Source organism: Achromobacter sp. 1014246743, assembly GCF_059760725.1.
The window spans coordinates 1-56,620 of sequence record NZ_JCBANA010000009.1 but is presented as its reverse complement, the minus strand read 5'-3'; the positions used below and the strand labels follow the sequence as shown (position 1 = coordinate 56,620).

Sequence of the window (56,620 nt, the reverse complement as noted above, 5' to 3'; positions counted from 1 at the left end):
CCGCCAATACCCGGACGGCATCCCGGCCTTTGGCACCGACGCGCTGCGCTTCACCATGGCCGCCTACGCCACGCTGGGCCGCAACATCAACTTCGACCTGAAGCGCTGCGAAGGCTACCGGAACTTCTGCAACAAGCTCTGGAACGCCACCCGCTTCGTGCTGATGAACACCGAAGGCCATGACCTCACCGGCACGGAAACCGGCGAACTGTCGTTCGTGGACCGCTGGATCGTCAGCCAGCTGCAGGCCCTGGAAGCCGACGTGGCGCGCGGCTTTGCCGACTACCGCTTCGACAACATCGCCAATGCGCTGTACCGCTACGTCTGGGACGAATACTGCGACTGGTACCTGGAGCTGGCCAAGGTGCAGATCCAGACGGGCACGCCGGCCCAGCAGCTGGGCACCCGCCGCACGCTGATCCGCGTGCTGGAAGGCGTGCTGCGCCTGGCCCACCCCATCATTCCGTTCATCACCGAAGAACTGTGGCAGAAGGTCTCGGTCGTGGCCGGCAAGCGCAAGGAAGGCGTCGCCGACAGCGTCAGCGTGCAGCCCTACCCGCAGGCCAACCCGGCCGCCGTGGACACCGCCGCCGAAGCCGATGTGGCCGAACTGAAGGCCCAGGTCGAAGCCGTGCGCGCGCTGCGCGGCGAGATGAACCTCTCGCCCGCCCAGAAGGTGCCGCTGTGCGCCCAGGGCGACGCGCCCACGCTGACCCGCAACGCGCCTTACCTGGCCGCGCTGGCCAAGCTGAGCCAGGTCGACGTGCTGGACGTCCTGCCCGATGCCGGCGCGCCGGTGCAGGTGGTGGGCGCCAGCCGCCTGATGCTGCACGTCGAAGTCGACGTGGCGGCCGAACGCATCCGCCTGGACAAGGAAATCGCGCGCCTGGAAGGCGAGATCGCCAAGGCCAACGGCAAGCTGTCCAACGCCAGCTTCGTCGAGCGCGCCCCGGCGGCCGTGGTCGAACAGGAAAAGGCCCGCGTCGCGCAGTTCGGCGAGACGCTGCAGAAGGTGCGCGAACAACGCGGCAAACTGGGCAATTGATGCCTGGCGGGCATCACGCCTGACGCCCCCCCTCAAAGCCCCGGCCCCGGTCCGGGGCTTTTTTCTTTGCGCGGCTGCCCTGCGCCCGATCTGGCGTGCCTGCCGCGCCCGCCAGTCTAGACCCCGCCGTCGGTCATTCGATACCAGGTGACGACAGCGTTCACGTACAGCCTGCGCAGGCCATAGAGCGGGAACGGCGTTACGGGCGACAAGGGCACCGGCAGCGCCTTGGCGTCGCCGCTGACCACGTACTGCGCCATGGCGCGGCCCATGCTGGTCTGCAGGCCCACACCACGCCCCTGGCACCCGATATCCACCAGCAGACCGGGTTCGGGTTCGTGCAGATGAGGCAGGTAGTCCCTCGTGATGGCGACCCGCCCGCACCAACGGTATTCGAAGGAGGCGCCCGCCACCTGCGGGAACATCTTGACCATCACCCGCTCCAGGTGCGCCCAGTCCTCGGGCCCTTTGGGTTCGCGGAACGGACCGCGGCCGCCCATCAGCAGCCGGCCCTGGTGGTCCAGCCGGAAGTACAGCAGCAGATTGCGCGTATCCGAGGTGACGTGGCCTTGCGGGAAGATGCCCGCACGTAGTTGCTCGGGCAGCGGCGCCGTGGCGACCTGGAAGGTATTGGCGTCGATGATCGAAGTTTTCAGCCCGGGCAGCAGGTCAGCGCCATAGGCGTTGGTGCACATCACCACGCGGTCAGCAATGACGGTCGCGCCGCGGGCCGTGGTAGCGGTCCATCTGCCGCCGTCCCGGCGCAACCCGGTGACAGGCGTGTCGGTGTGGATCACGGCGCCGGCATTCAGGGCCGCCCGGGCCAGGCCGCGTGCGTAGCTCAGGGGCTGTATGGCGCCCGCGCGCCGGTCCACCCAACCCCCCAGGTATCGGTCGGTGCCGATCAGGCGCGCGACTTCGGCCTTGTCCAGCGGTTGCGCATCGGCGCCATGGCGGGCCCACTGCGCCGCACGGGCATGTGCCAGGTTCAGCGCGGCGGCATTGTGCGCCCCCTGGATCCAGCCCTGGCGCACATGCGGCACGTCCATCGCGTGGCGCTCGATCAGGTTGAACACCGAATCCGCCGTCGCCCCGGCAAAGCGCACCAGGCGTTCGCCCGCCTCGGCGCCGAACATGGCGACCAGCGCGTCCGGATCGTATTTCAGGCCCGGAATGACCTGACCGCCGTTGCGCCCCGAGCCGCCGAAACCGATTTCGCGCGCTTCCAGCAGGACCGTGCGCACGCCCTGCTCGGCCAGGTGCAGCGCGGTGCTCAGGCCGGCATAGCCGCCGCCCACGACCAGCACGTCGGCCTGGGTCGATTGCACGAGCGGCTGGGTGTCAGGCGGCGGCGCGGCCGTGGCGGCCCACAGCGACGGGGACAGGGGAAACGGCGTCTGCGGCATGGCGGTTCCTTACATGGGGTGCAGCACGCGGCGCAGGAAGTCCTGCGTGCGGGGGTGCTGCGGATGATTCAGCACTTCACGGGCGGCGCCCTGCTCCACGATCACGCCGCCGTCGAAGAACATGACGCGGTCCGCGACTTCGCGAGCGAAACTCATCTCGTGCGTCACGACCACCATCGTCATGCCCGCTTCGGCCAGCTTGCGCATCACGCCCAGCACGTCGCCGACCAGTTCCGGGTCCAGCGCCGAGGTCGGCTCGTCGAACAGGATGGCCTTGGGCCGCATGGCCAGCGCGCGGGCAATCGCGACGCGCTGCTGCTGGCCGCCGGACAGCTGCGGCGGATGGGCGTCGGCCTTGTCGGCCAGTCCGACGCTGGCCAGCAGCTCGCGCCCCCATTCCAGCGCCTGCGCGCGCGGCTCGTGCTTCACGTAGATCGGCCCCTCCACCACGTTTTCCAGCGCAGTTCGGTGGGGAAACAGGTTGAAGCGCTGGAACACCATCGCCACCTGCGTGCGGATCGACACGATGGACGCGGCATCGCAGTCCACCCGCTCGCCATCCACGGTGATGCTGCCGGCGTTATAGCGTTCCAGGCCGTTGATGCAGCGCAGGATGGTGGACTTGCCCGAACCGGACGGCCCGATGACGCAAACAACCTCGCCCTTGGTGACTTCGGCGTCGATGCCCTTGAGCACCTCCAGCGAACCGAAGCTCTTGCGTACCCCCTTGAGTTCGATCATTTGGCGGCACTCCTTTTTTCCAGGTGGCGCACCAGCAGGATCAGCGGCACGCACATCACCAGGTACATCAGCGCCACCAGCGAAAACACCGTGGCGTTCTTGAAGGAGGACACCGCAATCAGCTTGCCCTGCAAGGCCAGTTCGGCGACCGTGATGGTGGAGGCCTGCGACGAATCCTTGAGCATCATGATCATGATGTTGCCGTACGGCGGCAGCACGATCTTGACCGCTTGCGGCAGCACCACGCGGCGCATGGTCAGGCTCCAGCTCATGCCCATGGCCATGGCGGCCTCGATCTGGCCGCGATCGATGGCCTCGATGCCCGCGCGGAAGTTCTCGGCCTGGTAGGCCGAGTACGCCACCCCCAGGCCGATGATCGCGGCCTGCACGGCCGTCAGCGACACCCCCATGTCCGGCATGACGAAGTAGATGTAGAACAGCAGCACGATGATCGGGATGCCGCGCAGCAGGTTGATCACGCCCGCGCTGAATTTGGCCAGGTACTTGTTGCCCGAGACGCGCATCAGCGCCCACACCAGCCCCAGCACCGTCGACAAGGCCAGCGAACCCAGCGTCACCAGGATGGTGAGCTTGGCGCCTTGCAGCAATATCGGCAGGTATTCCGCCGCGTCCTTGAAGAATTCCGTCATGCTTCATCACCCCAACAAGACTGCGCTCGCGGGCGCCGGCCGTGCCCGGCCCGCCCGCGCGCACGATGCACGCAGGTCGGGCGCATGCCCCGGCGGCCCCACCCTCAACCCGGCGTCAGGCGCCCAGGCCCCACTTCTTCAGGATGCGGTCGATGGAGCCGTCCGCCTTCAGCTTGACCAGCGCCTTGTTGATGCGGTCCAGCAAGGCCGTGTCGTCCTTGCGCGTGGCCAGCCCCAGGCTGCCCATGACGGTAGGCTGGTAGGACTGCGCCATTTTCAGGTTGGGATAGTTGCCCTGGGTCAGGATGTAGGCGGCGATGGGGAAGTCCATGAAGCCGCCCTGGATGCGGCCGGCGTTGGCGTCGCGCATCATGTCAGGCGGGTTGTCGTAGAGCTTCACTTCCTTGAAAACACCGCTTTTCTGGATGGGTTCGACAAAGGCGGTGCCCACCTGCACGCCCACCGTCATGCCCTGCATGTCGGCGAAGGACTTGTATTCCTTGTTGTCGGTCTTGAGCACCATCAACCCTTCGCCGTAGCGATACACGGGCTCGGAAAAGCTCACCACCTGTTGGCGCTGCGGCGTGATGAACATGGCCGCCGAGACAATGTCGATGCGCTTGGACGTGAGCGAACCGATCAGCGCGGAGAAGGCCATGGGCTCGATCTGCACCTCGAACCCCGCCTCTTTGCCGACCGCCTTCACGATGTCGACCATCACGCCTTCTATGCTGTTGGTCTTGGTATCGAGAAACGTGAACGGGCTGCCGGTGGGCGTCGAGCCCACTTTCACCACCGTTTGGGCCTGCGCGCCCGCGGCCGTGGACAATGCTGCAAATACAGAGACAACCAGAGTCTTGAATTTCATGACATTTCCTCATCGTGGCAAAGAGTTCCAGGCGCTGCCTGGAAGGCGGATGATCCCCAGTGTCATCGCGCCGCTTTACTGCCCGCGCGCTCAACGCGCCCGTTGCGTCTCGTCCCCCGCGGCTTGAGTGATATTGGAAATGGCCCAGATGACCTCGGTCGCCTGCGACCCGGGATTGCGCCAGCGCCGCGGCGTGCTGCTGGCATAGCAAAAGCTGTCGCCCTCGTTGAGCAGGACGACGCGGTCGCCCACCCACAGCTCAAGCGAGCCCTTGAGCACCACGCCGATCTGCTCACCCTGCCCCGTCACGAAAAGCTCGTTACCGGTCGAACCACCCGGCTCGATGGTGCAGCGGCACAGATCCATGCTGTGGCAGGCTGGCGGCGTATACATCTCTTTGACGATGCCTTTCTCGCGCAAGTCGATGTAGCGGTGCGTGCCAGCCCGGGCGACCCGGCCGCCGTCTTCGCCTTCGGTGTGCTCGGCGTTACGCAGCAAGGCGTTGACCGACACGCCGAACTCCCGCGCCAATTGGTGCAGCGTCTTGACCGAGGCGGAACTCAGGCCCCGCTCGATCTGGCTGAGCAGGCCCAGCGACATCCCGCAGGCCTGGGCCACATCAGCCAGCGAGCGGCCCTGGCCCTTGCGCAACTGACGCAGTTGCTGGCCCAGCCAGAGATCCACCGCGGACTCGGGACGCCCCGCCAACGCGGCCGGCTTGGGCAGCGGCGAATCCACGCGCAACGAGGAAGAGGATCGGCTCATGTGAAAATTTCATTTTTATATAATTTTCAATACTAAGGAGCACGGGAAAGCGCCACAACCTAGGAACATCCCTAGCGGTGGGGCAATGCGGATTAGAGGGTCAGACACCAGGGCGCCCTGCCGCGCGGCCCTCTCGAGCCATGGCAGGACTACGCGTGCGCCGGCATGGCGCACCGCAACGAATCACGCCGTCTTGGGCTTGGAGAAACGGCGCTTTTTCTTCGGCTCGGGCAAGGGTTCGCCGGCCAGCTCGGCCAGGTAACGCTCGTCGGCCAGGGTCAGCCAGCCTTGTGCGCGGGCCGACTCGATGAGTTCAGGCCGGCGGGTGACTGTCAGCGCCAGCGAACGCTCGCGGCGCCAGCGCGCGATATTCGCGTGGTGGCCGCTGAGCAACGGCGCGGGCACGGATGCGCCCTCGTACACCTCGGGCCGCGTGTAATGCGGGCTGTCCAGCAAGCCGGACAAGGTGTCGTTGAAGGAATCCTGCAGGGCAGAATCGCCGTCGTTCAGGACGCCGGGCAACAAGCGCACGGCGGCGTCGATGACGGCAAGCGCCGCGATTTCGCCGCCGGACAAGACGAAGTCGCCCAACGAGATTTCATGCGTGACGCAGCGCTCGATGAAGCGTTGGTCGACGCCTTCGTAGCGGCCACAGATAAGGATCAGGCCATCGCTGGCGGCCAGGGCCTCGGCGCCTGCCTGGTCGTAGCGCTTGCCCACGGGCGCCAGCAGCGCCACGGGGGCCGGCGCCAGGCCTTGCGCCGCGCGCGCGGCTTGGGCAGCGCCGACGGCGGCCTCGAGCGGGGCCGCCATCATCACCATGCCGGGGCCGCCGCCATAAGGGCGGTCGTCCACGGTGCGGTGTATATCGTGCGTGAAATCGCGCGGATTCCAGGCATGCAGGGACCACCGGCCCTGGGCATGCGCCCGGCCGGTGACACCCAGGTCGCGCACCACCCCGAACATTTCGGGAAAGAGCGTAACGACGTCAATGCGCATCAGAGATCCGCGGGCCAGTCGCTATCGATGCGGCGAGCGGCCAGGTTGACGGCGTGTATGTGCGCGCGTACGAACGGAACGAGCATTTCGGCGGGCTTTCCCTTGGCGTTCAGAAGGGTTTCGGGACCATCGGCCCCCACCTTCTGGCACAAGACCTTCAAGACGGCATGAGCGCCGTTATCTAGGACTTCGTCCACCACGCCGATGAGCGCGGATTCGCCGCTCGCCGTGGTGTACAGCGAGCAGCCAATGAGATCCACCCAGTAGTATTCGTCTTCTTCGGGCGCAGGGAAGGAACCCCGCGGCGCCTGCACGGAAAAACCGCGCAGGGCTTCGGCCTGGTCACGATCGGAGATGCCGCTCAACTGGGCCACCACGGTGGCACCTTGCGAACGGGCTTGCACGACCTTGTATGCGACAGGCGCAGACGCGACAGCGCCCCGCGCCAATTCAGGCACAGGGCGAGTCAACCACCATTGAGAAGCTGAGAGCAGCACTTCGGCGTTGGCCGAATGCGGCTGCACCTTGACCCAGCCTTTCACACCGTAGGCCGCAGTGATGCGGCCCAGCTCGATCAAGTCCGCAGGCGCCGCGTTGGAAGTTGCGGCATCAGACATGTATCGGGCAGTCGGTTTTATCTAGCGTAGTAAAAACTAGCAGGGTTCAGGCTAAACGACGCGGGCAATCAAGCCGCGGCGGAAACCTTGGCCGAGTAGTCTTTGACCAGACGCTCGACAGCCGGCGACAGCTGGGCGCCGTTGCTGGTCCAGTGCTGCACGCGATCCAGCGCAATGCGCAGGTTTTCCGTACCTTCGTTGGCAACGGGGTTGTAGAAACCCACGCGCTCGATGAAACGGCCGTCGCGACGGTTACGCGAATCGGTGGCCACCAGGTTGTAGAACGGACGCTTCTTGGACCCACCGCGGGCCAGGCGAATCACCACCATAGGTAATCCCTTGAATTAGTTGTGAAAAACGGGAAATTCTAGCACTTAAAGAAGCCGGCTGGCAAATGCAGGTGCTGAAAAATCGGGAGTCGCGCGGGATTTGTGTTCTAAAACACCACATGCGGGTATTCTAGAAATCCCTAAATACGGGCCGGAGCCCGCCGCAGACAGAGTGTAGCCCGTCGGGCACCCCTGTGCTGCCTGTCAGCGCGTTTGAAGAATATACCTGATTGCAGAAATCGGCGTTTCCCTCAAACTTCCTCTTCCGGAGGGTGCAACATGAAGAACCGTAAAGCTGTCTTCACCCCTGTCGCACGGCTGGCTTTGACAGGTTTGCTGGCGGGCATGCTGGCGATGCCGCTGGCGGCGTCGGCCCGGGTGCTCGGCGCGGCGCTGACCACCGCCACAGGCAAAGTCACGGCGGTAGACCCCGCCACCCGGACCATCACGCTGCAAGGCGCCAACGGCAATGTCGTCGATGTCCAGGCCGGACCGGACGTGCGCAACTTCAAGCAGATCAAGCCGGGCGACACGCTGACACTGGATTACTACGAATCGGTGGCCGTCGACGTGCGCCCCGCCGGTTCGGGCGCCCCTGAAGTGGTCACCGACACAGCCGCCACCCGCAGCGCCAAGGGCGCCAAGCCCGGTGGCGCGGCCGGCCGACAAACCCGCATCACGGCCGAGATCTGGCATATCAATAAAAGCGCCAACCTGGTCACGCTGAAAGGCCCGCAGGGCGGCCTTCGCACCATCCAGGTCCAAGACCCCGCCATGCAGGCCCGCCTGGCGCAACTGAAGGAAGGCGACCTGGTGGACTTCACCATTACCCAGGCCGTGGCAGCGGCGATCCACAAGTAGGCCGTTGCCCGCCAATAAAAAGGCCAGCCTTCGCAGGCTGGCCTTTTTATTAGGGACGCAACATGCCTAACGGCGCCGCAAATAGTGCACGCCGCGGCCGTCGGTTTCGTGCTGCGCAACCAGCGCATTGCCTGTCTGGCGACAAAAGGCCTGGAAGTCGCGGATGGCGTTGCGGTCGGTGGTGATGACGCGCAGCACCTGACCGCTCTCCATCTGCGCCAAGGCCTTCTTGGCACGCAGGATGGGCAGCGGGCAGGTCAGCCCGCTGGCATCCACATCCTGGTCGAAGGACAGCGCCTGTGCGCCGGATTCGGCAACCATGTCAGAGACGCTCATCGACCCACTTCTGCACGCTGGCGATCGCGGCCGGCAGGGCCGCGATGTCGGTGCCGCCGCCCATGGCCATGTCGGGGCGGCCGCCGCCCTTGCCGCCCACCTGGCTGGCGACAAAGCCGACCAGGTCGCCGGCCTTGATGCGGTCGGTCAGGTCGGCGGTCACGCCGCCCACCACGCTGATCTTGCCATCGGCCGAGCCGGTGGCAAGCAGCACGACCGCTGGCTTGAGGCGGTCTTTCAGGTTGTCGACCATGCCACGCAGGGCCTTGGGATCGACATCGCCGATGCCTGCGGCCAGGACCTTGATGCCCTTGACCTCGACCGCGGCGCTGCTGGCCAGGTCGTTGCCGGCGCTGGCAGCCAGCTTGTTGCGCGATTGCTCGAGGTCTTTTTCGAGCTGCTTGACCTGATCCTGCACCTGGGCGATGCGGGCCGGCAGGTCGGCGGGCGTGCTGCGCAGCATGCCGGCCACCTGGGTCAGCAAGGCATTCTGGTTCTGCACCCAGGCCAGGGCGTTGTCGCCCGTGATGGCCTCGATACGGCGCACGCCGGCAGCCACGCCGCCTTCGGACACGATCTTGAACAGGCCGATGTCGCCGGTGCGGCTGACGTGGGTGCCGCCGCACAGTTCGCGCGAGAAGCCGATATCAAGCACGCGCACCGTGTCGCCGTATTTTTCGCCGAACAGCGCCATGGCGCCGCCCTTGACCGCGTCGTCGTAGGCCATGACCTGGGCCACGGTGGGCTGGTTGGCCAGGACTTCGGCGTTGACGATGGCTTCGACGCGCGCGATCTGCTCGGCAGTCAGGGGAGCATCTTGCGCGAAGTCGAAACGCGTCTTGTCGGGATCGACCAGCGAGCCACGCTGCTGCACATGGGCGCCCAGCACCTGGCGCAAGGCCTTGTGCATCAGGTGGGTGGCGGAGTGGTTGCGCACGGTGCGGGCGCGGCGCACCGCGTCCACGCGCGCCAACAGGGTATCGCCCACCGACAGCGTGCCCTCTTCGAGGGTGCCGTGATGACCGAACACGCCGGATTGGATCTTCAGGGTGTCGGCGACCGCAAAGCGTACGCCCGCAGCTTCGAGCAGGCCGGTGTCGCCCACCTGGCCGCCGGACTCGGCGTAGAACGGGGTGGCATCCAGCACCACGACGGCGCTTTGGCCAGCCTGGACCTGCTTGACCTGGGTGCCATCGACGTACAGGGCGGTAACCTTGACGTTGTCGAGCTCGAGCTTTTCGTAGCCCTCGAAGCGCGTTTCGGCGCCCTCGTAGCTGAGGCCTTCGGCCATCTTGAATTTGCCGGCAGCGCGCGCCTGATCGCGCTGGCGTTCCATGGCGACTTCGAAGCCGGCCATGTCGACATCGACCTCGCGCTCGCGGCAGATGTCGGCGGTGAGGTCCACCGGGAAGCCGTAGGTGTCGTACAGCGTGAACAGCGTGGTGCCATCCAGTTGGCCACCCTTGGGCACGTTGGCCAGGGCGGTGTCCAGGATGCGCATGCCGTGTTCGAGGGTTTCGCCGAAACGCTCTTCTTCCTGCTTGAGCACCTGCGCCACGCGCTCGGCCGTGGCGGCCAGCTCGGGGTAGGCTTCGCCCATTTCGGCGACCAGGTCGGGCACCAAACGATAGAAGAACGGCTTGGTCTGGCCCAGCTTGTAGCCGTGACGCAGCGCACGGCGCACGATGCGGCGCAGCACGTAGCCGCGACCTTCGTTGCTGGGGATCACGCCGTCGACGATCAGGAACGAGCAGGCGCGGATGTGGTCGGCGATGACCTTGAGCGAATTGTTTTCCAGATCCTTGACGCCCGTTTCGCGAGCGGCGGCGGCAATCAGGTGCTGGAACAGGTCGATTTCGTAGTTGGAGTGCACACCCTGCAGCACGGCGGCAATGCGTTCCAGGCCCATCCCGGTGTCGACACAGGGACGCGGCAGGCGCGGCATGTTGCCGGCGGCATCGCGCTCGAACTGCATGAACACCAGGTTCCAGATTTCGATGTAGCGGTCGCCGTCTTCTTCGGGCGATCCCGGGGGGCCGCCCCAGATGTCGGGACCGTGGTCGTAGAAGATTTCCGAGCAGGGACCGCAGGGACCGGTGTCGGCCATCTGCCAGAAGTTGTCCGAGGCATAGCGGGCGCCCTTGTTGTCGCCGATGCGGATGATGCGCTCGGCCGGCACGCCGACTTCCTTGACCCAGATGTCGTAGGCTTCGTCGTCTTCCTGGTAGACGGTGACCCAGAGCTTTTCAGCGGGCAGCTTGTAGACCTGCGTGAGCAGCTCCCAGGCGTACTGGATGGCGTCGCGCTTGAAGTAGTCGCCGAAGCTGAAATTGCCCAGCATTTCGAAGAACGTATGGTGGCGGGCGGTGTAGCCCACGTTCTCCAGGTCGTTGTGCTTGCCGCCCGCGCGCACGCTGCGCTGCGACGACGTGGCCCGCGTATACGACCGCGATTCCTTGCCTGTGAACACGTCCTTGAACTGGACCATGCCCGAATTGGTAAAGAGCAGGGTCGGATCGTTGCCCGGCACGAGCGACGACGAAGGAACGATGGTGTGTCCCTTGGACTTGAAGAATTGCAGGAACTGCTGGCGAATCTCGGAGGATTTCATCTTGGATGAAGCAGGATTTAGGCGAATCGTTGATTATAGAGGGTAGTCGGCGGCTTGCGCTGCCAGGCCCGCCTGCCCTCAGCGCATGCAGACGTACCCCATGGTCCAGCCCACCTCGGCATCCCAGACGCCCCCCGCCGACACCAGCACTGCCGAGTACCCCGGCGGACAACTGCAGGCGCCCGTGCGCGGGTTGGCCGTGGATTCACCGCTTTGCTGGACGCACCCTCGGGGATGGTTAAGGCTGAATGCGCCGCCAAAATCACCCCCACTGGCCTGCTGCCACAGCCCTGCCTGGCAACTCAGCAGTTCTCCGGATTGCGCACGGGCAATGCCCGCGGGCACCCCGTGGCAGTCCTGGCCCAGGCGTGCCTGCCCCTGCAATTCCAGGTATTCGCCCCCTCGCAGCCGACCGGCAACCGTCAGGTTGCCCTGCAGGTCCGGATCCCGGGCGTCACGCAGTTTGACGTATTTGTCTGCCTCGGAACGTTCCAGGCCCGCCCACGACACGACGGTACCCGGCGGATAGGTCGGTGCACCCGGTGCGGCGGGGTTGTCGAAGTTGAAAGCGGTGCCCCGCAACGCGGCGGGCGCCGTTGGCCACACCGCGCCGCCATAGCCGCCCGCGGACTCGATCACCACCGCGATGGCAGCCAGGTCGGGATATTGCGTCCCCGATTTCAATAATGGCCGGTCGGCAAAGACCAGGGCATCGAGACGGCAAGGTTGCCCGGGGCACGTCGCCGTGCGCACGATCCGGACCTGTACGCCAAAGGCCAGAGCTGACTGCGCGGGGAAACCGGCCGGCAACGCGCCGACCCGGCGCAGTTCATCAAGCGTCGGCGCCAAGGAATCAGCGAACAGGGCAGACCCGTCCCCTGCCGTCGGCACCTGACCCGCGGCCCAGGCGTCGAAATGTCGCAACAGCGTCTGCTCCATCGCGGCTCGCACCTGGGCCAGCCAGACACCGGTGGCGCGTGCGGCGGAGTCCTCGATGCGGTGTGCCACCTGGCTGGATGCCCAGATCGCGATCATGGCCGTCAATGCCAACGCCAGGGCCAATTCAAGCAGGGAGAATCCGCCCTGCCCCGCCGACGTTTGCCCGGCGTTCCCGCCAGGCCTGCGATGGTGCCCGCACCCTGTGCCCCCGGACTTCGCGTACCTGTTCATTTGGCGGTGAACACGAATGTGTTGGTGTCACCCTGGCTGCAGCGGGTCTGGGCCAACGCCGCGCGGTAGGGAATGGCGGGCACGGCCAGGGCATTCTTGACCACGCCGGAGCCGTTGTCGCCCTCGATCGAAATGACCTCGGACACGCGCTGCAATACGGAGGCCAACGCCGGGCAAGCCGCATTGCTGACGTTGTTCAAGGTGACCGTGAACGCCGCCCCTACCCCCGCACCGTCCAGCGACGCCGCAGCGACCCGGACGACCCCGCTGCTGCCCGTTCCGCTTCCCCCCAGGCCGTGTGCGATGCGAGCCGAGGCGCCCGTGCCCTGCACCGACAACACGCTGGAATCGCGCAGCATATTGGCCATGGCGCCCGTATCCAGCCCGGCATAGGGCGTGATGCCGCCGCCCTGTGCGTTGACCCGCATGCTGACGATGAAGCGCTGCAACTCCTCGGCTACCTTGGGTACCTTGTTTTCGATGACGTAACTGCCGATGGCCGGGATGCCGACAATGGCGATCAATAGGACGATCGCCGTGACGATGGACACCTCCACCAACGAAAACCCTTGCTCGCGCCCGCCGCCCGCGATGCCTGCCCTGCACTGTTCCATTCGCCTCTCCATGGTGAAAAAAAACCGCTACCGCAATGAGCCTGGCCGCAATCAGCGGCTGGCGTAGAAATTCGTGAGCGCCAGGCGCAATTCGTCTATGACCGCGTAATGCCACAACGTGATGCCCAAAGCCGTGGCGACCGAGCCGATCAGCAATGCCCAACGCAGCACGGCGGCCTGCAGCCGCACCCGCGCCAGCAACCGTGTTTCGACCCGGAGCCGGACGCGTTCAAGGCCCGCTTCCATGCCCAACGCCCCCATCATGTCCGCCATGAACCACCAGGTTTCGGGGTCCAGCAGGCCCGTATCGAAGATCTGGGCATCGGTGGCACCGCCATCGATACGCATCAGCATGCGTTCCAGGTGCATGGCCAGCCACGCGGGCGCGCCACGCCCCTGTACGGTGAGCGCGCGCCGAAGCCGCGTATCGGCAGCGCCATGCTGGCGCACCAGCACCGCCAGCAAGGAAAGAAACCGGATGGCGTGGAAATCCCGGTGCAGACGCCAGATCAATCGCCTGTCCAGCCAGGCCCGGGCGGCGCCGGTGTAATGGGGCAACGACCACAGGGTCAGCCCTCCGAGGCCCGCCACCATGACCAGCCAAGGCACCAACCAATGGCGAGCAGCCGCCGCCAATGCGAACAAGGCCCGGGTCTGCCGGCCGTAGTCTTCGGCCGGCAACGCCTGGAATACCTGCTGCAGGCGCGGCGCGGTGAACAGCGGAATCGCGCAAAGCATGGCGAGCGCCACGGCAGCGGCGACCACGCCGGCGGCCGCCGTGGACACAAGGGCAAAACGCGCCTCGGCAGCCAGCCTGGCCGCTCGCGCCAGATCGCGCAACGCGGCGGCAAGATCGCGCAACGCGGCGGCAAGATCGCCGCCCTCTTGCTGCACACAGGCCAGCAGCAGGCATTCCGACGTGGGCAAGGTGCCCTGCCAGGCCGCCCCCAGGTCTCCGCCGACGTCTTGATAGGCCGCAGCCCAGTACTGCGACAGGCGGCCGCGCGACGAGCCAGGCCCATAGCGACGCGCGTCGTCCTCGAACAGATCGCGCAAGGTCCGGCGGCCCTGCAGGCCATCGATCAGGTCGGCGAGGTACTCGTAGTAATCGGCACGGTGCGGCAAGAAGCGCCAGGCATCCCATCGCAGCCCCAGGCCGGCGTGGAAGCGGCGGTGCCAGGAGACCGCCTGCGGCACGAGCTCAGCCATGGGTGGTCTCCGGCGCGACCGCGGCCGCCTGGCACAAGCCCAGGTCGAAACGACGCAGCAAGGCCCGGGGGTCCACCTCACCCTGGGCTGCCTTGAACAGGGCACTGTTGAGTGCCTTGGCGCCCCGAGTGGCCTCGTCACGCCAGGAAGCGTCCGGCAAGGGTCTTGCCGGGGGACGCAGCGGCGCGTAATCCCGCTTGCGCACACAGTCCAGGAAGCCTGCGGCGTGTTCAGGTTCGATCATTTCCGCCGCCACGCTGCGGCCGATCGTGCCGTTGAGTTCGGGCATCTGCGGCCGACGGCACTCGGCGCAGCCGTCCGGATTACGCACCTTGAGTGCGGCCACGTCCAGCAGGAAGGTCCGCTCGAGTGCCGCCATCCAGACCCGCCAATGCTCGGCTTCGTGCGGAGCATGACGCCGCTGCGCTGTCCCCCAGAGTTGCGCCGCGGGCCAGGCGCAGGCCGGGCACAACCTGGGCAACAGGGTCTGGTAGACCAGCAGTTTGAGGATGCCGGGCGCGGCCAGCAACTCGCGCGAAACGCCGATGGCATCCGAGGCGAGGCGCTCCGGAATCATCGCCGCCGACCCGGCGTGCGTCGTGGCGTACAGGCTGATGCCCGAACTGGCCAGGTCCATGAAGGCGCGCCCGGTGTCGACGTCGCGTATTTCGCCAATGAGCAGATCGTTCAAGGCTGAACGCTTGATGGTCTTGAGCTTGGCATCGAATGCCGGCCAGCCGGATGCGGTCAGGGAGCCACCCAGGCTGTTCTGCAGCGCATTGCCGATGACGTATTCGACCGGATCTTCCAGCGTGATGACTTTGCGGGTCGGGGCAATGCCGCGCATGAGCGCAGCAAGCGTGGTGGACTTGCCGGCCCCGACCACACCGGCCAGCACGATGGCCCCGCCCTCGCGCTCGCGCGCGCCGAGCAACGTGGCCACCTGGCCCGGAAGATAGCCGAGCGCGCGCAGATCGCTGCCGCCCGTGGCATCCAGCCGCAGTATGCGCAGGCATACCGAGGGCCCCGCATCGGTGGCCAGCGACGCCCACCGCAGCACCACGGGGACGCCGGCCAATTCCAGCGCGATGCGCCCCTGTTGCTCGAGCGCAGGATCGAACACCGCGCCATTGCCCCCGCGGACATCCATCCATGCCACCGCCAGCACTTCGAGCAAGGTGGCGTTGGACAGTCCGGCGAACCGTTCGGCAACGACGTATTCCCCGTGGATGGTGTAGCGGACCTCGCACCCCTCGCGTCGCTGGTTGATGTTGATATGCACATCGCTGGCCCCCTGGCCCACGCCCCACCCGACGATATCCAGGAACAATGCCGCCAGCGCGGACGTGCGAGCAGCCTGCCGGGGACCACTGCGACGGGACAGGCCGTGGGCGGTAAGCTGGCCGCGCGCGACCATGAGCAGCAATGCCGCCGGCAGCAGATAGCGCGACGGCTTGGCGAGCCGGTAACCCTGCGCCCGCACCATGCGCTCCACCTCATCGATCGCGTCGCCGACACAGAACTCCTTGACCGCGAAGATGGCGACATCGCCGTTTTCGAACAGCACCGGACAAAGACGCCCCGCCATGGCGGCGAGATCGAACTCGCGGCCGAGCGCCCGCGAGAAGGCGGGATCGAGACGTGCGATGTCTTCGGGCGCGTTCAGCGAGCACAAGGCGGCCCCCAGGGCGCCGGAGGAGGCGGATGGCGAATTCATGGCGCGGGGCTCCCCATGTCCAGGCAGGCACGGACATCACGGTCATCGCGGCGCAGCCGCACGCAACTGTCTTCTACCGCGATCAATTGATACGCCTGAGAGACCGTTGCCCCCGCTACCGGCGCGGCCCGGCCCGCCTGGTAGCGCAGCAAGGCGCCGTTGACGATCAGCTCCACCTGCAAGCGCCGGGCCACCCCGAAGATGGCCGATACGCGTATGTCGTCGGGTACTGAGCGGGTCGTCTGCGGCACTGCCATTGCCTTCACAGGACAAATGCCCGGCACCCGGCAATCGGCCAGCGCGGCGGCAGCGTCCGCGCGCAGCAGGGTGCGGACGGTATCCGCTTCCGGCCAGGCCTGCGGGTCGGCAGGTTCGACGGCCGGTTGCGCCCTGGCCCCGGCCACCAGGATGGCGCTGCCGACCAGGACCACCCCACGCCGTAGCGACAGGACGCCGCTGGACAGTTGCCGGATGCTAATGCTGTTCATATAGGACTCCCTGCAATTCGGCGACCAGCGTGCTTGCGTTGAGACTGGACCGGAGTTGAGGCTGGATATTCACGGCCAGCCGGGACCAACGTGCCACGCCAAGCCGGCCCGGCAACAAGGCAAAGGACCGCAAGGGTCCATTCAGCGTGAGCGCCCGCGCACGTATGTCGGGTGTCGGCACGGCCGGCGCATCCGGCCCCGCGGCCGCAGCGGCGACACTGGCCGCCGCTGGCAATGCCACCACCGCGGGTGACATGACAATCGAGGTGAACGCCGGCCGCAATTGCTGCAGGATCACCGCCGCCCCCGTATCGACCTGCAGGGACGTCGGCAGTGTCTGGTGGGCCAAGTCCTGGACATCCGAAACCACCTGCCAGGACAGCGAGGCATCTTCGAGCGGGCTGAACGACACATGCCAACCGCGCGGCAACCTTGCGAACAGGCCCTGGTTGGTGGCCAGCGGATGCACTCGGGTGTAGCTGGCACGGCAGGACCAGCGCTCGGCAAGCGCATCGCACTGCGCACGCCGCAGGGCCCAGCCCTGGACCTCGATCGGCACTTTCGCGACTGACGTCAGCAACCGTGCAATTTCCGTGGCGCCATGCGCGGGAATGGCGCTCAGCACGGCGTGTCGCACCCGGCGAGCGACATCGGCGGCCTCCTGTGGCCGGGACACAGGCGCCTCGGTGCGCGAAGGCGGCGCGACGAACTGGCGCCACAATGCAGGCGCCACCACCGACAGCGCCAGGCAGGCGAGAAACCAGCGCAGCACGCCGGGCAACGTGTTCCACCGCGACGGCAGCACGGACAGCTGGGCGACGGGATCGACCGCCTCCAACAGCGCGGCGTAGACTTCACGCGCATCGCGGCCAGCCAGGTCAGGCCGAGCACTCATCAGCCGCGCGTGTTCGCGTAGCGCCTCGTCATGAGAATCGAACAGGCGGTCTGCCTGCGACAGCACGGTGCCGCCGTGCGCCGCCACCAACCAGTGCTGCCCGGTCGGCAGAGGCACCAGGCTATGCCCCCCATCGGGGTAGCGCAACGCAAACAATTGAGCCGCCGCCAATTGGCGTGACGCGGCGACCACGGCGCCCGCACGGCGCCAGCGCCGCGCACCGTGCAGCGTGCCCCGACCATACCCCGCCACGGTGGCAGGCGATCCGGCCACTACATAATGCGTGGCTCGCAGGCGGCGGCCGCGCGCGCGGGCCAACGATGCCACATCGGAGCCGATCAACGCGTGCCACCGCAGACCGAACGCCAGCCCGCGATCTGTGCCAGGGCATTCGACAAGAAGATATTGCGGCGCTCGATTCACACCGGAGGTGCCGGAAAATGGGCGCATCAGAACCCCTCTTCGACCTGGGCCGTAATCAGGATCAGCGTCGTCACGCGTTCGGTGGCGGCACTATCCTGGCCGCCTGTCGCCAACGGCAGCCCCGGCGCCAGGCGCTGGCGATCATGCTGATCCTGGCTACGGTCAAACCCGGAGACGATGACGGGCTGGCCCGGTCGCAGTTCTATCTGCTGCACCGTGCCGTTGCCATCCACGGTGATCTGCTGCACCTGGACCTGGTTGCCCCGCTCGCCGAAGGTGACGGTCTTCAGGGGTTGAGCCACCGCGTTGTCGTAGGCGACGGACAGCAGGATCTGGCCGTCGTCCTGGACGTCGGGCACCAAGGTCAGAAACGAACCAACGGTTTCTTCCTTTTGGCTGATGGACACGGCAGGCAATGAACTGTTGGCGCCGTCTGCCGTCATGCCCGGTACCGCCGTACTCTGCACCCGGTCGATATACGAGAACGTGGTTCGCACGGCGTGGGTAACGGGCCGGCGATTGAGGGTCAGGACGGGCACCCTGCTATGCCGCACGACCGCCCCCGTGGTGCTCAGCGCCGACAGGATGGCCTTGGACGCATCGAAAGGCCCACGCCCCGCCGCCACCTCGAGTGCACCGGAGGCCGCAGCCGGCACCGCCGGCATTGCCAGCCGTGCCGCTCCCCCGGCCGCGGCATAGACGGCGCTCCAATCGATGCCCCCTGATGCCGTGTCGCGGGAAATCACGGTGATTTCCTCGAACACGATCCGGACCCGCCGCGTCAACGCCTTGTTTTCGCGCTCGAAGAAGCGGCCTACCCGTTCCAATGCCTCGGGCGTATCAGTGATGACCAGCGCGGTTTCGCCTTCGACCGCATCGGCGATGACGCCCGAACGGGTCAGGAACGCCTGGGCCTGCGCGCGCAGGATCGCCAGTGCCTTGTGCTCGCCGCCGGACAGCGATGTGCTGGAGGTGTTTTCGAAGCCTTCCGCTTCGGCCCGCCCTGCGCGTCCCAGCCGCACATCCACCTTGCTGGCCAAGGACAGCGCACGCAAATCAAACACCCGCGTATCGGTGCGATAGAACTCCAGGGCGTTATGTTCGTAACGCCAATGCACCGAATAGCGAGCCGCCACCGCATCAAGCAGATCGGCCAGCGGCTGCGAACCGGCACGGACCTCGAAGCGTTGCGCAGCAGGCGTGGCCAGAGCGCCGTTGACCGCCAGGCGCGGCAGGAACAGGTCCAGCGGCAGCAACGCATCGGGCCTGACGCGCACCGGCATGCCCGTGGCAGTGGCCAAGCGCTGCGCCAGCGTGGACAGGTCAGCGTCGTCGGCCAGCATCAGCGTGGTCTGCACGTTCTCGCGCAAGGCCGGCGGCAGGGAGACCTCGCGCGCCAGCGGCTGGGGCTTGCCCGCCAGCCAGGGTGTGGCGACATCCTGGGCGGCCTGTCGGGCGTTTCGATCGGTGAGGCTGTCGGCAAAGGTCTGATGCCGGGAAGTGGCGTCGGCCTGCTTGCGTTCGGCAGCCTGGCGCAGGGCGGCAACCTGCTCGGTCAGCGCGCAGCCGGCAAGCTGGCCGAACAGCACCAGGACAATGGCATGGCGAAGATTCATGCGGCCCCCGGCGTCGCGGTCAGCCGCGTGCAGGATTGAGCGAGGGGCACGACACGCAGCACCCGATTGCCGTAGAAACACGGCTGCAACGGCTTTTCAGCCAATTCGGTAGCGCCGAGGAGCCCGCGTACTGCGGACTTGAAATCGCCCGGGAAGTCCGCCGAGGCCGCCAACGGGATGTCGACATCGACCGCCCAATGTTGCGGCTGGAAGGTCCAGCCCGCCATGTCAGCCCAGCGCACCAGCACCGCGCGCAAGGTCGCGTCAGGCGGCGCCGCCCGGAACAGCTCGACAGGAGGTGGCGCTTGCGGAGCCGTTGGCGTGCTGGAGACAGGTTGGACAGCAACGGCGCCGGACTCGTGCAGCGGCGCCAGCGGACCCGCCCCGGCCTGCGCTGCCGGAACTGCGGCTAAGGCTGTCGTGGGGGCTGCGGGCGCGAGCGCGGCGGCATCCTGCCCGCGCTGCGCGCGGGCCGCCAATCGGCCGCCGCGGAAAGCCAGGGCACGCCAACCGCCCGCCAGCACGACATAGGGTTCGCGACGCACATAGGGCAAGGCGCGCTCGCCTTCGGGACCCACTCCGAAGATCGCCGGCAGCGCCTGACCCGGCGCAAACTGCAGCCAGGTTTCCCGGCCGTCGTCAAACACCTGCATCGGCGCGACGGCGGGGTCGCCTGACAAGTGCCAGTCAAAGCGAAAGCCCTGCTCGGCCGGTCCCGAGGCCTGCCAGGAGGTGCCCGCCGGCCGTTTGGCCAGGGGCATCGTGCAGCCTGCCAAGCCTGACAAGCTCGCCGCCAGAAAGAGTATTCGAACCATGCCTCACCGCAAGCAAAAGGCGAACCGGAAGCGGATCGCGGTGAAGACATGGTGTCGCAAGGCCAGGCGCCGCAACAGACTGGCATGTACGCAGGGCGAAAAAAAGCCCGGTTCGAAAACCGGGCTTCCTGGCCTTGCAGGCGTGGCGTTTAACGCTGCGTCGCGATGCTGCGGGCCTGGTTGGCGGCGTTGTTCAGGGCCGAGACCGGTGGGGTCTTGCCTTCCAGCGCGTCGTTGAGCTGCTGGTTGAACACGGGTTCGATGCGGTCATAGTTGGCCATGCGGAAACCGCGGCTGTTGGCGGCCGGACGCGTGCTCATCGAAGCCACCACGGCTTGGGCGCCCGGGATGCTCTTGTAGAACGACACGTCGGACGCGCGGAACGCGGCTTCGGTCAGCGGCAGATAGCCGGTGCGCTGGTGCCATTCCGCCGCGATGACGGGCTTGGACAGCCAGGCCAGGAACTGCGCGGTGGCCTTTTCTTCGGCTTGCGGACGGCCTTCAAGCGCCCACAGCGCCGAACCGCTCACGAACGGCTGGCCGCCGGTCTGGGTGGCCTGGTCGTAGTAAGGCAGCGGCGCCACGCCGAACGACAGGCCCTTGGTGGTCAGGAACTGGCCAAACGAGCCCGAATTGCCGGTCAGGACCGCGCATTCGCCCTTGGCAAAGAGCTTGTCGGCGCTGCTGTCGGCCGTGTGGGCCATGAACAGCAGCGAACGCTTCCAGCTGACCATCAGCGAGATGTGGCGCATGTAGAGCGTGTCGAATTGCATGGCAGGCGCCGCGCTCTTCTTGGTGATCGCATCCAGGCCGTTGTTGTTGCTGGTGAACTGCTGGTTGTTCACAGGCGCCAGGTTTTCCAGGTGGATCGATACCTGGTCGCTGGAGGCGTAGGGACAATCCAGGTCCGCCACATCGCGCAGCTTGAGCAGTTCGCCTTGCAGGGCGGTCCAGGTGCGCGCGGGCTTGTTGGGATCGAGGCCGGCCTTCTTGTAGGCGGCGGTGTTGTAGAACATCACCGGCACTTCGGCCATCCAGGGGAAGGCCAGCAGGCGGCCCTTGCCGTCGCGGATGAAGCTGCTGGTGGCCGGCACGAACCAGTTCAGGTCCTTGACGGGGTACTTGGCCAGCAGTTCATACATCGGCAGGATGGCCTTGTGCTCGGCCACGACTTCCGGCGAATGGTTGTCGTTCAGTTGCACCAGGTTCGGGGCCTTCTTGGCCTTGACCGCCGCGGTAGCTTCCTGTTGCAGGGCAGCTTGCGAGGCAAAGCCGCGCAGGGTCACTTTGACCTGGTCCTGCTCTTTGTTGTACTGCTTGGCCAGCTTTTCGAATTCGGCCTTGTTGGCGTCGGGCAGCGTGTGCCAGACCTGGATCTCGACGGGTGCGGCATTGGCCGCGCCCGCTACCGCCATGGCGGCGCCAAACACCCATGCCCGCCGGCTGGCGAACATCGCGCGGGCAACGCCCGCCAATTGCAATTTCTTCATAGGTTCATAGACCAAGAAAAGGGAATTCCGGTTCTGGACGACGTCCGCTGAGCAGGTCTGCCAGAGCCCGGCCCGAGCCAACGCCCATCGTCCAACCGAGAGTACCGTGTCCAGTATTGATATACAAATTGGGGATACGGCTGCGGCCGACGATAGGCACGTTCGAGGGGGTGGACGGGCGCAAGCCCGACCAATAACTGACGCGTTCGAAGTCGAGCGCGTCGGGAAAGAGTTCGCGGGCCAGCCGCGTCATGGCCTCGCAGCGGCCGGTGTTCAGGCCGCGGGAATAGCCGGACAGTTCGGCGGTGCCCGCCATGCGCAGGCGATCGCCCAGGCGCGAGAACACCACTTTGTGGCTGCTGTCGGTGAGACTGACCGTCGGCGCGCCATCGGGCTTCAAGACCGGGAAGGTCGCCGAGTAGCCCTTGGCCGGGTAGACGTTGCAAGGAATGCCCAGCGGACGCACCAGCGACGGGCTGAAACTGCCCATGGCCACCACGTAGGCGTCGGCAACAAGGGTGCCGTAGCGGCCGTCGGGCTCGATCAGTTCGACACCCTGCACCGTGCCGCCTTGGGTGATCAGACGCGTGACGCGGGTGCTGTAGCGGAATTCGACGCCGGCTCGCGCGCAGCGCTCGGCCAGTGCGACCGTGAACAGATGAACGTCGCCGCTTTCGTCTTCGGGGGTGAAATCCCCCCCGACGATGGTATTGCGATGGGGTGCCAGGGCCGGTTCGATCGCAATGACCTCATCGGTGGACACCACGCGGCGCTCGACGCCGAAATCGCGCATCAGGCCTGCGGCCCGTTGCGAGTTTTCGAATTCGTGGGGATCACGGTAGAAATTGAGGATGCCGCGCTCGAGGTGGTCGTATTCGATGCCAAGCTCGGCGCGCATGGTGCGCAACGTGGCACGGCTGTATTCGGCCATGCGGACCATGGCACGGATGTTCGGCGCCAGCCGCCCCGGCAGGCATTCACGCAGAAAGGCCAGGCCCCACATCCATTGCCGCCAATCCAGTTGGGGGCGGAACAACAGCGGGGCGTCGTCCTGGAACATCCATTTGAGCAATTTCAGGGGCGCCTGCGGATTGGCCCAGGGTTCGGCGTAGGACACCGATATCTGGGCGCCGTTGGCAAGGCTGGTTTCCTGGGCGGGTCCGGTGCAGCGGTCGATGACCACGACGTCGTGGCCTGCCTGGCTAAGCCACCAGGCGCTGGAAATTCCGATGATGCCGCTACCCAATACCGCTACTTTCATGCCCGCATTGCTCCTTGCGTACCCACTGGATCCGCGGACACGATGTCCGCGCCCCGCGGCAAGCCGCTGCCAAGGTGACATCGCAGTTTACCCCGACGCCCCGCCCTCGCCTACGGCTGAAAACATCAAAAAAAGGGGCAGAATCCTTCAGCCTGAAACCGGCCGTCGGTTCGCCCCTTTTGATTGCGCACGCCTGGAATGGATCAGGGCGCGGCTTTGGCCAGGTCGGCCTCGGACGTGAAGGCGTCCGCGTAGAACTCCTCGGGCGGCAGGCCGCGCTGGGCGCTGAATTCGCGCCGGGCGGCGTCGACCATGGGCGGCGCACCGCAGGCGTACACCTGGTACCCCGACAGATCGGCAATGTCGTGCAGGACAGCTTCGTGGACAAAGCCGTCACGGCCCGTCCAATTGTCTTCCTGCAGTGCATTGGACACCACCGGCACGTAGCGGAAGTCCGGCAGCGCCTCGGTCCACGATTGCGCCAGCGCATCCATGTACAGGTCGCGCGGGCGGCGACCGCCCCAATACAGCGAGACGGGGCGGCGGATGTTCTTGTGAATCATGTGTTCGACGATGGCCTTGACGGGCGCAAAGCCCGTGCCGCTGGCCAACAGGATGATGGGCTTGTCGCTGTCTTCGCGCAGGAAGAACGAGCCGAACGGGCCCTCGAGGCGCAGGATTTCGCGCTCTTTCATCTGCGTGTCGCCAGCACCGAACACGTGGTCGGTGAACAAGCCGCCCGGCATGTGGCGGATGTGCAGTTCCAGCGGGCTGCCGGTATGCGGCGCGCCGGCCATCGAATAGCTGCGGCGGCGGCCATCCTTAAGGATCACTTCGATGTACTGGCCGGCGTAATAGCGGAACTGCTCGGATGCGGGCAATTGCAGCTTGAGCACGGTGACGTCGGGCGCAGCGCGTTCCATGGTCTGCACGCGAGACGGCAGCTTGCGGATCTGGATGTCGCTGGCCAGGCGAACCTCGGTGGATTCGACCACCAGGTCGGAGGCAGGCCGCGCCTGACAGAACAGCGTGTAGCCGTCGGCCAGTTCCTCGGGCGACAGGATCTGCGCGGGATATTGACCGGCGTCGAACTCCCCGGACACCACTTTGCCCTTGCAGGTGGAGCAGGCGCCGTTGCGGCAGCTATAGGGCAGCACGATGCCCGCGGCCAGGGCGCCGTCGAGCACGGTCTGGCCGGGCTCGACCGGGAATTGATGCTTGCTGGGTTGAATGATGACCTGGAAGCTCATGATGAAACGTATCAGGGTTGACGGAGCGCCGCCTGGCGCTCCGCCCGGCCCGGCCTCAGGCCGGGAACTTGCGGATTTCCTTGACGCGGTTGGCGTCGTCCACCAGCACGACCTGCGGCTTGTGGCCAGCGGATTCTTCTTCCGACATCGGCCCGTAGGTGCAGATGATCATCAGATCGCCGACCTGGGCACGGCGCGCGGCGGCGCCGTTCAACGAGATGACGCCGCTGCCGCGGGCCGCCTTGATGATGTAGGTGTCGAAGCGTTCGCCGTTGTTGATGTTGTAGAGCTCGATGCGTTCGAACTCGCGCATGCCGGCAGCGTCCAGCAGGTCTTCGTCGATGCCGCAAGAGCCTTCGTAGTGAAGGTCGGCTTCGGTGACCGTGACGCGGTGCAGCTTTGCCCGCAGCATGATGCGTTGCATGATAGAAATATCCTGGTTTCGCGTACCGGCGCGCGAAGTGATGCAATGAATGCGAATATGCCTGCGGGCAGGTAGTTCCGCCGGCCAAGAACCGCGCGGCACCCGGTTTCTGCCGTCGGAAGCCCGTATTCTATAATTTTTGCCGCGATGGAACGCCCTGCTGGCCGCGCCCAAAGCCACTTGGCGGCATTTGCCATCCAAAATGGCAGCATTGGCCATCGTCATGGCCCGAAAACGTCCATCGCCCGGCGTGCACTGGGCCCCGGAAAAACCGGGCTGAACCGACCGGGCCAGGCCCGGCGCGATGTCAGAAATCCAGTTCGATCTCGACCCCGTCGCCCACTTTCAGGCGGGCGCCCGCGGGCGCATCGACGATGGCATTCTGGCCGAACACCACCCCGATATCCAGGTTGCGGTAACCCGCCAGCGTGCGGCCGGGTTCGTCGTACTGCACGGCGGTGCGCTGATCGATATCGGGAATCGAGCAGCGGGTGCACGGCTTGACGAACGCCATGCTGACCGGCCCGGCGGTGATCATGGCGGTGTGGTCTTCCTCGAAGGCCTCCCACTCCCCTTGCACGACGATATTCGGCCGGAAACGGTCCATCGACACCGGCGCCACGCCCTTGGCCTGCAATCGGGCATTCAGGTCGTCCAGCGATGCCTGGTTGGCCACCAGTAGCGGGAACCCGTCGGCGAAACCGAAGAAATGATCGCCGCCAAAGGTATCGGCCAGGGCCGGGTGGCCGTCGGTCCACCTGTCCACCCATTCGGCCTTGGCCGGGCGGGCCGCGGCCTCGTCCACCTTGTACAGGCGGCATGGCGTCTTGAGGAATGCCGAACACCATTCGGCCGCTGCCTCGCCTTCGCGACGTGCGTCGATGAAGTCCTTCCAGACGCCCACCGATTCCACGCCGGCCTGCAGGCCGGAACCATCCAACGGCACCTCCAGGTCCGCCATGCCGGGCGCCGACAGACGCAGCGAATCGGCCGTGAGCGCGGTGCGGATCAACGCCATGGCAGGCCATTGACGCTGCGTCATGAACTGGCCGTCGGCACCGATCACCATCCAGCGGCGGTCATGCGCCAGCCCGGCGCGGTCCACCGGCGACTCGGCCAGATCGATACCGGCACAGGATTTGATCGGATAGATATGCAGGCTGAGGATGCGGGCGGACATGGCAGGAATGCGGTCGTGGAAAAGAGCGGCAAAGCATAGCGGATGGACGAAAAAAAGCCCAGGCGGACCTGGGCTGAGAGAATGAAGCCCCCGCGGGGGGCAGCAAGCGCAAAGCGCGCGGCGTGGGGGCCCTCAACCAACCAGTTTCAGGGCATCCAAGGGCGTCACCGCCTTGAACGCCTTGCGCGTGGCGATGTGCTCGGGGCGCGGGGTCAGGCCGTACTTGGGCGGCTCCAGCGTGTTTTCCATGCTGTTGTAGACCATGAACACGTTCGACCGGGGCCACGGCGAAATGTTGCTGTTCGAGCCGTGCATGGTGTTGCAGTCGAAAAACACCACCGAACCGGCCTTGGCGGTCATGGAGCGGATACCGCCCTGCTCGACCAGCAATTGCAGGCTGACCGGGTCCGGCACGCCATACTCCTGCTTCTTGAGCGATTGCTTGTAATGCTCATTGGGCGTTTCGCCAACGCAGGAAATGAACTGGCGGTGCGACCCGGGCACCAGCATCAGCGGCCCGTTGCAGTCGTTGTTCTCGGTCAGCAGCACCGAGCAGCTCAGCGCACGCATCGACGGCATGCCGTCTTCCACGTGCCAGGTCTCGAAATCCGAATGCCAGTAGAACTCCTTGCCCTTGAAGCCAGGCTTCATGTTGGCGCGGGACTGGTGAATATAGACTTCGGACCCCAGGATCTGGCGGGCCACGTTGACCAGTCGCGGATCACGCACCAGGCGTGCCAGCACGGGGTTCAGCACGTGCACCATGAAGATGGAACGCACCGCATTGCTGCCGGGCTCGGTGATCGATTCTTCGCGACGGATGATCGACGGGTCGCGCGTCATGCGCTCGACCTCGGCCGACAGTGCGCGCACCTCGGCTTCCGAGAACAGGTCTTCGAGCAGCAGGAAGCCGTCGCGCTCGTAAGCGCCGATCTGCTCGCCGCTCAGGGCGTTGGCATAGCGGCCGTCGCCGTAGACCACGGGGTCCTGGCGGGAAATGATGGCGGAACTGCGATCCGTACGGGAGGCGTACGGATCCTGTGCAGGTGAGATCATGCGAACCTCCTTGTATCAGGCCGCTTTCGCGTGGGCTTCAGGCAAGGCGTAGACGCCCTCTTTGTCGTGCACTTCCTGGCCCGTCAGCGGCGGGTTGAAGACGCAGATGACCCGCAGCGGCTCCTTGCCGCCGCACAGCCAGTGCTCGTCATGCTCGTTAAGCGCATAGACCACGCCCGGCCCCAGGTCGTATTTCTTGCCGTCGGCAATGGTCTCGATCGAGCCGTCGCCTTCGATGCACCACACCGCTTCCAGGTGATTCTTGTAGTGGATATGGGTGCGGCCGCCCGGGAAGATGGTGGTCTCGTGGAAGGAAAATCCCATGCCGTCCTTTTTCAGCAGCACACGGCGGCTGACCCAGGTATCGGTGCGGACTTCATCGGCGGTTCCGATCACATCTTTGACATTACGTACGATCATTGACGTTTTCCTCCAAATTTGAGAATGCGGGCGGACTGCCCTTCTTCAGCCAGCGCGTCGGCCACGCTGGCCTCGATCACATCCAGGCCCTTGGTGAGCAGCTCTTCCTCGATGGTCAAGGCGGGCAGCAGCTTCAGGACCTCATCGTGTGCGCCCGACGTTTCGATGACCACGCCGCGCTTGAACGCGTTGGCGGCGATACGGTTGGCCAGCGCGGGGGTGCTGTTGCACACCAGGCCCTGGATCAGGCCGCGGCCACGCACCGACAGGCCGGCGTTGGGATAGCTGTGGACCAGGTTTTCCAGCCAGTCGCGCACCAGGCGCTCCTTGCGCTGGATGTCGGCCGTGAAGGCGGTGTTGGCCCAATAGGTTTCCAGGGCCTGCGTGGCGGTGACGAAGGCCAGGTTGTTGCCGCGGAACGTGCCGCTGTGCGCGCCCGGCTTCCAGATGTCGAGTTCGGGCTTCATCAGCACCAGGGACATCGGCAGGCCAAAGCCCGATAGCGACTTGGACAGCGTGATGATGTCGGGGCGGATGCCGGCGGCCTCGAAGCTGAAGAACGTGCCGGTGCGGCCGCAGCCCACCTGGATGTCGTCCACGATCAGCAGCATGTCGTGGCGCTTGCACAACTTGTCCAGTTCTTTCAGCCAGCGCAGCGTCGCCACGTTGACGCCGCCCTCGCCCTGCACCGTTTCCACGATGACGGCGGCGGGCTTGTCCATGCCGCTGCTGGGATCTTCCAGCATGCGCTCCAGGTAGGCCATGGTGTCCACGTCCGGCCCGAAGTAGCCGTCGTAGGGCATGAAAGTGGTGTTGGCCAATGGATAGCCGGACGCATCTCGGAACTTCATGTTGGCTGTCACCGCCAGCGAACCGCCGCTGACGCCGTGAAAGCCGTGCGTGAAGGAAATCACATTGGGCCGCCCTTTCACCTGGCGCGCGATCTTCAGCGCCGCCTCGACCGCATTGGTGCCGGTGGGGCCGGTGAATTGCAGGGTGTACTGCCAGTTGCGCGGCTTGAGCAGCACGCGGTCAACGGTCTCGAGGAATTTCTTCTTGGCGCTGGTGGCCATGTCCAGGCCGTGCACCACGCCATCGGACTGCACGTATTCGAGCAGCTTTTCCTTCAGCACCGGATTGTTGTGGCCGTAATTCAAGGTGCCGGCGCCGCTGAAGAAGTCGATGTATTCGCCACCGTCCTCATCGACCAGCGTCGAGCCCCTGGCCTGGCTGAAGATCACGGGAAACGAACGGATGTAGCCCCGTACTTCCGACTCCATCCGGTCAAAGATTTTCAAGTCCATGTGATTAATCCTCCCTTTCATCTCATAAGTTGACAGACGGCCAGAGCCCCTCCGCATGCGCGCCAGGCGCATCCGGACCAGAACAGCCATCCCGGTTTTCGATAGGACCCGCTGCGTTCCCGCCTTACGGCGCGGGCAATGAGAAGGGGCCTATCCTCAACAACATCTCGTCGTCGTGGTCCGCGCCGCCGAACAGTTGCCGATCGAAGAACGGCTGCTCGGAAACGTGGGCGCCCAGCTCGCCGGCCAAGCCGGCGAAAGTGCGGCGCGATGCCTGGTTGTCAGGCGCCACCGTGGTTTCAAGATGACGAACATGCTCGAGCCCCTTGCGTCGCAAGAGCTCCCGAAGCATGGCGCGGCCTAACCGTTGGCCGCGTGCGCGGGTGTGCACGGCGACCTGCCAGACGAACAACACGTCAGGCCTGTCGACAAGCACGTAAGCGGAGATAAATCCATCGATGCGTCCTCCGGCGCTTTCGGCCAGGACGCAGGTGCCGCGGTTGTGCTCGCACAGGAGCAGGTACGCGTATAGGGAATTCACATCGAGTGGCGGGCACTCGGAGATAAGCTGGTGGATCGCGGCGCCGTCTTTGCGGCGGGGCTCACGCAGGAGATGCGTTTCGCTGCCCGCCGCCGGCGCCACGGCACTTGAGTTGATGGGGTCGATCAGTTCGTTTGTTCTCATACAACCAGTCCCGATTCGGGAGGCGCCCCGCCGGTGGGCACCTCGAGGATGGGCGACGACACGTCGCCATGGGTATCCGTTGCGACTCCGCTTTCTTCTTCCATCAGCGCCACGATGCGCTCGAGCGACAACGTGATGGTGGCCTGCTCCAGCTCGGGCAAGGCGTTCAACGCGTCGGCCAGGTGCTTTTGCAGCGGCGACGGCGCCTGCTGCGCGAGCTCGCGGCCGGCGTCGGTGGCGGTCACGAAGACGATGCGGCGGTCTTCGCGGCCGCGCTCGCGGCGGATCAGGCCCTTGTCTTCCAGGCGGTCGAGAATGCCGACGACGGTGCTGGGGCTGACATGGATTTCGCGGCTGATCGCGGTGGCCGTCAGCGGGCCATTCGCGATGACCGTGCGCAGGCACATCAGCTGCGGCGCCGTGATGTGGCTCACCGCAGACAACTGGCGCGAATGCAACGCGATGGATCGCGTGATTCGGCGCAGCGCCCGCAAGATGCGCAGGTCGTACTGCTGCGAGGGGTCGGTTACGGTCTGTTTATTCATGACTGAATTAGTTCAGCTAAATTGATTTCTATACGAATGATATGGGTGACCTATCCCTGTGTCAAACCCCATCACCGGCCATTTTGTAATCATTTTCGCGCTATTTGCCGGCATGTCCCCAAGGGCATTCCCAGGGGGACAGCGACGTTACGGTTTGTCGGAGTTGTCGTACGATTCGCAAATAAAACATCTGTTTTTTACTTCCATATAGATGTAGCATTTGTTTTATTTCGTTCTGTGCACCGACGCCATCGTGACAACCGCCCTGCTGGACCATCTGCGCGAGATCAGCGCAACCCTGCCCGCCGAAATGCTGCGTGCGGCGCGTTGGGTACTGGCCAATCCGGCCCAGGTCGGACTGTGGTCGATGCGACGCCAAGCCCAGGCCGTGGGCGTGTCGCCGGCCACGATGCTGCGGTTGGCCCGCGCCGCCGGGCACGAGAGCTACGAAGCCTTTCGCGCCCCGTTCCAACGAGCCCTGGCCGGCGAGTCCGATGCCAGCTTGCGTGACCGCGCGGCGCGCTTGCAGGCTTCGCACGCGGGCCAAGGCGGCGGCCGCGGCCATGACACCCTGACGCAGCTGCAGACCGAGGCCATGGCCTCGGTCTGGCAGGCCAATGACGAGGCCGCGTTCGATGCGGCCGTCACGGCGTTGCTGGGTGCACGCCAAGTGGGCTTTCTGGGTACGCGTTCCGCGTTCGGCATCGCCTTCCAGATGCGCTACGCCTACCACCTGCTGCGCCGCAATGGCATCCTGATCGACGGCTTGGGCGGCGCGTCTGCCGAAGACGCCGACTGCCTGCAGGAAGGCGATGCGCTGGTGGTGATTTCGCAAGCGCCCTACCCGGCGGCCACCGTGCGACTCACCCGCCAGATCGCCGCGCGCGGCGTGACGGTATTGGCGCTGACCGACAGCGCGGCAGGTCCGGTGGCCCAGGCCGCCAACCACGTGCTGCGCTTTACCCGGCCCGATGATCCGGCGGCGGCGCAAGCGCCCCCCGATGCATCGGCCCAACGCGGACCCGGCTCTTTCTTTCACAGCACCGCGGGCCTGCTGGGCCTGGCCGAACACCTGATCGCGCGCCTGGCGGCCCGCGGCGGCGACGCCGTGCTGCAGCGCCTGGCCGACATCGAAACCCGCCTGCAGGCCGACGGCGCCTATTGGCGCGAACCGACGCGCAAACGCGGCGTCGCCCCCTGAACTTTGCCCCCGCTTCCCCGCTACCGGAGACCCCAGCCATGACCCGCACCCGCGTTCTACACCGTTCCCTGCGCAGCACGCCGCCCGTCGCCGTGCGCGGCCAGGGCGTCTGGCTCTACGACCAGGAAGGCCGCGCCTACCTGGACGGATCGGGCGGCGCGGCGGTCTCCTGCCTGGGGCACAACCATCCCAACGTGCAGGCGGCAATGCATGCGCAGATCGATGCGCTGGCCTACGCCCACACCAGCTTCTTCACCACCGAGGTCGCCGAGGAACTGGCCGGCATGCTGGTCGACGACGCGCCCGCCGGCACTTCGCACGCGTACTTCGTGTCGGGCGGCTCGGAAGCCATCGAGGCCGCGCTGAAGATGGCGCGCCAGTACTTCGTGGAAATCGGCCAGCCGCAGCGCCGCCACATCGTGGCCCGGCGCCAGAGCTATCACGGCAACACGCTGGGGGCCTTGGCGGTGGGCGGCAACGCCTGGCGCCGCGCCCAGTTCGCGCCGCTGCTGATCGATGTCGAACACGTGTCGCCCTGCTACGCCTACCGCGACCAGCGCGCCGGTGAAACCGACGACCAATACGCCGACCGCCTGGCGCAAGAGCTGAACCAGGCTTTTGAACGGCTGGGCCCGGACACCGTGATGGCCTTCGTGGCCGAACCGGTGGTGGGCGCCACATCGGGCGCGGTGACAGCCGTGCCCGGCTACTTTCGCCGCATCCGCGACGTCTGCGACCGCCACGGCGTGCTGTTCATCGCCGATGAAGTCATGTGCGGCATGGGCCGCACCGGCACCTTGTATGCCGTCGAACAGGAAGGCGTGACGCCCGACCTGATCACCATCGCCAAGGGCCTGGGCGGCGGCTACCAGCCGATCGGCGCGGTCATGGCACAGGAACGCATCGTGCAGGCCATCCAGCAAGGCAGCGGCTTCTTCCAGCACGGCCATACCTACCTGGGCCACGCGACGGCCTGCGCAGCGTCGCTGGCGGTGCAGCAGGTGATCCGGCGCGACAACCTGCTGGCGCGAGTACGCACGCAAGGCGAGGGCCTGCGCCAACGCCTGCAACAGGCGCTGGGCGAACATCCGCACGTGGGCGATATTCGCGGGCGCGGCCTGTTCATGGGCGTGGAGCTGGTGCGCGACCGCGCCAGCAAAGAGACCTTCGACCCGGCCCTGTCGCTGCACGCGCGCATCAAGCGCGAAGCCATGGCGCGCGGCCTGATGGTCTACCCCATGGGCGGCACCATCGACGGCCGCCAGGGCGACCACGTGCTGCTGGCCCCGCCCTTCATCATCTTGGACGACGAACTGGATCAGTTGACCGAGCGGCTGGCCGGTGCGATCGACGCGGCCATCGCCGACGCCGGGCGTTGAGGCGGCGCCGGGAGGGGGCCGCCCCGAATCGGCCAATCACCTGACCGCGAGCGGCCCGCCTAGCCGCCCCGCTCCGAAGGCACGCGGCGCCAGGCCGGCCACGCTCCGATGGTCAGGGCGCGCAGGAACCACTCAACCGGACCGTAGGCATGGCGGCGCAGCCACCATGCCGACAATGGCAACTGCGCCGCGAACAGCGCGGTGGCGATCAGCAAGGTCATGCCCGGCGACACGCTGCCGGACAGCCGCCATCCCCAGGCCGTGAACAGCCACGCGCACACCACCGATTGCATCAGGTAATTGGTCAAGGCCATGCGGCCGGCCGGCGCCAGCCAGCGGGCCAGGCAGGCGCCGGGACGCGTGCGCATCGCCAGCAGCAGGGCCGCGGCGTACGACATGCTGAGCAACGATGCGGTGAGCAGGTCCGTGGCCAGGCCCAACGTTTCCCATACCCGGGGCGTCGCGTGCAGGGTGGTGGTGGCGTAGATGGCGGACCCCGCCAGTCCTGGCAAAACGCCCAGCGCGCACAACAGCCACAGCACGCGCGGCTCGCGCCAGGGGTTGGCCAATGCCTGCCGGCGCCCCAGGGCGTAGCCCACCAGGAACATGGCAAACACGAACGGCCCCTGCACCAGCACGATGGCGGCCCAGAGGGTCGTCGTCAACTCGAGCCAATGCCGAGAGATCGTCGTCATGACCGAACCGCGATAGGCTTCGATCGCGGCCTGGGCGTCGGCGGCCGACACCTTGGCCGCCGCGCGGCTGTACGCTTCGGTGCCGGCCGCATCCAGCAGGCTCAAGGCGCCCAGCGCCGCCCAGGCCAGCGAGACCAGCCCGATAAGCCATAGCGCCCGCCGCAACGCCCGGCTGGGCGCCATGCCGCGGCAGGCCATCAATATCAGGCCCAGCAGCGCATAGGTCAGGAGGATGTCGCCCTGGTAGAACAGCACGGCATGCGCCAGGCCCAGCGCCGCCAGCCCCAGCAGCCGTCGGGAAAAACGCGGCGCGAACGCGGCCCCGCTGCGTTCGGCCGCGGCCATCTGCAACGTGAAGCTGTAGCCGAACAGGAACGAAAACAGCAGGTAGAACTTGGTCTCGAACAGCCACGCAATCAGCCAGCCGACCACGTGGTCCTGCACCCGGGAAAATTCGGGATGGGGGATCCCGCTGGCGTAGAAGGGCGAGGCGAACACGCCGATATTGACCACCAGGATGCCGAACAGCGCGAAGCCGCGCAGTGCATCCACGTGCGCCAGCCGTTGGGGCGCGGCGCCCTGCTGCCCCGGCGGTCCCGCTTCGGGCGCTTGATGCGGCGCCGCTTGCACAGGCGTGCTCATGCGCCCTCTCCCGCCTTGCCTTTGACCACCGGTGACGGCGGCAGGCACCCTTGCAGCGCGGCATCGAGCAGCCGACCGCCCGCGGCGGCATCGAACTGCGGATCCACCACCGACCGGCTGTAGACCCCGTCAAGCAGCAACAGCAGCATGTCAGCCATTTCCGCGACCGGCCGCGGCAGCGCGGCGGGCGGCAGCGGGCGCCACACGGCCGCCAGCAACGCCGTCAACGCCGCCTTGCGTTCGGCTTCGTTGGCCATGACCAGGGCGTGGACCCGGGGATTGCGCACCGCCTCGGCCAGCACTTCCATTCCCAGCCGCACGAAGCCGGGATCCTGGTACTGCGCCAGGTTGTCGCCCACCCAGCGGGTCAGCGCCAAGCGTGCGTCGGGCTCGGCGTCCACGCCCTGCTGGCGTTCGCGCAGCGTCTCGGTATCCGACGCGATCAGGGCTTCGATGATCTCGGCCTTGCTGGCGTAGTAATGGAACAGGTTGCCCGGGCTCATGCCTGCGCGCGCACAGATCTGCGCGGTGGACGTAGCGTGGAAACCGTTTTCGGCGAAGCAGTCTGCCGCGGCGGCCAGTATCTGGCGGCGGCGCTCGTTCTGCCTGGCAGGATCTATTTTTCGCATGATATGGCGCGGTGACGTCCGTGAAGGGTGATGCTTTATTAATAGACTGATTGATCTATCTATTAAATACCGCCACCCCGCCCCGGGTCAAGCCAGCCGTGCCGATGGCCAGGAAGCCCGCGCAAGGCCCTAGCCACGCCAATGAAAAAAGCGGCCCCCTCAGGGGCCGCCTTCATGGATGCCGCGCATCCCGCCGCAATCAGCCCAGCACGGGCGACAGCAACGGTTGCTTGGGCCGCACATCCAGCGCCCGGCCCTTGCGTGCGCGCTTGCCGACATAGATTGCCAACGCGTCGCCGACCAGGATGTCTTCGGTGTGCTTGTTGCGATAGATGCCCGCGGCGCGCAGGCCGAGCGCACCGATCGGCACGGTCTGGTCGAGCTTGTCCGCGCCATCCAGGCCCATCAGGATGGTGCCGCGGCCGCCGCCGGACAGCGCCTTGACCTCGTCCAGCCCGAACACCAGGAACTTGCCCTTCTGCGACAGCAGGGCCAGCTGCTTGGCGCCGTCGAACAACGGCACGGGGTGCAGCAGTTCATCGCCCGCTTCCAGCGTGATGAATTGCTTGCCGGCGCGCTGACGGCTGACCATGTCCGACAGCTTGGCCGAGAAGCCATAGCCGCCGCGCGTGGCCAGCAGCCAGCGGCTGTCAGGCGCCGCCGCGATGGTGTGCACGATGCGCGAACCGCTTTCCAGGTCGATCATGGTGGTGACCGGCTGGCCGTCGCCGCGCGCCGACGGCAGGCTGGCCACCGGCACCGAATAGACCCGGCCGTTGTCGCCCATCGCGATCAGCGTGTCGGTGGTGCGGCATTCGAAAGCGCCGTACATGTCGTCGCCCTGCTTGAAGGCGAATTGCGACTTGTCGTGGCCGTGGCCTTGGCGGGCACGCAGCCAGCCCTTTTGCGACACCACCACGGTCACCGGCTCGTCCAGCACCTTGGTTTCGAGCACGGCGCGTTCGGCGGTTTCGATCAGGGTGCGGCGGTCGTCGCCATACTGCTTGGCGTCGGCCTCGATTTCCTTGATCAGCAGGCGCTTGAGGCTGTTGGGGTTGTCCAGCAGCTCTTGCAGCGCAAGCTGGTCCTTGCGCTTTTCTTCAAGCTCTTTCTCGATCTTGAAGCCTTCCAGGCGCGCCAGCTGACGCAGGCGCATTTCCAGGATGTCTTCGGCCTGACGCTCGGACAGCTTGAAGCGTTCCATCAGGGCCGCGCGCGGCTCGTCGGATTCGCGAATGGTCTGGATGACCTCTTCGACGTTCAGGTAGACCACCATGCGGCCTTCCAGCACGTGGATGCGGTCGATGACCTTGTCCAGGCGGAAGCGGGTGCGGCGCACGACGGTGTGGGTGCGGAATGCCAGCCATTCGACCAGGACATCGCGCAAGCCCTTCTGGCGTGGACGGCCATCGGTGCCGATGCAGACCAGGTTGATCGAGGCGCTGCTTTCCATGCTGGTCTGGGCCAGCAGGGTGTTGACGAATTCGTCGCGATCGACGCGCGAGGTCTTGGGTTCGAACACCAGGCGCACCGCGGCATCCTTGCCGGATTCGTCGCGCACGGCGTCCAGCAGGTTCAGCATCACGGCCTTGGCCTGGGTCTGCTCGGGCGTCAGGCTCTTCTTGCCGCTCTTGACCTTGGGGTTGGTGATTTCCTCGATTTCCTCGAGCACCTTCTGGCCCGAGGTGCCCGGCGGCAGTTCGGTGACCACCAACTGCCACTGGCCGCGCGCCATTTCCTCGAACGTCCAGCGGGCCCGCACTTTCAGCGAACCGCGGCCGCCCGCGTAGATCTGCGCAATGTCGGCAGCGGGGGTGATGATCTGCCCGCCCCCGGCGAAATCAGGGCCGGGAATCATGCCGTAGAGTTCGGCGTCCGGCAGTTGCGGGTGCTTGATCAACGCCACGCAGGCCTGCGCGACCTCGCGCAGGTTGTGCGGCGGAATCTCGGTAGCCATGCCGACCGCGATGCCCGATGCGCCATTGAGCAGCATGACGGGCAGGCGCGCCGGCAGCATCTGGGGCTCTTGCTGGCTGCCGTCGTAGTTGGGCACGAAATCGACCGTGCCTTCGTCCAGTTCGTCCAGCAGCAGCTTGGCGATGGGCGTCAGGCGCGCTTCGGTGTAGCGCATCGCCGCAGCGTTGTCGCCGTCGCGCGAGCCGAAGTTGCCCTGGCCGTCGATCAGCGGGTAGCGCAGGGAAAAATCCTGCGCCATCCGCACCATGGCGTCGTAGGCCGCCTGGTCGCCGTGGGGGTGATATTTGCCCAGCACATCGCCCACGACGCGCGCGGATTTCACCGGCTTGGCCCCCGCGGCCAGGCCCATGGCCTGCATTGCGTACAGGATACGGCGCTGCACGGGCTTTTGCCCGTCGCCCACGTCCGGCAGGGCCCGGCCCCGCACCACGGATACTGCGTAGTCCAGATAAGCCTGTTCGGCATAGCGCGCCAGGGTGATGGCGGCATCGCCGCCCTCTTCGGGTGCGGCGTCGAACAAACCGTGTTGATTGCTGTCGGTCATGATGGTTTCAGGTAGACAAATTCATTGAAACGGCGTCATTGGGAACGCGCGGCGTCCAGCAGCTGGATATCGGCCACGTGCTCGCGCAATTGGGCGCGCACGGCGTCCAGCGTCGCGGCGTCTTGCCCGCGCTTGGGGATGATCACGCCCTGCAGGGTGCCCAGGATGACGTAGAGGTGCTGCGGCGTTTCCTCGACCCGCCGCACATCGCCCCAGGGGAGCTGCCCGGACGCGCCGGCAACGGTGTCGTCGATGCCTGCCGGCCCGAAGACCAGTTGATGGCGCCCCAGGAACAGGCCGTCGGGCTGCTTGGCCAGCATGCGTCGCGTGTTCATGCGCACCAGCCCCGGCAGCACGAACTCGTAGGCCAGCGCCAGCAACACCAGAATGCCCAGGCCCACGGCCAGGCCCTCGAAGTACACGGGCAGCATCAGGCCCCAGTTGGGCCCATTGCCGCCCCAGGTCTGCCAGGCCAGGTACGCGAACAGCACCACGATCATCAGCACCGCAAAGCGCAGGTGCGAGCGGTAGCGACGACGGCGCAACTCCGGCCGCTTGTAGACATACGCCGAGAAATCGGCGTAGTCGTCGGCCGTGAGGTCGACCGCCATGGACGCGGGCGGCAACGCCATCAGATGTCGAGCTCCGCCAGGTTGCCCTTTTCTTCGATCCAGGCGCGGCGCTGCGACGATTCGCCCTTGCCCATCAGCATGTCGAACATGCGGGTGGTGTCTTCGGGGGTCTGGTCGCCATAACCCACGGGCAGCAGCCGGCGCGTGTCCGGGTTCATGGTGGTTTCCCACAGCTGTTCGGGGTTCATTTCGCCCAGGCCCTTGAAGCGGCTGACCGCCCAGGCGCCTTCGCGCGAGCCTTCCTTGCGCAGCTTGTCCTGCGCGGCTTCGAGCTCGCCTTCGTCCAGGCAGTAGATCTTGCGCGCCGGACGCTTGCCCTGCGCCGGAACATCCAGGCGGAACAGCGGCGGCTTGGCCACGAACACATTGCCGGCTTCGACCAGCTTGGGGAAGTGCTTGTAGAACAGCGTCAGGAGCAGCACCTGGATGTGCGAGCCGTCGACGTCGGCGTCAGACAGGATGCAGATGCGGCCATAGCGCAGGCCGGACAGGTCCGGCGTGTCGTTGGGCCCGTGGGGGTCCACGCCGATGGCGACGGAAATGTCGTGGATTTCGTTGTTGGCGAACAGGCGGTCGCGGTCGACTTCCCAGGAATTGAGCACCTTGCCGCGCAGCGGCAGGATGGCCTGGAATTCCTTGTCGCGACCCATCTTGGCCGACCCACCAGCCGAATCACCCTCGACCAGGAAAACTTCGGTCCGGGTGGCGTCGCTGGATTCACAGTCGGTCAGCTTGCCCGGCAGCACGGCCACCCCGGAACTCTTGCGCTTTTCGACCTTCTGCGCCGAACGCTGGCGCGCCTGCGCCTGGCGAATGGCCAATTCAGCCAGCTTCTTGCCGTATTCCACATTGCTGTGCAGCCAGAGATCGAGCGCGCTCTTGGAAAAGCCGCCCACCAGGCGAACCGCGTCGCGGCTGTTCAGGCGTTCTTTGATCTGGCCCTGGAATTGCGGGTCAAGCACCTTGGCCGACAGCACGAAGCTGGCGCGGGCGAACACGTCTTCGGGCAGCAGCTTCACGCCCTTGGGCAGCAGGCTGTGCAGTTCGGCAAAGCCCTTGACCGCACCAAACAGGCCTTCTCGCAGGCCGGATTCGTGCGTGCCGCCGGCCGGCGTGGGAATCAGGTTGACGTAGGACTCGCGCACGGCGTTGCCGTCTTCGGTCCAGGCCACGACCCACTGGGCGCCCTCGCCTTCGGCGAAGTTCTCGTGGTCGGCGCCGGCGTATTGCTCGCCTTCGAAGAACGGCACCATCAGTTCGGCGCCGGACAGCGCCTCGGCCAGGTAGCCGCGCAGGCCGTCCTGGTACTGCCAGGTCTTGGTGTCGCCGGTCTTTTCATTGACCAGCAGCACCTTCACGCCCGGCAGCAGCACGGCCTTGCTGCGCAACAGGTGGGTCAGCTCGCCCAGCGGAATATTGGGGCTGTCGAAATACTTCGCGTCAGGCCAGACCCGCACGCGGGTGCCCGACTTCTTGCGGCCGCCCTGGTCATAGGGCGCCAGGGGTTCGGCGACGTCGCCCCCCTTGAAGACCAGGCGGTTGACCGCCCCGTCGCGCCAGACCACGACTTCAAGGCGGGTAGCCAGGGCATTGGTGACGGATACGCCGACGCCGTGCAGGCCGCCCGAAAACGCATAGGCGCCGCCGCCGGCCTTGTCGAACTTGCCGCCTGCGTGCAGGCGGGTGAACACCAGCTCCACCACGGGCGCGTGTTCTTCGGGGTGCAGGCCGACGGGAATGCCGCGGCCGTCATCTTCGACGGAAACGCTGCCATCGATGTGCAGCGTGACCTGTATCTGTTTGCCGTAGCCCGCCAGGGCTTCGTCTGCGGCGTTATCAATGACCTCCTGCACGACGTGCAGGGGGTTTTCGGTGCGGGTGTACATGCCCGGGCGCTGGCGCACGGGCTCCAGCCCCTTCAGGACGCGGATGGACGCCTCGTTGTAACGTGGAGTGGCCAAGTTATCCCCAACATCTGTGGAAAAAAACCGACATTTTACGGATAAGCCCAGATTCTGCGCGGCTCCGGGTGGAATGCGCACGACCTGACCAGCTCCGAATTCGGTAGGATGACGATAGACACAGCGAGCGTAGCCGGGTTCAACCAACCCGATCACGACAACTGCGCCGCAACATCCTACACAAAAGCGGCAAACCCTGTTGTTATAAACAGTGGTATGACTGTCGTTATTGACAGTGGTATGCTTTAATCCATTCCACAAACAAGAACAACGGCAAGGCGCGTCCCTTTTTTCGCGCCTTTTGCTGCCGAACCGAGAATCACCATCATGAGCGACCAAATCAAGAACGTCAGTGACGCGAGCTTCGATGCCGATGTGTTGAAATCCGGCCAGCCGGTGCTGGTGGACTACTGGGCTGCCTGGTGTGGCCCCTGCAAGATGATTGCCCCGATCCTGGAAGAAGTCGCCACCGAGTACGCAGGTCGCCTGACGATCGCGAAGCTGAACGTGGACGAAAACCAGGGCACTGCCTCCAAGTACGGCATCCGCGGCATTCCCACCCTTATGCTCTTTAAAGACGGCCAGGCTGCCGCCACCAAGGTTGGCGCGCTGTCGAAGTCGCAACTCACCGCATTCCTGGACGGCGCGTTGTAAACTGCGTGCTGTGAACGAAGGCGCCGCCCTGGTGGCGGCGCTCATTCAATACCGCGCGAGCCCGTCCGTGGCGCGCCGCCAGAACCCTCCTTTACTTTTCCCCCACCACTCACCGCGATGCACCTCAACGAACTGAAGGCGCTGCATGTCTCGCAGCTGCTGGAAATGGCCGCTGGCCTGGAAATCGAGAACGCCAACCGCCTGCGCAAGCAGGAGCTGATGTTCGCCATCATGAAACGGCGCGCCAAGCAGGGCGAGCAGATCTTTGGCGACGGCGTGCTTGAAGTCCTGCCCGACGGCTTCGGTTTCCTGCGCTCGCCCGAGACCTCGTATCTGGCCAGCACGGACGACATCTACATCTCGCCCTCCCAGATTCGCCGTTTCAACCTGCACACCGGCGACTCGATCGAAGGTGAAGTGCGCACGCCCAAGGATGGCGAGCGTTACTTTGCGCTGGTCAAGGTGGACAAGGTCAATGGCGTGGCGCCCGAGGCGATCAAGCATCGCATCATGTTCGAGAACCTGACGCCGCTGCACCCGAACCGGACCATGCGTCTGGAACGCGACATCAAGAGCGAAGAAAACCTCACGGGCCGCATCCTCGACGTCTTCGCCCCCATCGGCATGGGCCAGCGCGGCCTGATCGTCGCCAGCCCCAAGTCGGGCAAGACGGTGATGATGCAGCACATTGCGCACGCCATCACCACCAACTACCCCGACGCCGTCATGATCGTCCTGCTGGTGGACGAGCGCCCGGAAGAAGTGACCGAAATGCAGCGCACCGTGCGCGGCGAAGTGGTGGCCTCGACCTTCGATGAACCCGCCACCCGCCACGTGCAGGTTGCGGAAATGGTCATCGAAAAGGCCAAGCGCCTGGTCGAAATGAAGAAAGACGTGGTGATCCTGCTGGACTCGATCACCCGCCTGGCCCGCGCCTACAACACCGTCGTGCCGGCTTCCGGCAAGGTGCTGACCGGCGGCGTGGACGCCAATGCCCTGCAGCGCCCCAAGCGCTTCTTCGGTGCGGCGCGCAACCTCGAGGAAGGCGGTTCGCTGACCATCCTGGGCACCGCGCTGATCGAAACCGGCAGCCGCATGGACGAAGTCATCTACGAAGAATTCAAGGGCACGGGCAACTCCGAAGTCCACCTTGAACGTCGTCTGGCTGAAAAGCGCGTCTACCCGTCGATCAACCTGAACAAGTCGGGCACTCGCCGCGAAGAACTGCTGATCGCGCCGGACCTGCTGCAAAAGGTCTGGGTACTGCGCAAGTTCATCCACGACATGGACGAAGTCCAATCCATGGAATTCATCCTGGACAAGATGCGCGCCACCAAGACCAATGCCGAATTCTTCGACATGATGAAGAAGAAGTAAGCTGCCCAGACGTAAGCCACCCTTACGCGATTGGCATTGATTTGGCGAGGACAGCCCCAGGGCGGTCCTCGCCAAATGCTTTATGGGGCGGCGTTTCGGTCAGCCTTTGAGCCAGCGATCGGCAGGCCTGCGGCGGTGCCCGCATTCGTGCCCGGTGTTCACTGCACCTTGGGATCAGGGAATGGCAACTTGTCCTGGGAGGAACTCGGCTGGGCCTTCCACTTCTTGCCCTGCTTGTAGAAGTCCATCTGGTTCTCGTTGACCACCGCCCCCATCGTCACCGCCACCGTGCACGCCACCTGCCCCGGGTGGGTGGCTTCTTCGGCGGCCACGCAGGTGCCCAGCTTGACCTTGGACGGGCGCGACAAGCCGGTGCCTTCCAGCATGTCGACAATGGCATCCGTGGCCTCGGCAATGGTGGGCAGCACCAGGCTCTGGGCCTGGGCCCAGGCGGAAACGCTCATCAATGCGACCGCCGTTACCACGCGGATCCGGGACTTGGGCATCTGTCAGCTCCATCAGTATTGGGACTGACGCAGCTTATAGGCAGGGCCACGTTGCTGTCTGTACGGTCTGTATCGCAATGTCAGGCCTGGCGCGGGCCGCCCAGATCAGTGTTCGATGAACTCTTCCAGGCTGCGTGGCTTGGGCGTCTGCTTGGGCGCCGGCTTGCCCGAGGCGTCGATGGGATCGATCTGCGGATCGTCCCAGCTACCCGTGACGGCGTATTCCAGGGTCATGGCGCGGGCCAGCGGCTGCTTGAGCAACCATTGCGTCACGAACGCCCCCAGGCCAATCAACGGGTTGACGGCCAGCGCCGTCACCATGGCCGCGCCACTGGCGTCCAGGTTGGGAATGACCACCGCCTTCAGGTTCCAGCGCTCCTGCACGATATTGACGCCGCCGGCCAGCACGATGGCGGCGACCGGGCCATTGAGTTTGTAGCCCTCGGTGGTCAGCGAGCCGTCGGCCATCTTGACCTGACCGCGCACGGTATCGAACGGAAAGCCATCGCGCAGCAAGTTGGTGGGGTTGACGTCCAGCCGGGCCAGGCGCTGCAAGGATTGCAGCGACAGCAACTCGAGCAAGCGGGCCGTGCGCGAGTTCACGTGCATGAAGCGGCCCTTGTCCAGGCTGATCTCGGCGTCGCCGACGATGTCGGCAATATTGTGGGTCCAGGGCAGATTGCGCCAGGTCGCCTTGCCTTTGACGCTGCCCGTGCCGCCTGACACCACGCGTTCGAAGCCGATGCGGTCCATGAAGGCCCCCACGTTCTCGAACTTGGCGGTCGCGTCCACCGTCAGCCCGCGGTCCGGGCCTTCGAGCCGCCAGGCGCCGGTGGCATTCAGTGTGGCGGCGTCGTTGGTGATCGACAGTTTGTCCAGGCGCCATTGGCGGCCCCGTTCCAGATTGGTGCCCAGCACCTGCAATTCGCCCAGGTTCTTGCCATACAGCTTGAATTCCTTGGCTTGCAGGTCGATGGCGGGAATATCGGACAGGTCGCTACCCGACGACAAGGCCTTGTCGGCCTCGTTGGTGTCGTCCGCGCCGCCCAGCGCCAGGTGTTTCAGCCGGGCCGTGATCTGGCCCGCGATGGCGCCCGAAGCCTCGCGCCACGACAGCGAACCGGCCGCCTGGCGCGATTCGATATCCACGCGCCACTGCGCTGGCGCCGGGCGGGTGGCGTACAGGGTCAGGTCGTTCAGGGTGTAGCCGCTGGTGCGCAGGACGCCCGTGGCCAGGCTGACCCGCTCGGGCTGCGGCAGCAGCGGGCGGGCTGCCGGGCGCCCCTTGACCGGGGGCGGACTGAAACCGTCGGACACGGCCTCCCAGGCATCCATGTCCAGTTCGGGCAGGCTGGCGCTCAGGCTCAGGCCGCGTTCGGGCAGGCTGGCCGGTCGGCCGATGCCCAGGGTGCCGCGGGCAAAATACGAGGGCGCGGAATCCGTCGGATCACGTTCGAACAGCGCGTTGATGTTCTCGCCCAGGCTGGCGGTCAGCCAGCGCCGGCCCTTGGCGCCGCGATCCTGTGCAGCGCCCCACTGCAGCTTGAGTGTTTGCGCAGTGGCTGCCGGCTTGCCCACCGGCGCGGGCATGTTGATTGCCATGCCGACCAGATCGGTTTCCATCGACAATTCGACCGAACCGCCTCGCTGATAGCCGACCGCCCCCTTGTAGGCCGCCTTGCCCGAAAAAAGCGCCATCGACGGCGTATTGCTGATCTGGGTCAGGCCCGATCCCGCCAGCACGCCATCAAAGCGCAGGACGTCCTTGGGCTGCGACAGGCTGCCGGCGATCTTGACCGGACCGCCCAGGAACTGCGCGCGGATTTCCTTGGTATGCACCCCTTTTTCCGAGAAGTCCAGGTCGCCGTGCATCTGGCTGAGCAAGGGCATTTCGGGCATGAAGGTGAACGTGTTGTCGGCGAACTGGATCTTGCCCTCGACCTGCGTGTCGTCGGTGTTCATCAACGGCACCTTCAACTTCAGCGGCATGCGCCAGTTGCCGGTGCCCCGGGCTTCGTCCAACGCTCCGTCGAGCAGGCCGCCCAGCGGCGAGCTCTCCGCCAGCGCCAGGTAGGCGGACACCGGGCCGGTCGTGTCGCCATCGACCGTCAGCAGGGCGTTGTGCTCCATGTCGGGAATGCTGGCGGTCACTGCGCCCAGGGTCACCGTCTGGTCCGGACCGGTATGCGCCACCGCACCGCCGGGGCTGTCGAGCACCAGGCCCACCTTGTCGACCCGGAAGCTGCCAGAGAGGTTTTCGAGCATCGGCCAGCCCTTGCGGTGGCTGCGCGCCGGCGCGTAATCGACCTTGGCACCGGTATAGGCGCCGGCGATGACGAATTCGCCGGTCGAACCCGGCGCCCCAAAGGGAAACTCGTCCAGGTCCCCCTTGAGGGTGATGGCGGCCGATTCCATCTGGCCGGCGGGCAAGCCGGTGGCCAGCCACTCGCGCGCGTCCGCATTGACCTCGAGCGGCAGGTAGCGGTGGATGGCGTTCATCTTGCCCCGCACCAGCGTGCCGCGCATATCGACGCTGCCCGCCCCGGTCTTGCCCTCTTTGCGCCATTGGCCTTGCAGGCGGACGTCCAGGTCGCTGTTGGCGATCCGCAGCTGGCCGACGTCCACGAACCAGTTCCTGGCATCGACGCCTTTGGTCTGGGCGTCCAATGCCAGTTCGTCGGCCACCAGCTCGGGCTGTTCGAATACGCCCGGCAGCGCCACGCGCAACTGTTCGACGCGCCCTTTGACCGACAGATTCGCCGCGCCGGAACTGCGCGCCAGCGGCAGGCCGTCAGTGTCAATGAAGTCGCCCGGCGTGCCCTCGATGCGAAGCTGGGCATAGCCGCTGCGGACCGCCGGCCCGTCGGCAGCCGCCGTCCAGCCGACGCCGCGTCCTGCCACGTCGGCCGTCAGGGTGGTGAACTTGCCATGATCCAGCTGCAGCCAGGCCCGGCCGCTGATGCGTCCCTTGACGGGAGGCGGCGGCGCCCAAGGCGCCCAGGCCTGCGGCTCGGCGTCATCGAGGGCCGCGTAGAGTTCACCGCTCCAGTTGGCCGGATTGGACGCATCGCCCGCGAACAGGCTGCGATTGAATTCGCCGCGCAGGTCCAGTTTGCGGCCCAGCGCCGGATCGGCATCGGCGCGCAGCACGAAACGATGCGACAGGCTGCCGTTGCGCACCAGGAAATCGACATTGCTCAGTACCAGGTCGGGCGCCTGGCGCATTTCATCCTGCCAGCGGATGGTGGCGCCACGGATGCGCAATTCACGCTGCGCGGTCAGCCAACGCAGCGCGGGATGATCCAGATCAGATCGGTGATCGCTGGCGTTCAGGTCGATGCTTTGGCCCGCCACCCATAGATGGTTGTCGGTATCGCGGCGCAAGGTCAGTTCGGGCTGCTCGACGCGCAGGCGCACCAGCTTGGGCGACAGGGTCAGGATGCTGCGCCAGGCGAGCACGGCGGATACCGAGGGCAGCGTCAGCACCGGCGCCTCAACGCCGTCATAGACCTGGACGTCAGCCAGTTCCAGCCGGGGATTGAGCCCCTGCCATTCCGCCTTGATGTCGCCGATCGAGACGCGTGCGCCCAACGCCTGGCTGGCGTAGGCTTCGATCTGGGGACGCCACTGGTCCACGCGCGGCAAGACCCAATAGCGCACGCCCAAGAGCCCGACGGCCACGACGCTATAGATAGTCAGCGCCGCCCAGAACAGGCAGCAGAGCACTTTTTTTGAAACAGACACGGATCGGTGGGCAGGAGAATATGTCTTGCGGTATCGTCCCCACTTATACCTGAAACGCGCCCATTCGTCTCTCGCCCGATACCCATGTCCACGCCCTCCCTGCTCGCCCCTGCCCTGGCCTGGTCCGGCCACCTGCGCCGCCGTCTGGATGCCCATCCGGACCTTGCCGCCTGGCTGGAAGACGCGGTGCGCCAGCCCGTCACCCCCGAGCGATTGGCGCAGTGGCAGGCCGAACTGGCGGGCCCGGGCGCGCCGGCGGTGCTGCCGGTGGACCTGTGCCGGCAGGTGCTGCGCAAGCTGCGCGAGCGGGTATTCAGCACGCTGATCGTGCGCGACCTGGCCGGCCAGGCGCCGCTCGAGGAAGTGGTGGGTGCAATGACGACGCTGGCCGACATGGCGGTAGCGGCGGCCTACCGTAGCGTGGCGGCCGACCTGGCCGCCGTGCACGGCGTGCCGCGCGACCCGGCCACCGGGCAGCCCCAGGAAATGCTGATCGTGGGCATGGGCAAGCTGGGCGGCTGCGAGCTCAACGTCTCGTCCGACATCGACCTGATCATGCTGTACGGCGAGGAAGGCGATACCGACGGCCCGCGCCGCATCAGCCACCACGAGTTCTACGGCCGCCTGACCCGGCGCATGATGCCCGTGCTGTCCGAAGTGGACGCCAACGGCCAGGTATTCCGTACCGACCTGCGCCTGCGCCCCGACGGCGATGCCGGCCCGCTGGCCTGGAGCCTGGACGCGCTGGAACACTACCTCATCGGCCAGGGCCGCGAATGGGAACGCTATGCCTGGCTCAAGGCGCGGCTGATGCCCGCCCAGGCATTCGAGGGCAGCGACAGCACGGCCCAGGCACGCCAGCTGGAAAGCCTGCGCGTGCCTTTCGTGTACCGCAAATATTTCGACTTCGACGCGCTGGCCGCGTTGCGCGCCCTGCGCGAACGCATCCGCCAGGACTGGCAGCGACGCGCCATGGCGCGCAATGGCATCGACAGCGCCAACAACATCAAGCTGGGCGATGGCGGCATCCGCGAGATCGAATTCGTGGTGCAACTGGCCCAGCTGATCCGTGGCGGCCGCATGCCGGCCCTGCAAAAGCGGGGCTTGCTGGAAGCGCTGCACGCCGAATGCGTCGCCGGTCTGGTGCCCGAAGACGACGCGCGCCGCCTGGAAGAGGCCTACCGTTTCCTGCGCCGCACCGAACACGCGCTGCAATACCGCGAAGACGAGCAGACCCACCTGCTGCCCGGCGACCCCACGCTGCGCGCCGGACTGGCCGCTGCGCTGGGCTTCACCCCGGAAGATTTCGAAAGCACCCTGGCCGCGCACCGCCAATTCGTCTCGCAGACCTTCCGCAACGTATTCCGGATGGTAGGCATGGACAGCGAGGACACGGCCAATGCGCCCGATGCCCAAAGCGACCCGGCGACCGACGAACCCGACAGTGAATGCGAACTGGCCGAGCAGATCCGCCAAGCCTTCGGCGACGAAGCGGACGACCTGCTGCGCCGCACCGAAACCCTGCTGGGCAGCCATCGCATCCGCAGCCTGCCGGAAAGCAGCCGCCGCCGCATGGAAGTCCTGCTGCCCGCCGCGCTGCGCGCCGCCCGCCAGACGCCGGCCCCGCTGAACGCGGCCGTGCGCCTGTTCGACCTGATCGAAAAGATTGCCCAGCGCAGCGCCTACCTGGCCCTGTTGGCGGAATACCCCGACACGCTGGCGCGAGTGGCCCGCATGGTGGCCGCCAGCCCCTGGGCAGCCCAATACCTGACGCAGCATCCGCTGCTGCTGGACAGCCTGATCGACTGGCGCACGCTGTTCGAACCGCTGGACTTCGCCCAGATCGCCCGGCAACTGCGCGCGGACCTGGACGCCTGCCGCCTGCCCGACGGCGATCCGGACATCGAACGCCAGATGAACCTGATGCGTGACGTACAGCGCCAGGCCAGCTTCCAACTGCTGGCGCAAGACCTGGAAGGCGAGCTGACGGTGGAAAAGCTGGCCGATCAGTTGTCCGCGCTGGCTGACCTGCTGCTCACCGAAACCATCCACCGCACGTGGCCCCTGGTCAACAAAGTCCCGGACGCTCCCCCTCGCTTCGCGGTGATCGCCTACGGCAAGCTGGGCGGCAAGGAACTGGGGTATTCGTCCGACCTGGACCTGGTGTTCCTGTATGACGACCCGCGCGACGACGCGTCAGAGGTCTACGCCAAGCTGGGCCGGCGCATGACATCCTGGCTGTCGACCATGACCTCGTCGGGCCGCCTGTACGAAATCGACCTGCGCCTGCGCCCGGACGGCGATGCAGGCCTGTTGGCCGTATCCGTCGAGGCCTTCGAGCAGTACCAACAGAAGCACGCCTGGGCCTGGGAGCACCAGGCGCTGACACGGGCACGCTACGCGTCGGGCGACGCGGCGGTCGGCGAGCGTTTCGAGCAGATTCGCGAGGCCATACTGGTGATGCCCCGCGATACGGCAGCCCTGCGCGACGAAGTGCTGGCCATGCGCGAGAAAATCAACGCCGGCCACCCGAACAGCAGCGGCAAGTTCGACCTGAAACACGATAGCGGCGGCATGGTCGACGTGGAATTCGTGACCCAGTACCTGGTGCTGTGCCAGGCGGGCACGCACCCCATGCTGGTGCGCAACCTGGGCAACATCACCCTGCTGCGGCTGGCCGGCGAGGCCGGTTTGATCGACCCGGGCCTGGCGGCGCGTGCGGGCGACGCCTATCGCGTACTGCGGCGCATCCAGCACCAACTGCGCATGCAGGGGGTGGAAAAGGCGCGGGTCGCGCCCGACCAGTTGCAGGCCGAGCGCACCGCTGTACGAGAGCTGTGGCAGGCGGTGTTCGGCTGAATAATGGGGGACGCTCTGGCCGCCCGCCTTGAACGCCCCCGTGCAAAGCTGGCAACTCATCGTAAAATAAGGAGTTTTCCGCCTTACTTGCCAGCCAGATATGTCCGAATTCGTGCGCCCCAAACTCGACCTGCCCGTCGGCCGCAGCAAAGTGCTGATGCACTCGTGCTGTGCCCCCTGCTCTGGCGAGGTCATGGAAGCCATGACGGCGTCGGGCATCGACTACGCGATCTACTTCTACAACCCGAACATCCATCCGGTCAAAGAGTACGAGATCCGCAAGCAGGAGAACATTCGCTTTGCCGAGCAGCACGGCATCGAATTCATCGATGCCGACTACGACATGGACAACTGGTTCGATCGCGTCAAGGGCATGGAAAACGCCCCCGAGCGCGGCGAGCGTTGCACGGCCTGCTTCGACATGCGTTTCGAACGCACCGCGCTATACGCCCACGAGCACGGCTTTGACACCATCACCAGCTCGCTCGGCATCTCGCGCTGGAAAGACATGAATCAGATCAACGGCTGCGGCGAGCGCGCGGCCGCTCGCTACGACGACCTGATCTACTGGACGTACAACTGGCGCAAGGGCGGTGGCTCGTCCCGCATGATCGAAATCAGCAAGCGCGAAAACTTCTATCAGCAGGAATACTGCGGCTGCGTCTATTCGCTGCGCGACACCAACCGCCACCGCCGCGCCCAGGGCCGCGAGCGCATCCATATCGGCGTGAAGTTCTACGGCAAGGAAGACCTGATCATCGAGGAAAACCTCTAAGGCGCTCTTGCCGGACCTGTCTGCATGAAAAAGGAGCCCCGCACGGGCTCCTTTTTCATGGGCGGCCCCTTGGCCGTGTCACGCCGACTCGTTCGGCAGACACCCCTTGCGCCGGTATTCCGACGGCGACACGCCATAGCGGTTGCGAAATGCATGGCTGAACCGCGCCGCGTCTGAAAAGCCGTGCTGGAAGGCGATATCGCCGATCTGCCGCGCGGTCTGCGTCGCATCGCCCAGCATGCGCCGGGAACGCTCGAGCCGGGCGCTCAGGATGAAATCGGCGGGCGTGGTGGCGGCCAGGGCAAACAGGTTGTACAGATAGCGGCGCGACACGCGCAGGGCTGCCGCGGCCGTCGCGGGCGACAAATCCGGATCATGCAGGTTTTCGACCAGATACTGCTGCACCCGGCGCAGTTGCGCCTGGCGCATGTCCGCTTGATCTTGTTCGGCCTGCCCGCCCGCCCTTTCGCTGATGTCCAGCCCCATCATCTGCATGACGGCATTGGCGGCATCGCGCGACGCGCTGTCGGAAAGATGCCCGTGTTCGCCCAAGGCGACCCGCAGCAAGTCCATCGCCATGCGGCCGCAGCCGTGCCGAGCGCTGAAACTGCGCGCCACGGAATTCTTCATGAAAGGATGCCAGGCTTCGGAATGTTTGCCCGGCACCAGCATGACCAGAAAGTGCGCGTCGTCGTCGACATCGACCTCGTAGGGACGAGTCGTGTCGTAGATGCCCCAATCACCAGGCATCAGCAATGCCGTGCGGGCAGCCTGCCGGATTTCACTGCGGCCGCCCAGTTGCAGCGTCACCTTGTAGCCTGACACGTCGGCGCGGTCGGCCAACTGCTTGGTGCGTCGCACGCGTTGCGCGCCGGTATGCATTTCGCAGATCTGCATCCAGCCCAGGTAATCCATCGCCACGCTGCTGCGAAAGCGCGACGGGTGCACCGCAGACACTTCCAGCGGTACGAACGTATTGCTGATACTTTCCTTCCAGCTGGCGCAATCCAGGAACTGCTGGGGCGCGCTGCGTATAAGGGGCTGGTGCATGGCGACTCCGGCGCACGGCATGAAACAGAGCGGTCTTCTTTCTATCACCGAGCACCTGACAGCGAGTATCCGTGACAACCCCTAAAAGCCACGTGCCCCTAGGGCTTTCGGGCGCTGCCGTAGGAATAATCAGACAAAATGAACCCTTGCTTGGCCAATTCTTGCGCCAATCCGTGGCGTACCGGCACCACGTCCGGGTAACGCCTGGGGCGCGCCGCCGCCACTTCGGCTTCGGTATACGGCTGAAACCCGCTTGGAAGCTGCGCCGGACTGAAGCTGAGCAGCACCCAATTCAGCACGGCGGCCAGATCCGCATTACTCAGTGGCGAGTATGCCGCCCCCGGCACCCGAACCAAGTACTCGCGTCCCGCCGGCAGTCGCGCAAAGGCCCCCACCGAATTACGGAAATCCGGAATCCCGTGGGGCGTACTGCCGCGACCGTCGACCCGATGACAGCCCGCACACTGCAGCACGTAGTCGGCACGGGCCCCGGGCCACAACGCGCCGGCGGCCGCCGGCTCTACGGCCGAGGTGGCCGGCGCCGCGGCAGCGCCACCGGCGGCCGGGGCTTCGAGCGCCTGCGACGCGGTCGCAACCAGACTCGCCAATACCGCGACCAGCCGGCGCCCCCACCCACAGCGAGGCCCAAAAAGTCGTGTGTTCATGGCTTCTTCTTGGCCAACCCCACGATCACGGAGGTGGTGCAATGGAAAATGGACGACTCGTTGGACATGCACCAGTTGACGTCGTTGTGCAGGAACATCTGATAGCCAGGGCGCTCGCGCTCGGCAGCCGCGCACATGCACTTGCCGCAAGCCGTCTTGCCGCAGCAATCGTTGTAGCTGATGAGATAGTCCTTGCCGTCCATCGGGTTGTGGCAGGTGCCGATCCAGGAAACGGCCGAAGGCGATGTGCCCGGCGGGCAAGACGTGGTGCTGCCGCCGCAGCATGAACACAGAAAGCCGTCCACCGCGCAATAGCGCCAGTAGTCGCAGGCGGTTTCGTCTGTCTGCGGTTTCTTGGCGGCTGCCGGCGCCGAGCGGGCCACCGGCAACACCGGCACCAGGAAGGCGGTACCCACCAGCACCTTGCCAATGCGGTTCAGCACGCTGCGCCGCGACGTGGCGTGCGCCATCGAGCGCGTGGCGCGCTCTCCAAGCTTATCCAACCAGAGCATTGCGGTTCTCCTTGCGGGAAATGCGGGTCTCGTCCAGCGAACCGGCGGCCAGGAATTCCTGCACCGACGCCACGCCCAGTTCCTTGGCCGTGAACAGGCTTTCAAGCTGTTCGCGGGAATTGATCAGGCCCTTGGCGCGGATGACGCCGGTCTCGTCGATCAGCACGGCGTACGGCAGCTTGCTGATCTGGAATTTCATGCCCAGTTCGGTGGACAGCAGGTACGGAAAGCGCTCAAGGCCGGCCTGACGGTAGAAAGCCAGGTGTTCGGGCATTTCGCCGTCGCTGGCCAGCACGATGCGCAGCCAGGCGCTTTCCGTGCCGGCCACGGATTTCAGGATGGGCAAGAGCTTCTTGCATACCGGGCAGGAAGGCGACAGGAAGAACAGCAACTGGCTGTGCTGGCCGCGTTCACCGATGGTCAGGCGACGGCCCAGCAGGTCCGGCAGTTCGAAACGCGGTGCGGCCTCGCCTACCGCGGGCCCCTTGTCCATGGTCAGCGCGCCCATCGGGGCCACGCGTTCGTACAGCACGCCGATCTGGCGCGACAGCGCCAGAATGACCAGCAGCAGGCAGAGCACGACGCCCCACAGCAGGAAATTGGAGATGATCAAGGCTTCCATGTTTTGTTCCTTGGTTCTAGTGATGCAGCTGCTGCAGCTTCAGGTGTGAAGCCAGCAGATGGTTGACTGTGAAGTACAGGGCCACGGCGCTCATGGCCAGCCCGAAGACCGAGGCGGCGTCGGCCCATTGCAGGCTGCGCGATGCCCCTTGGGCGGCGGTAAAGATGGGCAGGGTCCATAGCGCCAGCAGGGCGTTGCGCAGCACCATCCACCAGGACAGGCCCGCGCCACGCGCCGCCGCGCCGCGAAAGGCGGGCCCTCCGCAACCGCAGTCGATGTCGCGGCGCCCACGCGCCAGGTTGACCGCCACGCCGGCCGTGGCCACGGCCAGCACGGCCAAGGCCAGCGCAGCGCCGGAAGACCGGCTCGCGGGCACCAGCAGCAGCGCGCCGGCCAGGGCCTCCGCCAGGACATAGACCCATGCAAAGGCGGCGGCCAGGCCGGCAGGCACGATCTCGTAGGCGGTCACGGCGGCAACAAACGCCGCCATATCCTTGAGCTTTTCCAGCGCCCCCAGCAGCAGTACGCAGGCCAGCGCGGCACTTGCGGCGTAAAGCAGGACGGGATCGGTCATCGGGCGCCTCCGGGTTGGGGTTCGACCTGCAGCGCGGTTTCGCCGGCGCCCTGGATCGTGCCCTTGAACACCGGCGCCGCTGGCGCGGCGTCGTAGATGTTGACGTTGCCGCCATCCAGCGTGAACAGGCGCGGCTTGTCGTCTTGCGACACCGACATCGACAGCGCGTTCTTGCCAGGTATGCGCGCCAGCCGCTTGTGCGTGGCCAGGTCGTATACCCAGATTTCCGCAGCGGGCGTCTTGTGCGAGCCTTCGACGCCGTTCGGGTGCATGCCCACGTAAAGACGCTTGCTATTGCGGTTGACAGCCAGCAGGTTGTAGCCGCCCGGCCGCCAGCCGCGATCTTTGCCGGACTTGTCCAGCAGCGACCACGGTTCAGCGAACTTTGCATCCTGGCCGCTGAAATCGGCGCTGTAGACATTGCCGTTGTACGACACGAAGTAGAAGGTGTCGCCCAGGTTGCCCGTGTGCGTGAAGATCGGGTCCTTCTCGACGTCGAACATGGGCTTGCTGCGCTGCTGGCCCGACGGCTTGCCGGCGGCGTCCAGGTCGACGGTGATGAAGGTGCCGTCACCGCAGATGCTGGCAAAACTGCGCGGCCGCGACGGTGGCACGATGATGCTCCAGCAACCGGCGGAGGCGGTGACTTCATCGGCAAACGTGCGGGCCTTCAGGTCCACCACGGTTACGGACGACGCGGGCGTGGCGTTCTGCACGAACAGCAGGCCGCCGTCCGAACTCTGCTGGAGGTAGTTGCGATAGTTCAGCGCCTGGGCTCGCTTTTCGGGAATCTGTACCTCGAACTTGGGCGTCAGCGTTTCGGCATCCCAGGCTTCGACCACGTCGGTGCGCTTGCCACGGTTCAGGCGCTCGTAGTAGGTAGTCATGATGTAGATGTCTTTGCCGTCGGCAGACACGGTCATGTGCCCGTTGAACGACGACGGCACCAAGCCCAGGAATTTCATCGTGTCGCCGTCATAGATGTTGATGCGACTGTCGACCAGATGATTGAACACCGCATCCATCACGTACAGCCGGTGCGGCGTGGCGGGCGGCAGGCGCGTGCCCCCCTTGAGCTCTTCGTTGGGCAGATCGGCCCGGGCCATGCCAGCCGTGGCGGCCAGGGCGGCGCACAGGGCCCATTTTGCCAACTGGGCGCCAGCACGCCGTCCCGCACGCGCTGCGGCCTGCGGGCCGCGTCTGTCAGCACAAAGCGCAGTCATTGGAAGTCTCCTGGTTCATGTCCGTTGCTCCTAAAAGGCATAGACGTAGCGCATCTGCAGGCCACGCATGCGCGGGCCGTTCTCGACCTTGAGGTCGTGGATGTACTGCATCTGGATCTGGTTGGCGTCATTGATCTGGTGGGTGAGTTCCAGCGCCAGTTGGTGGTTGCGGGCGCGACTGGTGACGGTTTCACCGCTGACGCGCTCACGGCCGCCGGTCTCAAAGCGGTAGCGGATGCCCGTGTAAGTATTGGCAGTGAGGTTGGTCGAAGCCAGCGCAAAGAAGCGGAAGGACGGGTCCTTTTTCAAGGTCTGACTCATCCAGTCGGTGTTGCGACCGTAGATTTCGACTTCGCCGATGGCTTCGAGAAACGTGGATTCACCGACTCCTTTGACGAAGGAAAAGTCCTGGATGGTGGACCAGCGATTCTTGCCTGGCGAGGTATCCGGCCGTGCACCGTCGTACCGGCCCAGCGGCACCACCACGAAGGGCTCCCAGGCGAACCAGGTCTTGGTCTGCTCGTTGTTGTAGAGCCAGATTGCGGACCCCAGCGTGACGTCGCCGATGCCTGTCTGGCGGTCGCGTGACGCGCCCGGCAGTTCCATCGTGGTGCGGGATATCGGCACGATGAATTCAAGTTGCACGGTCTTGCCGAAGAACTCACGGTAGTGCATCTGGCGATAGATGGCCGCATCGACATCTACCGAGGCGCCGTCCACGCGTTTGCCCGCCGAATACAGCCCCGACGAGCGCAGGCCCGTCAGGTAGCCCGCGATGATGTTGGTACCGACCGGTGCGGGTATCCAATCGCGTGCGCTGGGATCTCCTGCCCATGCGCTCTGTGCCGTCGCCGCACACGCCAGCAGTAATGCTGCGCTTGCCCGGCCCCGGCAAATGGTCTTGCCTGCCATGCCCTTCCCCTTGGTGTCGCGGCACGCGCGTGCGCCGGTATGTCCCGGCTTGAAGCGCGCGGCCGTCAGTCTAGTAAGCGATGCAAACGGACTTCTTCTCCAGATACATGTCCAGTACGGCGCGGCCGTGCTCACGGCCGATGCCCGACTGCTTGAAACCGCCGAACGGCATGTTCGGATCGAGCATGTTGTGGGTGTTGACCCACACCGTGCCCGCATCGATGCGTGGAATCAACCGCTGCACGCGGGACAGGTCGTTGCTCCAGAGGCTGGCGCCCAGGCCAAAGGCGCTGTCGTTGGCGAGCCGCACGGCATCGTCCAGCGTGTCGAACGGCTGGGCGACGACGACCGGCCCGAAGATTTCTTCGCGAGCGATGCGGGCGTCGGCCGGCACGTCGGCGAACACCGTCGGTCGCACGAAGTAGCCGGCTCCGTCGCCGGCATTGCCCCCCGCCAACACCCGTCCGCCCTGAGCACGACCGATGCCGATGTAGTCCAGGACGCGCTGCTGATGACGTGCCGACACCAGTGGCCCCACCTGCGTGGTGGGGTCGAAGCCCGACCCCAGCTTCATGCTGGCGGCCAAGTCGGCAAGCCCCTGAACGACCTTGGCATACAGCCCCTTTTGCACGTACAACCGGGATCCGGCGGTGCAGACCTGCCCCTGGTTGAAGAAAATGGCCGCGGCCGCGCCTTGCACCGCGACGTCGGGGTCGCAGTCGTCCAGCACGATGACGGGCGACTTGCCGCCAAGTTCCAGCGAGACGCGCTTCATGTCGTCCATGGCAGCGCGCCCAATGAGCTTGCCGACTTCGGTGGACCCGGTGAACGCTATTTTGTCGACGCCGGGATGGGCCACCAGCGCCGCCCCGGCGGTTTCACCCCGGCCCGTCACGACGTTGACCACGCCGGGCGGAAAGCCCGCCTCGAGCACCAGCTCGGCCAGCCGCAGGGCGGTCAGGGGGGTTTCTTCGGCGGGCTTGAGCACCACGGTGCAGCCGGCGGCCAGTGCGGGAGCGATTTTCCAGATGGCCATCAGCAACGGGAAATTCCACGGAATGATGGCGGCCACCACGCCCACCGGCTGGGGCAAGGTATAGGCGTGGTATTGCACGCCCGGCGGAAACGGGATGGACAGTGCAAGCGTATCGCCCGTGAGCTTGGTGGCCCAGCCGGCCATGTAGCGCAGCCATTGCGCGCCGGCGCCCACTTCCAGCCCCTGGGCCACGCCCAGCAGCTTGCCGTTGTTCAAGGTTTCAAGCCGTGCCAGCGCGTTGCCGTGCTGCTCGACCAGGTCGGCCAGTTTCAGCAGCAGGCGTTCGCGGCCAGCGGGCAGCATGTCGTGCCAGGGGCCCGCAGAAAACGCCCGGCGCGCGGCCTGCACGGCCAGGTCGATCTGGGCGGGCCCAGCATCCAGTTGATGGGCGATGACCTCGCCCGTAGCGGGATTGAATACTGCGACAGGATCGCCTTGCCCTTCGCGCAGCGGTTTGCCGTCGACGATCATGAATTCGCGGATGGCCGCCAATTCGGGGCGGTCGGACGCGGGTGCGCTGGCGGGTATGCGGGCGGACGACATGCGGAAGGCTCCAACGGATAACGTTGAAGCCAGGATAGCAACGGCCTGCCGTGCTGGCTTGTCCGCCCGTGCATGGGGTTTTGTTCCCGTGCGCACGTCCAAGCAAACGGCGGAACGC

General features: G+C 65.9%; 51 protein-coding genes (1 of these 51 cut by a window edge). 8 read left to right on the top strand and 43 right to left on the bottom strand.

The window, feature by feature from the left end; all coding sequences use genetic code 11:
* Nucleotides 1-1,045 carry the end of a valine--tRNA ligase gene (locus AC6LJ2_RS06030; RefSeq protein WP_498151018.1) on the top strand. The gene continues 1,850 nt to the left of window position 1, outside the view, so 1,045 of the gene's 2,895 nt are visible here — the last part of the coding sequence; its start codon lies off the left edge, out of view; it ends in the stop codon at nt 1,043-1,045.
* Nucleotides 1,046-1,161: 116 nt separating this feature from the next.
* On the opposite strand, the gene AC6LJ2_RS06025 is transcribed toward AC6LJ2_RS06030, so the two are convergent.
* The 8 genes from AC6LJ2_RS06025 to rpsP all read right to left on the bottom strand — a co-directional run bounded on the left by AC6LJ2_RS06025 (nt 1,162) and on the right by rpsP (nt 7,420).
* On the bottom strand, nt 1,162-2,451 hold the full coding sequence (locus AC6LJ2_RS06025; RefSeq protein WP_445658607.1) for an NAD(P)/FAD-dependent oxidoreductase: 1,290 nt from the start codon (nt 2,449-2,451) through the stop codon (nt 1,162-1,164).
* 9 nt (nt 2,452-2,460) lie between these two features.
* Nucleotides 2,461-3,192, bottom strand: coding sequence for an amino acid ABC transporter ATP-binding protein (locus AC6LJ2_RS06020; protein ID WP_263913733.1), 732 nt, complete (start codon nt 3,190-3,192; stop codon nt 2,461-2,463).
* The gene (locus AC6LJ2_RS06015; RefSeq protein WP_498151017.1) at nt 3,189-3,842 is read right to left on the bottom strand and encodes an amino acid ABC transporter permease; all 654 of its coding nucleotides are present in this window, start codon (nt 3,840-3,842) and stop codon (nt 3,189-3,191) included. Before AC6LJ2_RS06015 ends, AC6LJ2_RS06020 begins: the two co-directional genes overlap by 4 nt.
* Nucleotides 3,843-3,957: 115 nt before the next feature.
* Nucleotides 3,958-4,710 carry an ABC transporter substrate-binding protein gene (locus AC6LJ2_RS06010; RefSeq protein ID WP_263913732.1) on the bottom strand — a complete coding sequence of 251 codons (753 nt, stop codon included), beginning with the start codon at nt 4,708-4,710 and terminating at the stop codon, nt 3,958-3,960.
* A gap of 90 nt (nt 4,711-4,800) precedes the next feature.
* Nucleotides 4,801-5,475 (bottom strand): helix-turn-helix domain-containing protein, encoded by a 675-nt coding sequence (locus AC6LJ2_RS06005; protein WP_263913731.1) that lies wholly within the window; start codon nt 5,473-5,475, stop codon nt 4,801-4,803.
* A 183-nt stretch (nt 5,476-5,658) separates the two neighbouring features.
* Nucleotides 5,659-6,474, bottom strand: coding sequence for a tRNA (guanosine(37)-N1)-methyltransferase TrmD (trmD, locus tag AC6LJ2_RS06000; RefSeq protein ID WP_025135209.1), 816 nt, complete (start codon nt 6,472-6,474; stop codon nt 5,659-5,661).
* The gene (gene rimM, locus AC6LJ2_RS05995; protein ID WP_498151016.1) at nt 6,474-7,091 is read right to left on the bottom strand and encodes a ribosome maturation factor RimM; all 618 of its coding nucleotides are present in this window, start codon (nt 7,089-7,091) and stop codon (nt 6,474-6,476) included. The genes trmD and rimM overlap by 1 nt, the downstream gene beginning before the upstream one ends.
* Nucleotides 7,092-7,159: 68 nt before the next feature.
* A complete protein-coding gene (rpsP, locus tag AC6LJ2_RS05990) occupies nt 7,160-7,420 on the bottom strand; it encodes a 30S ribosomal protein S16 (RefSeq protein ID WP_025135207.1) in 261 nt (86 codons plus the stop codon).
* Nucleotides 7,421-7,699: 279 nt separating this feature from the next.
* Between rpsP and AC6LJ2_RS05985 the strand changes: the two genes are divergently transcribed.
* Entirely contained in the window at nt 7,700-8,281 is a 582-nt protein-coding gene (locus AC6LJ2_RS05985) for a hypothetical protein (RefSeq protein WP_263913729.1), read from the top strand.
* A gap of 66 nt (nt 8,282-8,347) precedes the next feature.
* Here the strand turns inward: AC6LJ2_RS05985 and AC6LJ2_RS05980 are convergent, their stop codons facing one another.
* From AC6LJ2_RS05980 to AC6LJ2_RS05885, 20 genes are all read right to left on the bottom strand, one after another.
* Nucleotides 8,348-8,617 carry a sulfurtransferase TusA family protein gene (locus AC6LJ2_RS05980; protein WP_263913728.1) on the bottom strand — a complete coding sequence of 90 codons (270 nt, stop codon included), beginning with the start codon at nt 8,615-8,617 and terminating at the stop codon, nt 8,348-8,350.
* On the bottom strand, nt 8,604-11,228 hold the full coding sequence (gene alaS, locus AC6LJ2_RS05975) for an alanine--tRNA ligase (protein ID WP_498151015.1): 2,625 nt from the start codon (nt 11,226-11,228) through the stop codon (nt 8,604-8,606). Before alaS ends, AC6LJ2_RS05980 begins: the two co-directional genes overlap by 14 nt.
* Nucleotides 11,229-11,306: 78 nt before the next feature.
* On the bottom strand, nt 11,307-12,263 hold the full coding sequence (locus tag AC6LJ2_RS05970) for a prepilin (RefSeq protein WP_498151030.1): 957 nt from the start codon (nt 12,261-12,263) through the stop codon (nt 11,307-11,309).
* A 131-nt stretch (nt 12,264-12,394) separates the two neighbouring features.
* A complete protein-coding gene (locus AC6LJ2_RS05965; RefSeq protein WP_498151014.1) occupies nt 12,395-13,012 on the bottom strand; it encodes a type 4 pilus major pilin in 618 nt (205 codons plus the stop codon).
* A 51-nt stretch (nt 13,013-13,063) separates the two neighbouring features.
* Nucleotides 13,064-14,221: a hypothetical protein gene (locus AC6LJ2_RS05960; protein ID WP_498151013.1), complete on the bottom strand. Its 1,158-nt coding sequence runs from the start codon at nt 14,219-14,221 to the stop codon at nt 13,064-13,066.
* Nucleotides 14,214-15,938, bottom strand: coding sequence for an ATPase, T2SS/T4P/T4SS family (locus AC6LJ2_RS05955; protein WP_498151012.1), 1,725 nt, complete (start codon nt 15,936-15,938; stop codon nt 14,214-14,216). Before AC6LJ2_RS05955 ends, AC6LJ2_RS05960 begins: the two co-directional genes overlap by 8 nt.
* Nucleotides 15,935-16,426: a hypothetical protein gene (locus AC6LJ2_RS05950; protein ID WP_263913722.1), complete on the bottom strand. Its 492-nt coding sequence runs from the start codon at nt 16,424-16,426 to the stop codon at nt 15,935-15,937. The genes AC6LJ2_RS05955 and AC6LJ2_RS05950 overlap by 4 nt, the downstream gene beginning before the upstream one ends.
* Nucleotides 16,413-17,771, bottom strand: a complete 1,359-nt coding sequence (locus tag AC6LJ2_RS05945; protein ID WP_498151011.1) for a type IV pilus inner membrane component PilO — start codon at nt 17,769-17,771, stop codon at nt 16,413-16,415. Before AC6LJ2_RS05945 ends, AC6LJ2_RS05950 begins: the two co-directional genes overlap by 14 nt.
* Nucleotides 17,771-19,360 carry a hypothetical protein gene (locus AC6LJ2_RS05940; RefSeq protein WP_263913720.1) on the bottom strand — a complete coding sequence of 530 codons (1,590 nt, stop codon included), beginning with the start codon at nt 19,358-19,360 and terminating at the stop codon, nt 17,771-17,773. Before AC6LJ2_RS05940 ends, AC6LJ2_RS05945 begins: the two co-directional genes overlap by 1 nt.
* On the bottom strand, nt 19,357-20,175 hold the full coding sequence (locus AC6LJ2_RS05935; RefSeq protein ID WP_445658603.1) for a TrbG/VirB9 family P-type conjugative transfer protein: 819 nt from the start codon (nt 20,173-20,175) through the stop codon (nt 19,357-19,359). Before AC6LJ2_RS05935 ends, AC6LJ2_RS05940 begins: the two co-directional genes overlap by 4 nt.
* A gap of 149 nt (nt 20,176-20,324) precedes the next feature.
* Entirely contained in the window at nt 20,325-21,665 is a 1,341-nt protein-coding gene (locus AC6LJ2_RS05930; RefSeq protein ID WP_263913718.1) for an extracellular solute-binding protein, read from the bottom strand.
* 4 nt (nt 21,666-21,669) lie between these two features.
* Nucleotides 21,670-22,926: a D-amino acid dehydrogenase gene (locus AC6LJ2_RS05925; RefSeq protein WP_263913717.1), complete on the bottom strand. Its 1,257-nt coding sequence runs from the start codon at nt 22,924-22,926 to the stop codon at nt 21,670-21,672.
* A gap of 203 nt (nt 22,927-23,129) precedes the next feature.
* Nucleotides 23,130-24,176 (bottom strand): CDP-6-deoxy-delta-3,4-glucoseen reductase, encoded by a 1,047-nt coding sequence (locus tag AC6LJ2_RS05920; protein ID WP_498151010.1) that lies wholly within the window; start codon nt 24,174-24,176, stop codon nt 23,130-23,132.
* A gap of 55 nt (nt 24,177-24,231) precedes the next feature.
* Entirely contained in the window at nt 24,232-24,600 is a 369-nt protein-coding gene (panD, locus tag AC6LJ2_RS05915) for an aspartate 1-decarboxylase (RefSeq protein WP_263913715.1), read from the bottom strand.
* Between the two features lie 307 nt (nt 24,601-24,907).
* Nucleotides 24,908-25,780, bottom strand: coding sequence for an MOSC domain-containing protein (locus AC6LJ2_RS05910; protein WP_498151009.1), 873 nt, complete (start codon nt 25,778-25,780; stop codon nt 24,908-24,910).
* Between the two features lie 132 nt (nt 25,781-25,912).
* Complete coding sequence (gene thpD / locus AC6LJ2_RS05905; protein WP_263913713.1) at nt 25,913-26,836, bottom strand: ectoine hydroxylase; 924 nt, start codon at nt 26,834-26,836, stop codon at nt 25,913-25,915.
* A 15-nt stretch (nt 26,837-26,851) separates the two neighbouring features.
* On the bottom strand, nt 26,852-27,256 hold the full coding sequence (locus AC6LJ2_RS05900) for an ectoine synthase (RefSeq protein ID WP_025135189.1): 405 nt from the start codon (nt 27,254-27,256) through the stop codon (nt 26,852-26,854).
* Complete coding sequence (gene ectB, locus AC6LJ2_RS05895) at nt 27,253-28,560, bottom strand: diaminobutyrate--2-oxoglutarate transaminase (RefSeq protein ID WP_263913712.1); 1,308 nt, start codon at nt 28,558-28,560, stop codon at nt 27,253-27,255. The genes AC6LJ2_RS05900 and ectB overlap by 4 nt, the downstream gene beginning before the upstream one ends.
* A gap of 124 nt (nt 28,561-28,684) precedes the next feature.
* A complete protein-coding gene (gene ectA / locus AC6LJ2_RS05890; protein ID WP_263913711.1) occupies nt 28,685-29,245 on the bottom strand; it encodes a diaminobutyrate acetyltransferase in 561 nt (186 codons plus the stop codon).
* Nucleotides 29,242-29,790 carry a MarR family winged helix-turn-helix transcriptional regulator gene (locus AC6LJ2_RS05885; protein WP_175218601.1) on the bottom strand — a complete coding sequence of 183 codons (549 nt, stop codon included), beginning with the start codon at nt 29,788-29,790 and terminating at the stop codon, nt 29,242-29,244. The genes ectA and AC6LJ2_RS05885 overlap by 4 nt, the downstream gene beginning before the upstream one ends.
* Nucleotides 29,791-30,100: 310 nt before the next feature.
* Here AC6LJ2_RS05885 and AC6LJ2_RS05880 point away from each other — a divergent pair, with 310 nt between their 5' ends.
* Nucleotides 30,101-30,991 carry a MurR/RpiR family transcriptional regulator gene (locus AC6LJ2_RS05880; RefSeq protein ID WP_498151029.1) on the top strand — a complete coding sequence of 297 codons (891 nt, stop codon included), beginning with the start codon at nt 30,101-30,103 and terminating at the stop codon, nt 30,989-30,991.
* Nucleotides 30,992-31,029: 38 nt separating this feature from the next.
* Nucleotides 31,030-32,370 (top strand): aspartate aminotransferase family protein, encoded by a 1,341-nt coding sequence (locus AC6LJ2_RS05875; RefSeq protein ID WP_498151008.1) that lies wholly within the window; start codon nt 31,030-31,032, stop codon nt 32,368-32,370.
* Nucleotides 32,371-32,429: 59 nt separating this feature from the next.
* On the opposite strand, the gene AC6LJ2_RS05870 is transcribed toward AC6LJ2_RS05875, so the two are convergent.
* The 5 genes from AC6LJ2_RS05870 to AC6LJ2_RS05850 form a co-directional block, all read right to left on the bottom strand.
* On the bottom strand, nt 32,430-33,707 hold the full coding sequence (locus tag AC6LJ2_RS05870; protein WP_498151007.1) for a DUF418 domain-containing protein: 1,278 nt from the start codon (nt 33,705-33,707) through the stop codon (nt 32,430-32,432).
* Nucleotides 33,704-34,336, bottom strand: a complete 633-nt coding sequence (locus tag AC6LJ2_RS05865; protein WP_263913708.1) for a TetR family transcriptional regulator — start codon at nt 34,334-34,336, stop codon at nt 33,704-33,706. The genes AC6LJ2_RS05870 and AC6LJ2_RS05865 overlap by 4 nt, the downstream gene beginning before the upstream one ends.
* 199 nt (nt 34,337-34,535) lie before the next feature.
* A complete protein-coding gene (parC, locus tag AC6LJ2_RS05860) occupies nt 34,536-36,857 on the bottom strand; it encodes a DNA topoisomerase IV subunit A (protein WP_498151006.1) in 2,322 nt (773 codons plus the stop codon).
* 35 nt (nt 36,858-36,892) lie between these two features.
* On the bottom strand, nt 36,893-37,489 hold the full coding sequence (locus AC6LJ2_RS05855; protein ID WP_498151005.1) for a YcxB family protein: 597 nt from the start codon (nt 37,487-37,489) through the stop codon (nt 36,893-36,895).
* The gene (locus AC6LJ2_RS05850; protein WP_263913705.1) at nt 37,489-39,450 is read right to left on the bottom strand and encodes an ATP-binding protein; all 1,962 of its coding nucleotides are present in this window, start codon (nt 39,448-39,450) and stop codon (nt 37,489-37,491) included. The genes AC6LJ2_RS05855 and AC6LJ2_RS05850 overlap by 1 nt, the downstream gene beginning before the upstream one ends.
* A gap of 327 nt (nt 39,451-39,777) precedes the next feature.
* Here AC6LJ2_RS05850 and trxA point away from each other — a divergent pair, with 327 nt between their 5' ends.
* Complete coding sequence (trxA, locus tag AC6LJ2_RS05845) at nt 39,778-40,104, top strand: thioredoxin TrxA (protein ID WP_025135179.1); 327 nt, start codon at nt 39,778-39,780, stop codon at nt 40,102-40,104.
* 117 nt (nt 40,105-40,221) lie between these two features.
* Entirely contained in the window at nt 40,222-41,481 is a 1,260-nt protein-coding gene (rho, locus tag AC6LJ2_RS05840) for a transcription termination factor Rho (RefSeq protein WP_006218533.1), read from the top strand.
* Between the two features lie 158 nt (nt 41,482-41,639).
* On the opposite strand, the gene AC6LJ2_RS05835 is transcribed toward rho, so the two are convergent.
* Both AC6LJ2_RS05835 and AC6LJ2_RS05830 read right to left on the bottom strand, forming a co-directional pair.
* The gene (locus AC6LJ2_RS05835; RefSeq protein ID WP_445658594.1) at nt 41,640-41,987 is read right to left on the bottom strand and encodes a hypothetical protein; all 348 of its coding nucleotides are present in this window, start codon (nt 41,985-41,987) and stop codon (nt 41,640-41,642) included.
* 105 nt (nt 41,988-42,092) lie between these two features.
* Nucleotides 42,093-45,731, bottom strand: coding sequence for a YhdP family protein (locus tag AC6LJ2_RS05830; RefSeq protein ID WP_498151004.1), 3,639 nt, complete (start codon nt 45,729-45,731; stop codon nt 42,093-42,095).
* Between the two features lie 84 nt (nt 45,732-45,815).
* On the opposite strand from AC6LJ2_RS05830, the gene glnE reads away from it, so the two are divergent.
* Nucleotides 45,816-48,590 carry a bifunctional [glutamate--ammonia ligase]-adenylyl-L-tyrosine phosphorylase/[glutamate--ammonia-ligase] adenylyltransferase gene (gene glnE, locus AC6LJ2_RS05825; RefSeq protein ID WP_498151003.1) on the top strand — a complete coding sequence of 925 codons (2,775 nt, stop codon included), beginning with the start codon at nt 45,816-45,818 and terminating at the stop codon, nt 48,588-48,590.
* 100 nt (nt 48,591-48,690) lie between these two features.
* Nucleotides 48,691-49,365 carry an epoxyqueuosine reductase QueH gene (locus AC6LJ2_RS05820; RefSeq protein WP_498151002.1) on the top strand — a complete coding sequence of 225 codons (675 nt, stop codon included), beginning with the start codon at nt 48,691-48,693 and terminating at the stop codon, nt 49,363-49,365.
* Nucleotides 49,366-49,443: 78 nt separating this feature from the next.
* Here AC6LJ2_RS05820 and AC6LJ2_RS05815 read toward each other — a convergent pair whose 3' ends face one another.
* The 8 genes from AC6LJ2_RS05815 to styD form a co-directional block, all read right to left on the bottom strand.
* Nucleotides 49,444-50,415: an AraC-like ligand-binding domain-containing protein gene (locus AC6LJ2_RS05815; protein WP_445658590.1), complete on the bottom strand. Its 972-nt coding sequence runs from the start codon at nt 50,413-50,415 to the stop codon at nt 49,444-49,446.
* Between the two features lie 98 nt (nt 50,416-50,513).
* Nucleotides 50,514-51,080, bottom strand: a complete 567-nt coding sequence (locus AC6LJ2_RS05810; protein WP_498151001.1) for a cytochrome C — start codon at nt 51,078-51,080, stop codon at nt 50,514-50,516.
* Complete coding sequence (locus AC6LJ2_RS05805) at nt 51,077-51,592, bottom strand: methylamine dehydrogenase light chain (RefSeq protein WP_263913698.1); 516 nt, start codon at nt 51,590-51,592, stop codon at nt 51,077-51,079. Before AC6LJ2_RS05805 ends, AC6LJ2_RS05810 begins: the two co-directional genes overlap by 4 nt.
* Nucleotides 51,576-52,214: a methylamine dehydrogenase accessory protein MauD gene (gene mauD / locus AC6LJ2_RS05800; protein ID WP_263913697.1), complete on the bottom strand. Its 639-nt coding sequence runs from the start codon at nt 52,212-52,214 to the stop codon at nt 51,576-51,578. The genes AC6LJ2_RS05805 and mauD overlap by 17 nt, the downstream gene beginning before the upstream one ends.
* A gap of 16 nt (nt 52,215-52,230) precedes the next feature.
* A complete protein-coding gene (locus AC6LJ2_RS05795) occupies nt 52,231-52,788 on the bottom strand; it encodes a MauE/DoxX family redox-associated membrane protein (protein WP_263913696.1) in 558 nt (185 codons plus the stop codon).
* Entirely contained in the window at nt 52,785-54,011 is a 1,227-nt protein-coding gene (locus AC6LJ2_RS05790; protein WP_263913695.1) for an amine dehydrogenase large subunit, read from the bottom strand. The genes AC6LJ2_RS05795 and AC6LJ2_RS05790 overlap by 4 nt, the downstream gene beginning before the upstream one ends.
* Before the next feature lie 30 nt (nt 54,012-54,041).
* Complete coding sequence (locus AC6LJ2_RS05785; protein ID WP_263913694.1) at nt 54,042-54,923, bottom strand: transporter; 882 nt, start codon at nt 54,921-54,923, stop codon at nt 54,042-54,044.
* 70 nt (nt 54,924-54,993) lie between these two features.
* Nucleotides 54,994-56,502 carry a phenylacetaldehyde dehydrogenase StyD gene (gene styD, locus AC6LJ2_RS05780; protein ID WP_498151000.1) on the bottom strand — a complete coding sequence of 503 codons (1,509 nt, stop codon included), beginning with the start codon at nt 56,500-56,502 and terminating at the stop codon, nt 54,994-54,996.
* Nucleotides 56,503-56,620 lie beyond the last annotated feature (118 nt).

Bases quoted from the DNA above. Each gene is read 5' to 3' on its own strand.
- AC6LJ2_RS05875 (WP_498151008.1), top strand. From the start codon at position 31,030: ATGACCCGCACCCGCGTTCTACACCGTTCCCTGCGCAGCACGCCGCCC.
- rho (WP_006218533.1), top strand. From the start codon at position 40,222: ATGCACCTCAACGAACTGAAGGCGCTGCATGTCTCGCAGCTGCTGGAA.
- AC6LJ2_RS05795 (WP_263913696.1), bottom strand. From the start codon at position 52,788: ATGACCGATCCCGTCCTGCTTTACGCCGCAAGTGCCGCGCTGGCCTGC.
- rpsP (WP_025135207.1), bottom strand. From the start codon at position 7,420: ATGGTGGTGATTCGCCTGGCCCGCGGTGGGTCCAAGAAGCGTCCGTTC.
- AC6LJ2_RS05785 (WP_263913694.1), bottom strand. From the start codon at position 54,923: ATGGCAGGCAAGACCATTTGCCGGGGCCGGGCAAGCGCAGCATTACTG.
- AC6LJ2_RS05955 (WP_498151012.1), bottom strand. From the start codon at position 15,938: ATGAATTCGCCATCCGCCTCCTCCGGCGCCCTGGGGGCCGCCTTGTGC.
- AC6LJ2_RS05790 (WP_263913695.1), bottom strand. From the start codon at position 54,011: ATGACTGCGCTTTGTGCTGACAGACGCGGCCCGCAGGCCGCAGCGCGT.
- styD (WP_498151000.1), bottom strand. From the start codon at position 56,502: ATGTCGTCCGCCCGCATACCCGCCAGCGCACCCGCGTCCGACCGCCCC.
- AC6LJ2_RS05835 (WP_445658594.1), bottom strand. From the start codon at position 41,987: ATGCCCAAGTCCCGGATCCGCGTGGTAACGGCGGTCGCATTGATGAGC.
- glnE (WP_498151003.1), top strand. From the start codon at position 45,816: ATGTCCACGCCCTCCCTGCTCGCCCCTGCCCTGGCCTGGTCCGGCCAC.
- trxA (WP_025135179.1), top strand. From the start codon at position 39,778: ATGAGCGACCAAATCAAGAACGTCAGTGACGCGAGCTTCGATGCCGAT.
- AC6LJ2_RS05930 (WP_263913718.1), bottom strand. From the start codon at position 21,665: ATGAAGAAATTGCAATTGGCGGGCGTTGCCCGCGCGATGTTCGCCAGC.
- AC6LJ2_RS05810 (WP_498151001.1), bottom strand. From the start codon at position 51,080: ATGAACACACGACTTTTTGGGCCTCGCTGTGGGTGGGGGCGCCGGCTG.
- panD (WP_263913715.1), bottom strand. From the start codon at position 24,600: ATGCAACGCATCATGCTGCGGGCAAAGCTGCACCGCGTCACGGTCACC.
- ectB (WP_263913712.1), bottom strand. From the start codon at position 28,560: ATGGACTTGAAAATCTTTGACCGGATGGAGTCGGAAGTACGGGGCTAC.
- AC6LJ2_RS05950 (WP_263913722.1), bottom strand. From the start codon at position 16,426: ATGAACAGCATTAGCATCCGGCAACTGTCCAGCGGCGTCCTGTCGCTA.
- AC6LJ2_RS05885 (WP_175218601.1), bottom strand. From the start codon at position 29,790: ATGAATAAACAGACCGTAACCGACCCCTCGCAGCAGTACGACCTGCGC.
- AC6LJ2_RS05865 (WP_263913708.1), bottom strand. From the start codon at position 34,336: ATGCGAAAAATAGATCCTGCCAGGCAGAACGAGCGCCGCCGCCAGATA.
- parC (WP_498151006.1), bottom strand. From the start codon at position 36,857: ATGACCGACAGCAATCAACACGGTTTGTTCGACGCCGCACCCGAAGAG.
- AC6LJ2_RS05910 (WP_498151009.1), bottom strand. From the start codon at position 25,780: ATGTCCGCCCGCATCCTCAGCCTGCATATCTATCCGATCAAATCCTGT.
- AC6LJ2_RS05855 (WP_498151005.1), bottom strand. From the start codon at position 37,489: ATGGCGTTGCCGCCCGCGTCCATGGCGGTCGACCTCACGGCCGACGAC.
- AC6LJ2_RS05880 (WP_498151029.1), top strand. From the start codon at position 30,101: ATGCTGCGTGCGGCGCGTTGGGTACTGGCCAATCCGGCCCAGGTCGGA.
- AC6LJ2_RS05970 (WP_498151030.1), bottom strand. From the start codon at position 12,263: ATGATCGCGATCTGGGCATCCAGCCAGGTGGCACACCGCATCGAGGAC.
- mauD (WP_263913697.1), bottom strand. From the start codon at position 52,214: ATGGAAGCCTTGATCATCTCCAATTTCCTGCTGTGGGGCGTCGTGCTC.
- AC6LJ2_RS05980 (WP_263913728.1), bottom strand. From the start codon at position 8,617: ATGAGCGTCTCTGACATGGTTGCCGAATCCGGCGCACAGGCGCTGTCC.
- AC6LJ2_RS05960 (WP_498151013.1), bottom strand. From the start codon at position 14,221: ATGGCTGAGCTCGTGCCGCAGGCGGTCTCCTGGCACCGCCGCTTCCAC.
- AC6LJ2_RS05945 (WP_498151011.1), bottom strand. From the start codon at position 17,771: ATGCGCCCATTTTCCGGCACCTCCGGTGTGAATCGAGCGCCGCAATAT.
- AC6LJ2_RS05870 (WP_498151007.1), bottom strand. From the start codon at position 33,707: ATGAGCACGCCTGTGCAAGCGGCGCCGCATCAAGCGCCCGAAGCGGGA.
- AC6LJ2_RS05965 (WP_498151014.1), bottom strand. From the start codon at position 13,012: ATGGAACAGTGCAGGGCAGGCATCGCGGGCGGCGGGCGCGAGCAAGGG.
- AC6LJ2_RS05815 (WP_445658590.1), bottom strand. From the start codon at position 50,415: ATGCACCAGCCCCTTATACGCAGCGCGCCCCAGCAGTTCCTGGATTGC.
- AC6LJ2_RS05805 (WP_263913698.1), bottom strand. From the start codon at position 51,592: ATGCTCTGGTTGGATAAGCTTGGAGAGCGCGCCACGCGCTCGATGGCG.
- AC6LJ2_RS05920 (WP_498151010.1), bottom strand. From the start codon at position 24,176: ATGAGCTTCCAGGTCATCATTCAACCCAGCAAGCATCAATTCCCGGTC.
- rimM (WP_498151016.1), bottom strand. From the start codon at position 7,091: ATGTCTGATGCCGCAACTTCCAACGCGGCGCCTGCGGACTTGATCGAG.
- AC6LJ2_RS05940 (WP_263913720.1), bottom strand. From the start codon at position 19,360: ATGAATCTTCGCCATGCCATTGTCCTGGTGCTGTTCGGCCAGCTTGCC.
- AC6LJ2_RS05900 (WP_025135189.1), bottom strand. From the start codon at position 27,256: ATGATCGTACGTAATGTCAAAGATGTGATCGGAACCGCCGATGAAGTC.
- ectA (WP_263913711.1), bottom strand. From the start codon at position 29,245: ATGAGAACAAACGAACTGATCGACCCCATCAACTCAAGTGCCGTGGCG.
- AC6LJ2_RS06020 (WP_263913733.1), bottom strand. From the start codon at position 3,192: ATGATCGAACTCAAGGGGGTACGCAAGAGCTTCGGTTCGCTGGAGGTG.
- AC6LJ2_RS06005 (WP_263913731.1), bottom strand. From the start codon at position 5,475: ATGAGCCGATCCTCTTCCTCGTTGCGCGTGGATTCGCCGCTGCCCAAG.
- AC6LJ2_RS06015 (WP_498151017.1), bottom strand. From the start codon at position 3,842: ATGACGGAATTCTTCAAGGACGCGGCGGAATACCTGCCGATATTGCTG.
- thpD (WP_263913713.1), bottom strand. From the start codon at position 26,836: ATGATCTCACCTGCACAGGATCCGTACGCCTCCCGTACGGATCGCAGT.
- AC6LJ2_RS05820 (WP_498151002.1), top strand. From the start codon at position 48,691: ATGTCCGAATTCGTGCGCCCCAAACTCGACCTGCCCGTCGGCCGCAGC.
- AC6LJ2_RS05985 (WP_263913729.1), top strand. From the start codon at position 7,700: ATGAAGAACCGTAAAGCTGTCTTCACCCCTGTCGCACGGCTGGCTTTG.
- trmD (WP_025135209.1), bottom strand. From the start codon at position 6,474: ATGCGCATTGACGTCGTTACGCTCTTTCCCGAAATGTTCGGGGTGGTG.
- AC6LJ2_RS05935 (WP_445658603.1), bottom strand. From the start codon at position 20,175: ATGGTTCGAATACTCTTTCTGGCGGCGAGCTTGTCAGGCTTGGCAGGC.
- AC6LJ2_RS05925 (WP_263913717.1), bottom strand. From the start codon at position 22,926: ATGAAAGTAGCGGTATTGGGTAGCGGCATCATCGGAATTTCCAGCGCC.
- alaS (WP_498151015.1), bottom strand. From the start codon at position 11,228: ATGAAATCCTCCGAGATTCGCCAGCAGTTCCTGCAATTCTTCAAGTCC.
- AC6LJ2_RS06025 (WP_445658607.1), bottom strand. From the start codon at position 2,451: ATGCCGCAGACGCCGTTTCCCCTGTCCCCGTCGCTGTGGGCCGCCACG.
- AC6LJ2_RS06010 (WP_263913732.1), bottom strand. From the start codon at position 4,710: ATGAAATTCAAGACTCTGGTTGTCTCTGTATTTGCAGCATTGTCCACG.